Below are 55,060 nucleotides of genomic sequence, written 5' to 3'. Positions count from 1 at the left end.
CGGTCACCACGCCGTCCAGCGCGCCGGCCTCCAGCGCATCGCAGACCGTATCCTGGTCCCAGACCGCGCCGCGCGCCATGTTCACCAGCTTGGCGCCGCGCGGCAGCAGGCCGATGCGGCGGCGGTCGATCAACCCGCGCGTCTCCGGCGTCAGCGGGCAGGCCAGCAGCAGGAATTCGGCGCGCGGCAGCACCGTGTCCAGCGCCGCGGTGGTCACCACCTCGTCGCAATGCGGATGCGGCTGCGCGCTGTTGCGCACGCCGATCACCTTCATGCCGAAGGCCTTCGCATGCTTCGCCGCCGTGCCGCCGATGCTGCCGAGACCCACGATGCAGACGGTGCGGCCAGCGAGCGTCGAGCCGAAGCGCTTGGACCAGCTCTCGGCCCGCTGTTGCGTGCCGAAATAGGGGATGTGGCTGGCCAGCATCAGCAGCGACATCAGCGCGAATTCGCCGGCCTTGGCCGCATGCGCGCCGCGATTGTTCAGCAGCACGATCTCGGGCGGCAGCCAGTCGAAGGGCGAGAGGCCATCGAGGCCGGCGGAGGTGCAGGCGATGACCTTCAGCTTGGGCGCGATTCCCGGCAGGGCGCCGACCGGGAAGCGCGCCTTCACCACGCGGGTCCAGGTCAGCAGGACCTCGGCTTCCGCCATGGCGGCGGCGAAGCCGGCATCGTCATCGGCATAGGAGATGACGGGCTGGCCGATCTCGGGGTGGCGGGCCAGGGCGGCGGCGACCTGGGCGGGCGTGACCGGGAAGAGCGTCTCGCCCGCCGGATTCTGGATGTGCATGCGCATGGGCGGCACCCTCGCAGGCCGCGCCGCCGCGTCAAGCCACCCAGGCGCCGTCGCGCGCCACCAGCCGCCCGGCATGGAAGACGAGGCCGCGCGGCGGGTGCTGGCCGATCGCCTCCGGCACGTTCTCCGCCGGGATGCTGAACAGATTGGCCGGATGGCCCTCCGCGATGCCGTGCTGGGCGATGCCCAGCACCAGGGCGCCCTCGGTGGAGACCATGCCGAAGAGCACCTCCAGCAGCGGATCGGTGCGCAGATCCTCGCGCCAGCCGATCACCGCCGCGCGCTCCAGCATGTCGCCATTGCCATAGGGGCTCCAGGTGTCGCGCACATCGTCATTGCCGCAGAAGACGCGCACACCCTCGCGCTTCAGCAGCATCAGCGGCGGCAGGGTGGCGCCGCCGGCACCGTGGGTGACGAGCGAGACGCCCGCCTCCGCCATCAGCGCCGCCGCCGCCTTCTGTTTCGATTCGCCGATGCCGCCGAGGCAGAAGCCGTGGCTGATGGTGACATGGCCCTGCATCGCCGCGGCCTTGGTGCGGGCGCAGATCTCCTGCAGGCTGTAGAGGCCGAGCTCGCCGGGTTCGTGCAGATGGATGTCGATGCCGACCCCCCGCCGCGCCGCGATGGAGAAGAGTCCGTCGAGCTGGCCGGAGGGGTTGCGATCCACCTCGCAGGGATCGATGCCGCCGAGCAGATCCGCGCCGTCCTTCAGCGCCGCCTCCAGCAGGTCCAGCATCGGCGCGCCGCCCTGGCGCATGACGCCCGCCTGCGGGAAGGCCACCACCTGCACCGTCACCGCATGGGCATGCGCCGCCTTCGCCTCCAGCACGCCCTGCAGCGCGGTCAGGCCGAAATCCGGCGTGATATCGGCATGGGTGCGGATATGCGCGGTGCCATGGGCGACACAGCGGCGGATCAGCGCGCCGGCGCGCTCCGCCGTGGGCAGGGGCAGGCTGGGCAGCAGGCGCTGGTCCGTGTCGATGCGGCTCTGCCGGAAGGGCTCCGCCGCATGCGGCTGCCAGGGCAGGCCGAACAGGGTCTTGTCCAGGTGCATATGGCCATCGACCAGGCCGGGCAGCAGCAGGGCGCCCCCGAGGTCCAGCACCTCCGCCGCCGGCGGGTCGGGCGCCTCCGGCGGCAGGATCGCTTCGATGCGGCCGCCGGCAATGGCGAGGCGCCTCGTGCTGCCATCGGCCAGGCGGCAGTTCGTCAGCAGAAGGTCGGTCATGGCGCGGCTTCCTGTCGGTCGAAGGGCCATGAAAGACGCCATGGCGGGATGGGGGAAGGCCTGGCTCAGCCCTCCGCCGGGCCGGGCCACAGCAGGACCAGCAGCAGCGCCGCGCCGGCCAGCCACAGCGCGATGATGAATGCCGCCGCCACCCGGCTGACCGGCCGCGCCACCTGGCGCTCCGCCTGCGCCCGGAACGCCGCCATCAGCGCCGGCGGCACCAGCCGCACCGCCAGCAGGATGCCGAGCGGCAGCAGGATCGCCTCATCCAGCAGGCCGAGCACGGGGATGAAGTCCGGGATCAGGTCGATGGGCGACAGCGCATAGGCGGCGATGGCGGCGCAGAGCAGCTTGGCCAGGACCGGCACGCGCGGATCGCGGGCGGCGATCCACAGCGCGACGACATCCCGCCGGATGGCCTTCGCCCAGGATTTGAGGCGCTGCAGCAGGGCGGGCCTCCGCTGGAGGAATCGGGGTGCCCGGAATCGAACCGAGGACCTCCTGTACCCAAAACAGGCGCGCTACCAGGCTGCGCCACACCCCGTCCGGCGGATACCTACGGGCCGGGGCGATCCAGGGCAAGGGTTACGGGTGGTGTCAGGGCGCGGTGCCGAAGATGCGGTGCAGCACGCGGTCGCCGACGCGGATGTCCAGCTTCTCCGTGATTCCCGCCTGCAGCTCCAGCGTCGCCCGCACCGGGCCGCGGCTGTCCACCGGGGTCAGGCTATAGGGCACGGTGCGTTCGGCGATGCGGTGGACGCGGCCATCGGCGGCGATGAAGACCATGTCGAGCGGCGCGATGGTATTGCGCATCCACATGCTGCTCTCGCGCGGCTGGCCCCAGTCGAAGAGCATGCCCTCATCGGCGCCGACACTCGGGCGGAACATCAGGCCGATCATCTGATGGTCGGGGCTGACGGCCATTTCCACCTGGAAGGTGTGGCGGGTTCCGTTGCGGGTGACGATCACCAGCGGCTCCGTCGGCAGCTTCGGCTGCGGGCGGTCCACGCCGGGCTGGGCCAGCGCCGGGGTGACGGCCGAAAGGCCAAGGGCGGCGAGCAGGGGGCGGCGTGTGATCATGCGGGCAGCTTAGCAGGCTCCGGCAGGCCTTCCAGAGTGCGGGCCGCCAGCGCCCGGATTTCCGGCCGCACCGGGCCGGGCCGCGGCGCATCGGCGATCGAGGTGAACCAGGACTCGGGCGGGTTGCGGCCGGCGGCGCGAGTCCAGGCCAGGCCGCGCAGCACCGCCTCCGCCCCGGCTGGGATGCGGGGCGGGATCGGCAGGCAGTTCAGCGTCGCCCAGACGCCCGCCCAGCAGCGCGCGACCGACCAGGGGTTGTAGCCGCCGCCCCCCAGCACGATCAGCCGCGGCGCCAGGCCCATCAGCGCGGCCACCACGGCGCGATGCGCGGCGTTCGACAGCGCCAGGCGAGACAGCGGATCCTCCGCGATCGCATCCGCGCCGCATTGCAGCATGACCGCCTGCGGCCGCCGCTGGCGCAGGATGGGCAGGACGGCGTGGCGGAGCAGAAAATCCATCTCGCTGTCGTTGAAGCCTTCCGGCACCGGCAGGTTGCGGGCATGGCCCCCTGCCCGGTTCTCCACGGGCCCGCTATTCGGCCAGCGCCCATCCTCATGCACCGAGACGGTGAAGACCCGCGGATCATCCGCGAAGGCCGCCTCCACCCCGTCTCCGTGATGCGCGTCGATATCCAGGTACAGGATATTGTCCAGGCCCAGGTCGAGCCAGGTCATCAGGCCCAGCACCGCATCGTTCAGGTAGCAGAAGCCGCTGGCGCGGTCCGGCTGGCCGTGATGGGTGCCGCCGCCCGGCACATGCACAACACCACCTTCCGCCGTCAGCGTTGCGGCCAGCATCACCCCGCCGGCGCCGGTGGCCGGGCGGGAGAAGACCTCGCGGTAGACCGGATTGCCATCTGCGCCGATGCGGTGGCGGTCGCGATGCGCCGGGTCCACGGCCTGCGTCGCCTCCGCCTGCATCAGCGCGGCGATGTAGTCCGGCGTATGGAAGCGGGTAAGCTGGTCGGGCGTCGCGCGCGGGCTGTCCAGATATTGCCCCGGCGCCACCCAGCCCATGGCCTGGACCAGGTCCAGCATGGTGGAGACGCGGGGAATGGCCAGCGGATGTTTCGGGCCGTAGGTGGAGCCGCGATAGATTTCGGAGCCGATGAGGAGGGGGCGCATGCCCCGCCAAGATGGCGTGGCGACGCCTACCCGGCCAGATGCTCGACCAGGATGGAGGTGCCGAGCGCGATCAGCGCAAGACCCGCCAGCGCCTCCGCCCCCCGTCCGAAGCGGCTGCCGAGCAGCCGCCCGGCCATCATCCCGCCGGTGGCCATGACGAAGGTGGCCAGGCCGATGGCCGGCGCCACCACCCAGATATCCACCTCCAGCACCGCGAGCGAAACGCCGACGGCCATGGCATCGATGCTGGTGCCGAGCGCCACCGCCACCAGCATCCAGGCGGAGCGCGCGGGCGGCGGCGCATCCGGCGCGCGGCGCAGCGCGGCGTAGAGGCAGTGCAGCCCGACCAGGCCGAGCAGGGTGAAGGCCACCCAGTGGTCCACCGCGGCGATCTGCCCGGCCGCCAGGATGCCGGCGCACCAGCCCAGCACCGGGGTTGCCGTCTCCACCGCGCCGAAGACCGCCCCCGCCTTCAAGGCATCGCCCATCCGCACGCGCGGCACCGCGGCGCCGCGGCTGAGCGCGGCGGCGAAGGCATCCACGGACATGCCGAGGGCGAGAACGGTGATGGCGACGGGTGACATGGCAAGGGTCCGGCTGCGTCGCGCCGCCTTTAGGCCCGCAGCCGTTGTCAGTCAAATTTATCATTTAAAAACAGATACTTGTAGTCAGCACCCAAAGATGTTCCGCAGGCTACACAAGCGGGAGGGGGAAACGACTCGCGGCCGGCGCACGCCCTTGCCAGCCGGGCCGGCGCACCGCATACAGGGCGCGTCATCGGGGGGAGCCCATAGGGGGCTGAGAGGCGGGGCAGTCCCCGCGACCCCACGAACCTGATCCGGGTCATGCCGGCGAAGGGAACGGTGTCGTGCTCGGCCTTGATTCACCCGGATTCCGCATTGCCCTGCCGCATGGCCTCTCCCTGGGGGGGCAGCCGGTGCTGGGCGCGCTCGACCTGGCGGTGCCGGGCGGGCGGACCACCGCGCTGCTCGGGCCTTCGGGGTCCGGCAAATCGACGCTGCTGCGGCTGGTGGCGGGGCTGCTGCCGGTGCCGGAGGGTGGCCTGGTGCAGGCGGAGGACCAGGCGCCGCTGGCCGGCCGGGTCGCCTATATGGCGCAGCAGGACCTGCTGGCGCCCTGGCGCGACGTGCTCGGCAATGTCACCCTCGGTGCCCATCTGCGCGGGCAGGCGCCAGACCAGGCGCGGGCAAGGGCCATGCTGGCCGAGGTTGGCCTGGCCCCTGCCGATGCGGTCAAGCGCCCGGCGCAGCTTTCGGGCGGCATGCGCCAGCGCGTGGCCCTGGCCCGCACGCTGATGGAAGACCGGCCCCTGGTGCTGATGGATGAGCCCTTCAGCGCCGTGGATGCGCCGACGCGCCACCGCATGCAGTCGCTCTCCGCCCGCCTGCTCGCCGGCCGCACCGTGCTGCTGGTGACGCATGACCCGCTGGAGGCGCTGCGCCTCGCCGACCGCATCTTTGTCCTCTCGGGCAGCCCGGCGGTGCCGGTGGCGGTGGAGGTGCCGGAAGGCGCGCCCCCTCGCCCGGCCGGCGATCCCGCGCTGCTCGCGGCCCAGGCCGCGCTGCTCGAACGCCTGGCGGAGGCGGTGGCATGATCCGCGGAGTCCTGGCCGCCCTCGGCCTGGTGCTGCTCTGGCAGGGTTTCGTCTGGCTGACCGAGGTGCCGCCCTTCCTGCTGCCGGCGCCGAGCCGCGTGGCCTTCGCCCTGGCCGATCGCTGGGAGAGCATTCTCGACCATGCGCTGATCACCGCCTCCGAGATCCTGCTCGGCCTGGCGCTGGGCGCGCTGCTCGGCATCGGCACGGCGCTGGTGCTTGTGGCCTGGCGGGAGGGGCGGCGCTGGCTGCTGCCGCTGCTGCTGATCAGCCAGGCCATCCCGGTCTTCGCCATCGCGCCGCTGCTGACGCTCTGGCTCGGCTTCGGCATCGCCAGCAAGGTGGCGATGGCGACCCTCATCATCTTCTTCCCCGTCGCCACCGCCTTCTATGACGGGCTGCGGCGGACGGAGCCCGGCCTGCTCGACCTCGCCGCCACCATGGGCGCCGGGCGTCTGGCCACGCTGTGGCGGGTGCGGGTGCCGGCGGCGCTGCCGTCGCTGGCCTCGGGCCTGCGCGTCGCGGCCGCGGTCGCGCCGATCGGGGCCGTGGTCGGCGAATGGGTCGGGGCCTCGGCCGGCCTCGGCTACCTCATGCTGCATGCCAATGGGCGCAGCCAGACGGATGTGATGTTCGCGGCGCTGCTGGTGCTGATGCTGATGGCGCTGGCCCTGTGGTTCGCCACGGACTGGCTGCTGCGCCGCGCCATTCCCTGGCAGCCGGATTCCCTTCTCACCGAAAAGGTCACGACATGAAGCGGCTTGTTCTCGCACTCGCTCTGCTGCTGGCGCCGCTATTGGCACCCCGGGCCGCCCTGGCGCAGCCGGCGCCCGCGCAGCTGACCGTGCTGCTCGACTGGTTCATCAATCCGGACCATGCGCCCATCATCCTCGCCCAGGAACGCGGCGATTTCGCCCGCGCGGGCCTCGATGTGCGGATCGTCGCCCCGGCCGACCCGAACGACCCGCCGCGGCTGATCGGCGCGCGGCGCGGCGATATCGGCGTCTACTACCAGAAGAACCTGCACCTTGCGGTGGACCAGGGCCTGCCCCTGATGCGCATCGGCACGCTGGTGGCGACGCCGCTCTCCACCCTGACCGTGCTGCGGGACGGGCCGGTGCGCAGCCTCGCGGATCTGCGCGGCAAGCGCGTCGGCTATTCCGTCGCGGGCTTCGAGGAGGTGACGATGGGCGCGATGCTGGAGACGGTGGGCCTGCGGCTTTCCGACATCCGGCTGGTGAACGTGAATTTCGGCCTGTCCTCCGCCCTGATGTCGGGCCAGGTGGATGCCATCCTCGGCGGCTTCCGCAATTTCGAGCTGCATCAGCTCGACCTGGAGAACCGCCCCGGCCGCGCCTTCTTCCCCGAGCAATACGGCATGCCGGCCTATGACGAGCTGATCTACATCACCCATCGCGACCGCGCCCAGGACCCGCTGCTGCGCCGCTTCATCGATGCGACGGAAGCCGCGACCCACTTCCTGGTGAACAACCCGGAGGAATCCTGGCGCCTGTTCATCGCCGGCCCGCGCCGCGAATTGGACAATGAGCTGAACCGCCGCGCCTTCGCCAGCACGTCGAACCGCTTCTCGCTGAGCCCCGGCGCGCTGGACCGCAACCGCTATGAGCGCTTTGCGCGCTTCCTGGTGGAGCGCCGGATGATCCGCAGCGTGCCGCCGATCGAGAGCTATGCGGTGGAGCTGCCGCCCGCTACGCAGGGGCGATGAGCCCCGAACCGCGCTTCCTGGTCGATGCCGATGCCTGCCCCGTCCGCGACGAGGTTCTGCGGGTCGCGGGCCGGCTCGGCTTCGAGACCATCTTCATCTCCAATGGCTCCCGCCCGATCCGGCCGCCGGGCGGGCGCACGCGGATCGTCATCGTCACCGATGGCGCGGACAAGGCGGATGACTGGATCGCCGAAGCCGCGACGCCCACCGATATCTGCCTGACCGCGGATATCCCGCTGGCCGCCCGCTGCCTGGCCAAGGGCGCCTTTGCGCTGAACTTCAAGGGCCATCCCTGGACCGAGAACAATATCGGCAGTGCGCTGGCCGGCCGCGCCATGTCGCAGCACCTGCGCGAATTGGGCATGGGCGGCGGCCCACCGCCGATGGCGGGCGCCGACAAGTCGCGCTTCCTGAACGCGCTGGATGCCATGGCGCAGGCGGCAATAAGGCGCGCGAAAGGCTGAGCCCGGCGGCTTGATTCGAGGTCGCGAAGGGTGCGGAATGTTTGGTATCCAAGAAGGACACCAACCATGCCTCGCCTTTCCCGTCGCAGCCTCGGCGGCCTGGCTGCCGCCGCGCTTCTGCCCGGCGCCGCCCATGCCCAGGCCGCCTGGCCCAGCCGCCCCCTGCGCTGGATCGTGCCCTATGCGCCCGGCGGCGGCTCCGATTTCCTGGCGCGCACGCTGGCGGCCGCCATTTCGGGCCCGCTCGGCCAGCCCGTGCAGGTGGACAACCGGCCCGGCGGCGCCACCATCCCGGCCAGCGAGGCCGCGGCGCGCGCGGCGCCCGATGGCTATACGCTGCTCTCGGCCGACCTCACCGCGCTGGTCATCACGCCCGCCATGTCGGCGCGCCTGCCCTACCACCCGATCCGCGACTTCAAGCCGGTGGCCCCCATCGCGCGCTTTCCCTTCGTGCTGGTGGTGCATCCGGACGTGCCGGTGCGCACGGGGCCGGAGCTGGTGGCCTATGCGCGGGCCAATCCGGGCCGGCTGAACTTCGGCTCGCCCGGCGTCGGCACGCCGACCCACCTGGCGACGGAGCGCTTCGCCCGCACCGCGCAGGTGCAGATCACCCATGTGCCCTATCGCGGCGGCGCGCCGGCGGTGCAGGACATGGTGGCGGGGCAGGTGCAGGCGATGTTCATCGACTATGCTTCCGGCGCGCCCCACATCGCCGCCGGCCGGGTTCGCGCCATCGCCATCCCGGCGCCGCAGCGCCTGACCCTGCTGCCGGAGGTGCCGACGCTGGCGGAGCAGGGCCTTTCGGGCGCCGATATCTATTCCTGGCAGGGCGTCGCCGTGCCTGCCGGCACGCCGGATGCCATCGTGGCGCGGCTGCAGGCGGAGCTGGTGAAGGCGCTGGAGACGGAGGCGGTCGCGGCGCGGCTGCGCTCCATCAGCCTGGAGCCCTATCCCGGCACCGGCGCCGACCTCGCCGCCTTGATCGCCAGCGAGACGGCGATCTGGGCGCCGCTGATCCGGGAGCTGGGGCTCACGCTGGACAGCTGATCGCCCCGCCGGCCCCGCCGCTGCCAACGGAGGGGCCGGGACCAGCCCGGCCGACTTACCGCCGTTAAGCGCCCATTATCGCGCGTATGCGATACTGTACCGGAATGGTTGCGGGATCAGCCTCGATGTCGGCACGCCTCAGCCGCTTCTCCGTTCGTGTCCAGGCTGGCCTGATCGCCGCGCTCGGCGTCCTGGCCATCATCGGCAGCGGCGCCGTGCTGGCCGTCATGAACATGCAGCAGCAGCGCCTGGAACGGGAGCTGTCGGACCTCGGCACGACGCTCCACACCGCCGACAGCCCGGCCTTCGCGCTCGCGACCATGCGCAACCAGGGCAATATCTTCATCGCCGAGCGCAGCCAGGCCGCGCTCGACCAGCGCGCCGCCGCCCTGCAGCGGGCCGATGCGGACTTGGCCGAGCTCCAGCGGACGGCGGCGCGGGCGGAGGTGCAGGCCATCTCGGCGGAGATGGTGGCCTATCAGCGCGGCTTCACCGAGCTGGCGCAGCACCTGCGCCGCATCGGGTTGAACGAGAATGACGGCCTGCAGGGCAGCCTGCGCCGGGCGGTCCGCAGCGCGGAGGCACGCCTGGCGACGCTCGGCCAGCAGGGGCATGACCCGCTGACCGTCTCCCGCCTCGAAACGCTGATGCTGCAGGCGCGCCGGCATGAGAAGGACCTCATGCTGCGCAGCGAAGCCCGCTATGCCGAGAGCCTGGCCGGCACGCTCCGCGCCTTCACGGCGCTGCTGGCGCAGGCCGAGCTGCCGGAGGAGGTCCGGCGCGGCATCCTGGCGGAGATGAACGCCTACCAGGCGGCCTTCGGCAGCTTCGCCGAGGGCTGGCTGGCGCTGCCGGGGGCGGTGAGCGAGCTTCGCGCGGCGGGCATGGCGCTCTCGACCCGCCTGGAGCGGCTGACCAAGGCGCTGAACGACCAGTATGGCCTCCAGCAAGCGGCCATGGCCGCCGCCCGGGACCGTCTGCTGTGGGGCAGCCTCGCCGCCATCGGGCTGGTCGGCATCGCCCTGGCCGCGCTGGGCCTGGCGATCGGGAACGGGCTGGCGCGCCGGATCGTGGCGCTGGCCGGAACCATGCGCACCCTGGCGGCCGGCGACCGGACGGTGGCCGTCGCGGGCCGCGATGCGCGCGACGAGGTCGGCGCCATGGCGCGGGCCGTCGTGGTGCTGCAGGACGGGCTGATCGCGGCGGATCGGCTGGCCGAGGCGAGCCGCGCGGAGGAGGCTGCAAAAGCGCGCCGCGCCGCCCGCATCGAGGCCCTGCTGGGCGAATTCGAGGCAAAGGCCGCGGACAGCGTACGCGTCGTGGCCTCGGCTGCCACGGAACTGGACGCGACCGCCCAGGTGTTGCAGGGCAATGCCGAAGGTGGCTCCGAGCGCGCCGCCTCGCTTGCCGCGGCCGCCGAGCAGGCCAGCGGCAATGTCGGGACCGTCGCCGCCTCCGCCGAGGAAATGTCGGCCTCGATCGCGGAGGTGGCACGCCAGGTCAATGAGAGCGCGCGCGTGGCGCGTCAGGCCGCGGAGACGGCGCAATCCTCGGACGGCGCCGTGACCGCCCTGGCCGAGGCGGCGTCGCGCATCGGCGGCGTGGTGCGGCTGATCGGCGACATCGCGGGCCAGACCAACCTCCTGGCCCTCAACGCCACCATCGAGGCGGCCCGGGCCGGCGAGGCGGGCAAGGGCTTCGCCGTGGTGGCGAGCGAGGTGAAGGTGCTGGCGGGCCAGACGGCCAAGGCCACCGAGGAGATCAGCGCCCAGATTTCCGCCATGCAGGCGGAGACCGGCCGGGCGGTGGAGGCGATCCGCGGCATCGGCCGGACCATCGAGGGCATGGACAACCTGACGCGGCAGGTCGCCGCGGCCGCCGAGGAGCAGGCGGCCGCCGTGCAGGAGATCGGGCGGGCCGTGACGGAAGCCGCCGCCGGAACGCAGGAGGTCAGCCGCCATGCCTCCGGCGTGACCCTGGGCGCGCAGCAGACCGCGCCGCCGCGGTGCAGCTGCGGACGGCCTCGGGCGAGCTGTCCGAGCGCGCCGAGGGGCTGCGGCAGCAGGTGGATATCTTCCTCGCGGGGATCCGCGCCGCCTGAGGCGGTCGGGGCCGCCGGCGACGCGCCTCAGCCGATCCGCCCCGCCGCCCCGGTCGCCACCCATGCGAGTTCGCCGGCACAGAAGGTGGCGATGGGCGCGCGCCGGGCCGGGTCCACCAGCACCAGGTCGCCGCGCAGGCCGGGGGCGATGCGGCCGCGGTCCGTGAGCCCCGCGGCCTCCGCCGGATTGGCCGAGACCAGCGCCCAGGCGGCCCGAAAATCCAGCACGCCGCGGTCGGCCAGGACGAAGGCGGCCTCCAGCATCGCGGGCCAGTAGTAGTCCGAGGCCAGGATGGTCACGAGGCCCTGCTCGGCCATGGGCGCGGCGCTGCCCCAGCCCATATGGCTGCCGCCGCGCACCACATTCGGCGCGCCCATCACCACATGCTCGCCGGCGTCCCGCGCCGCCTTGGCCACGGCCTCGGACATCGGGAATTCGCAGACGCGCGCGCCCAGCGCCCGGAACGCGGCGCGGGCCTCGGGCGTCGCGTCGTCATGGCTCAGCATCGGGATGCCGGCGGCCTGCGCCGCCGCGGACAGCCGGGCCTGGGCGGCGGGCACTTCCGGCCGGCGGGCCATGGCGGCCTCGGCCATTCGAGCAAACTCGGCCACCGGCACGCCGCCGCGCTGGGCATAGGCGGCGGCCTTGGCCGGGTCCGGCAGGCGTTTCGCGATGCCCGGCGTGTGGTCGTTGAAGGCGAGCAGCGCGACGCGGCCGGCCTGCATGTCGCCCAGCAGTTCCTCCACCGCATCGAGGTTGTCGGCCTCGTAGCGGCAATGGATGCGGATATCGCAGCCACCCTGGCCGCGCAGACCCTCCACCGCGGCCAGCGTGGCGCGCCAGGCGGCGATGCCGCGCAGGCCGGGCTCCCAGGAGAGGGTCACGCCCAGGCAGGCGGTGGTGATGCCGGCGGCCAGCAACTGCGCGGCGGAATCGCGCATGCCGAGCCCGTGCGGGAAGCCGATGCCCGGCCGCGGCTGCATCTGCCGCTCATGCGCATCGCCATGGATATCCACCAGCCCGGGCAGCACATGGAGCCCGCCGGCGTCGAAGCGCCGGGCGCCCGGGGCGGAACTGGTCGCAAAAACGCCCTCCGCCATCGCAACGGAGGCCGGGCGCAGCGCGCCCTCCAGCAGCGCGTCGCCGCGCTCGATCAGCCAAATCTGAGAAGCGGGGGCCAAGATCAGGACTCCACGACAAGCTGGGCACGGCCGGCGGCGTAGCGGCCGAATGTGACATCCACCACCTCCCCCGCCGGGTCGGTATTGATCGCCTCCGTCACCAGCACGGGGCGGTTGCGGGATTGTTGCAGCAGCTCTGCCTCCTCCGGCGTCGGCAGGCGGGCGGTGATGCGGGTGACGCGGCGGCGGTAGTCCGGCACGCCGCAGGCCGCCATGGCCGCCGTGATCGAGGGATCGGCGCGCAACAATTCGGGCAGGCGGCCGAAGCGGGCGGCGGGGAAATGGTGCGTGCCGAGCACCAGCGGACGCCCATCGGCGAGCGCCAGCCGCTCCACCAGCACAACCGGGCGGCCGCGGCGGATGCCGAGCAGCTCGGCGAGGCCCGTCTCCGCCGCCACCTCCGCCACCCGCAGGATGCGCCCGCCGGGTTCGCGATTCTGCCGGCGGATGATCTCCGAGAAGCGGGTGCGCGGGCCCAGGCTGTAGTCGACCACATCCTCCGCCACGAAGCTGCCGCGGCCCTGTTCGATGCGGACCAGGCCGCGTCCCTCCAGCTCCTCCATCGCGCGGCGCACGGTGTGGCGGTTGACCTTGTATTCGGCGGCCAGCTCCGCCTCGGTCGGCAGGCGGGCGCCGGGGGCGTGCAGGCCGCTGGCGATGTCCCGTTCCAGCCGCTGGGCGATCTGCCGCCACAGGGCGATGCCCTGGCCGCGGGCGAGCAGGCCGCCGGCGGGCAGGGCATTCGAGGCTTTCGGATCGTCCGTCATGGAAAGTTCAAACCCCTGCCCGCCTTGCTGTGCCAGTTTCGCTTGACGATATCGGGGCGGATGACTAGTTGTCTAGACAAATCGAGCGCCCCATGAACGAGACCCAGCCAGACCCCTCCCCCGATCCTTCCGCACGCCGCCGCTGGATGTCCATCCTGGCGCGCGCCGGCGCCGCCGAGATCGCGGCGCGGCTGGCGCCTCTGCCGGCCCTGCCCGAGCACAGGCGCCTGCGCGGGCCGGAGACCGGGCTGGTGATGGTGCGCGGCCGCGCCGGCGGCGATGGCGCGCCCTTCAACCTGGGCGAGATGACCGTGACGCGCTGCGCCGTGCGCCTGGACGATGGCACGGTGGGGCACGGCTATGTCGCCGGCCGCGATGCCCGCCAGGCGGAGCTGGCCGCGCTGGTCGATGCGCTGATGCAGGATCCTGGGCGAGCGCCCGGATTGGAAGCCGCGGTGATCGCGCCGCTGGAGGCCGCCCAGGCCGAGCGGCGCGCAGCCCAGGCGCGAAAGGCCGCGGCGACCCGCGTGGAGTTCTTCACCATGACCCAGATGCGATGAGCCATACCTCCCCGCGCGCCTCCGGCACCTCCCCGCGCGCCTCCGGCACGACCTACCCCGGCTTCGCCGACCCCGTGCTGGACGCCCAGGCCGCCTTCCGCGCCGTGCTGCAGGCGATGAGTCGCCCCGGCCAGGTGCAGCGCCTGCCGCAGCTTCCCGAATTGCCGCCCGGCCTTTCCCCCGCCGCCGCGGCGGTGCTGCTGACCCTGGTGGATGCCGAGACGCGGCTCTGCCTTGATGCGGGCCCCGAGGCGGAAGCCTGGGTGCGGTTTCACTGCGGTGCGCCGCTGGTCGCCGCTGGCGCGGCGCAGTTCGTTCTGGACGCCGGCGCCGCGCTGCTGGCGCTGGACCCGGGGACGGAGGAGGAGCCCGAGCGGGGCGCCACCCTGATCCTGGACGTGGCTTCGCTGACCGAAGGTCGCGGCTGGCGGCTGACCGGGCCGGGCATCCGCGACGAACACCGGCTGCAGGTCGCGGGCGCGCCAGCCGGCTTCCTGGCCGACTGGGCGGCGAACCGGGCGCGGACGCCCTGCGGCGTGGATGTGATCCTCTGCGCCGGCGATTGCATCGCGGCCCTGCCGCGCAGCGTCGCGATCGAGGAAGGCTGAGCCATGTATGTCGCGACCAAGGGCGGCGAGCGGGCGATCGGCGCGGCCCATGCCTGGCTGGACGAGACCCGCCGCGGCGACCCTTCCCTGCCGGAGGTCACCGCGGACCAGGTGCAGGCGCAGCTGGGCCTCGCCGTGGACCGGGTGATGGCGGAGGGATCCTGCCACGACCGGGGCCTCGCCGCGCTGGCGGTGAAGCAGTCCCGCGGCGATCTCATCGAGGCCGCCTTCCTGCTGCGCGCCTATCGCACCACCCTGCCCCGCTTCGGCGCCAGCGCGCCGCTGGATACCAACACCATGGCCATCCAGCGCCGCATCAGCGCCACCTACAAGGACCTGCCGGGCGGCCAGGTGCTGGGGCCGACCTTCGACTACACCCACCGTCTTCTGGATTTTCGTCTGGCTGCCGCAGGCGACTTGCCGAGCGGGCCGCCCGAGGCAGAGCCGAACAACGAGCCGACGCCGCGGGTCACCGAAATGCTGGCCCGCGAGGGGCTGATGCAGCGCGAGGCGGCTTCCGAAGACGAGCCGGGCGACCTGACGCGCGAACCGCTCTCCTTCCCCGCCGACCGGCCCCTGCGTCTGCAGGCGCTGGCGCGCGGCGACGAGGGGTTTCTTCTGTCCCTCGGCTACTCCACCCAGCGCGGCTATGGCGGCAACCATCCCTTCGTGGGCGAGATCCGCATGGGCGAGGTGGCGGTCGGCTTCACGCCGCCGGAGCTCGGCTTCGAGATCGACCTCGGCAATATCACCGTCACCGAGTGCCAGATGGTGAACCAGTTCAAGGGCAGCCGGACGGAGCCGCCGCAATTCACCCGCGGCTATGGCCTGGTCTTCGGCCATGGCGAGCGCAAGGCGATGTCCATGGCGCTCGTCGACCGGTCGCTGCGCGCGGCGGAACTCGGCGAGGCGGCGGAGGCGCCCGCGCAGCAGCAGGAATTCGTGCTGTCGCATTGCGACAATGTGGAGGCGACCGGCTTCGTCGAGCATCTGAAGCTGCCGCACTATGTCGATTTCCAGTCGGAACTGGAGAATGTCCGGACGATGCGCGCCTCCGTGGAGTCCGCGAAATGAGCGGCTACAACTTCGCCTATCTGGACGAGAGCACGAAGCGGATGATCCGCCGCGCCATCCTGAAGGCCGTCGCCATCCCTGGCCACCAGGTGCCCTTCGGGTCGCGTGAGATGCCGTTGCCCTATGGCTGGGGCACGGGGGGAATCCAGGTGACGGCCGCGGTGCTCGGCCCCGCCGATGTGCTGAAGGTGATCGACCAGGGCAGCGACGACACCACCAATGCGGTGTCCATCCGCGCCTTCTTCCGCCGCACCGCCGGCGTGGCGACGACCGAAAGCACGGAAGCCGCCACCATCATCCAGACCCGCCACCGCATCCCCGAACGCAGGCTGCGCGAGGACCAGATCCTGGTCTACCAGGTGCCGATCCCCGAGCCGCTGGGACGGCTTGAGCCACGCATCGCGGAGACGCGGCGGATGCATGCCATGGCCGATTACGGGCTGATGCATGTGAAGCTCTACGAGGACATCGCCCGCCACGGCCATATCGCCACCAGTTATTCCTATCCGGTGATGGTGAATTCTCGTTACTTGATGTCGCCCTCCCCGATCCCCGCCTTCGACAATCCGAAGATGGACCAGATGCCGGCCTTGCAGCTGTTCGGCGCGGGGCGGGAAAAGCGCATCTACGCCGTGCCGCCCTATACGTCGGTCAAAAGCCTGGACTTCGACGACCACCCCTTCCGGCCGATCCGCGCGCCGCATGCCTGCGAGCTGTGTGGGTCGCGCGACACCTATCTGGATGAGGTGCTGACGGATGACGTGGGCGGGCGGATCTTTGTCTGTTCGGACACGGATTTCTGCAGCGAGCGGCAGGCGGTGAAGGAAGCGGCGGAATGAGCAAGCCCCTCCTCACCGCCCGCGACCTCACCCTCCGCTTCGGCCGCATCGCCGCCCTCGACGGCGTGGACATCGACATCCACCCCGGCGAGGTGGTCGCCATCGTCGGGGAATCCGGCAGCGGCAAGACCACCCTCCTCCGGGTTCTCTCCGGCCTGATGCGCCCCGATGCCGGCGAGGTTTCCTATCTCGGCCAGGACGTGCTCGGCATGACCGAGGCCGCGCGCCGCCGCCTGATGCGCAGCGAATGGGGTTTTGTGCATCAGAACCCACGCGACGGCCTCCGCATGGCGGTCTCGGCCGGCGGCAATATCGGCGAGCGGCTGATGGCCACCGGCGCCCGCCACTACGGCCATATCCGCGACCAGGCTGCCCATTGGCTGACCCGCGTGGAAATCGACCCAGCCCGCATGGATGAGGTCCCGGCAAAATTTTCCGGCGGCATGCAGCAGCGTTTGCAGATCGCCCGCACCCTGGTGACACTGCCAAAACTGGTCTTCATGGACGAGCCGACCGGCGGCCTTGATGTCTCCGTGCAGGCCCGCCTGCTGGACCTGATCCGCGCCCTGGTCGCCGATCTCGGCCTCGCCGTGCTGATCGTCACGCATGATATCGCCGCCGCCCGCCTGCTGGCGCATCGCATGCTGGTGATGCGGCATGGCGTGGTGGTGGAGAGCGGGCTGACGGACCGGGTGCTGGACGACCCGCAGCACCCCTATACGCAACTTTTGGTTTCCTCGGTGCTGGCGGCATGAGCATCTCCCTGGCCACCGAAGGCCTCTCCAAGGTTTTTCGGCTGTTCCTGCAGGGCGATGTCCGCATCCCCGTGCTGGATGGCGTGGATTTCAGCGTGGCGCCGGGCGAATGCGTGGCGCTGACCGGGCCCTCGGGCGCCGGCAAATCCACGCTGATGCGCTGCCTCTACGGCAATTACGGCGCCGGCGCGGGCCGCATCCTGATCCGCCATCGCGGCGCGCTGGTCGACCTCGCGGCCGCCGACCCGCTGCTGGTGCGGGAAATCCGGCGGGAGACGCTGGGCTATGTCTCGCAGTTCCTGCGGGTCATCCCCCGCGTCGGCGCCCGCGATATCGTGGCGGAGCCGCTGCGCGCCCGCGGCGTGCCGGCCGAGGCGGCGCTGGCGCGCGCCACCGAACTCCTCACCCGCCTGAACCTGCCGCCCCGGCTGCACAACCTGCCGCCCTCCACCTTCTCCGGCGGCGAGCAGCAGCGTATCAACCTGGCGCGCGGCTTTGCCGCGGACTACCCCGTGCTGCTGCTCGACGAGCCGACCGCCAGCCTCGACCCGGTGAACCGCCAGGTTGTCGTGGCCCTGATGGCGGAGGCCAAGGCCCGCGGCGCGGCGCTGATCGGGATCTTCCACGACACCGAAATCCGCGAGCAGGTGGCCGATCGCCTGTTCGAAGTTCTGCCAATCCAGGATGCCGCATGACAGCCGAACTGATCCTCACCAATGCCCAGCTCGTCCTTCGGGACCAGGTGGTGTTCGGCACGCTGGTGATCCGCGGCGACCGCATCGCCGAGATCCAGCCCGGCCGCAGCCAGGCCGCCGGCGCCATCGACCTGGATGGGGACCACCTGATCCCCGGCATCGTCGATGTGCATACCGACAATCTGGAACGCCAGGTGCAGCCGCGCGCCACCGCGCGCTGGCCATCACGCTCCGCCATGCTGGCGCATGACAGCCAGACGGCCGCCGCCGGCGTCACCACGGTGCTGGATGCGCTCTGCCTCGGCGACCTCGGCTTCGACGTCGGCCGCACCCAGACTTTTGTCGAGGGCGTGCAGGACCTGGATGCGCTGGCCGGCACGGGCCTGCTGAAATCCGACCATTTCCTGCACCTGCGCTGCGAAATCCCGGCCGCGGATATGCGCGAACTCGTGGAGATGGCGGCCGACCATCCGCTCGTCCGCATGGTCAGCTTCATGGATCACTCGCCGGGGGTCGGGCAGTACCGGGACGTGGAACGCTATCGCCAGATGCGTATCCGCAACGGCAAGACCGCGGCGGAGGTGGACAAGCGCATCACGGAACTGCTGGAACAGCGCGAGCGGCTGCTGGAGCCGAACCGGCGCTGGCTGCTGGACCGCGTCGCCTATCGCAACCTGCCACTCGCCAGCCATGACGATGACAGCCCCGAGGGCATCGCCCGCAACGCCGCCGATGGCATCCGGATCAGCGAATTCCCGGTGACGCTGGAGGCGGCGCAGGCGGCGAAGAAGCTCGGCGTGCAGGTGATCGCCGGCGCGCCCAATATCGTCCGCGGCGGTAGCCATTCGGGCAATGTCGCCGTCTCCGACCTGATGCATGACCAGGCGGTGGATGTGCTGGCCAGCGACTATGTGCCGCCCGCGATGGTCGAGGCCGCCTGGCTGGCCGCCGGCCAGGGGCACACGACGCTGCCGGCGGCGATCGCGATGATCACGGATACCGCCGCGCGGATGGCCGGCTTCACGGATCGTGGGCGGCTGGAGGCCGGGCTGCGCGCCGACCTGGTGCAGATCCGGCCGCATGAGGGGCATGCCGTTGTGCGCAAGGTGTGGCGCGCCGGGGAGCGGATCGCTTGATGCGCGTCGGCATCTATTGGGCGCCGCGGCTGGAGGATCCGCTGCACAAGCTTGGCTCCACCTGGCTCGGCCGGGACACCGAGACCGGCGCCACCATCCCCCAACCCTCCCTGCCCGGCCTCGACATCGCGGAAATCACCAGGGACGCCCGCGGCTACGGCCTGCACGCCACGCTGAAGCCGCCCTTCCGCCTCGCCACCAGCTATGCGGCGTTGCGCGAGGATGCGATGGCGCTGGCCCTGCGCACCCGCCCCTTCGCCCTGCCGCCGCTGCAGCTCGCGGAACATCACGGCTTCCTGGCGCTGCTGGAGACGAAGCGTTCCGACGACCTCCAGGCGCTCTGCGATGCTTGCGTCGCCGGCCTTGACGCGCATCGCGCCCCGCCCACGCCCGAGGAAATCGCCCGCCGCAAACCCGAACGCATGACCGAGGCGCAGCGCACAAACCTGCACCGCTGGGGCTACCACTATGTTTTTTCCGAGTGGTGGTTCCACGTCACGCTCTCGCGCCGGCTGAATGCCGAGGAGATGGCGGTGGTGCGCCCGGCGCTCGCCGCGCATCTCGGCGATGTGCCGGCGCAGCCGCGCCGCGTGACGGAGCTGTGCCTGTTCACCCAGGCGGGGCCGGGTGCGCCCTTCCTGCTGGCCGAGCGTCTGCCGCTGCTCGGCTGAGCGCGGCGAGGACGCGCGCGACGCCCTCCTCCACGCTGCCGTCGTTCAGCACGGTCTCCACCTCCAGCCCCGGCGGCAGCGCCGCCTCCCGCGCCAGGCGGGCGGCGATGTCGGCCTCGGTCTCGCGGCCACGCGCGGCGAGCCGTGCGGCCAGGACCGCGGGCGGGGCGGTGATGTTCAGGATGCGCAGCGGGAAGCGTGAAGCGGCCTCGGCCAGCACGGTGCGCGACAGGTTCGCCACCACCACCCGGCCCTCTGCCAGCCGCGCCTCGATGTCGCGCGGTATGCCGTAGAGCAGGCCATGCGCCGGCCACCACAGCAGGAAGCCGCCCTCCGCCTGCCTCCGGCGGAAATCCGCCTCGCTCAGCGGGTCATGATCCTCCCCGCCCGCTTCGGCCGGGCGGGTGATGCTGCGGCGCGCGAAGACGAAACGGGCATCCCCGGCCAGCCGCGCCCGCGCCGCCGCCATCAGCGTATCCTTGCCCGCCCCGGAGGGCCCCACCACAGGCACCAGCATCGTTCTTGCGCACCGCAATATTGACCGTGACGCTTCTGCCTGCGCCTATCGCCGATCTCAAGAAGCCCTCAAGACGCCAGACGGAATTGCCCCCGAATGTTCACGACGCGCCCCGAGATCGCCGGCACCTTCGGTGTCGTCGCCTCCACCCACTGGATTGCCTCGCAGGTCGGCATGGCGGTGCTGGAGCGGGGCGGCAATGCTTTTGACGCGGCGGTGGCCGCCGGTTTCACCCTTCAGGTGGCGGAGCCGCATCTGAACGGGCCGGGCGGCGACTGCCCGATCATCATCCACGACGCCAAGGCCGGGGCGCAGCGCGTGATCTGCGGCCAGGGCGTGGCGCCGGCGGGGCTGACGGTGGCGCATGTGAAGGGCGAGCTGGGCCTGGACCTGATCCCCGGCACCGGCTTCCTGCCCGCCATGGTGCCCGGTGCCTTCGATGCCTGGGCGCTGATGCTGCGCGACTACGGCACCTGGTCCCTGCGCGACGTGCTGTCCTACGCCATCGGCTATGCCCATCGCTGCATCCACTATGTGCCGCGCGTGGTCGCCACGCTGAACACGGTGAAGCCGCTGTTCGAATCCGAATGGCCGACCTCGGCGGAGATCTGGCTGCGCAACGGCGGCCCGGTGGCCGGCGGCCTCTACGCCAATCCGACGCTGGCAAGGACCTGGGAGCGGGTGCTGCGGGAGGCGGAGGCGGCGGGCCATGACCGCGTGGCGCAGATCGAGGCGGCGCGGAATGCCTGGTATGGCGGCTTCGTCGCCGAGGCGATCGGGGACTTCTTCGCGCGTGACGCGCTGCTCGATGCCTCCGGCCAGCGCCACAAGGGCGTGCTGACGGCCCACGACATGTCCCATTGGCGCGCCAGCACCGAGGCCCCGCTGCGCCGCGACTATCGCGGCCACACCGTGCTGAAATGCGGCGTCTGGAGCCAGGGCCCGGCCATGCTGCAGACCCTCGCGCTGCTCGAGGGTTTCGATATCGGCGCCATGGACCCGCTGGGCGAGCAGTTCGTCCACACCGTCATCGAATGCATGAAGCTGGCCTTCGCCGATCGCGAGGCTTTCTACGGCGACCCCGACTTCGTCGATGTGCCGATCCACCACCTGCTCTCCGACGAATATGCGGCAGAGCGCCGCAAGCTGATCGGCGAGGCGGCGAGCCTGGACCTGCGCCCCGGCACCCTGCCCGGCCTCGCCACCCCCTGGGTGGACCACGACGCCGCCAGCCGGATCGAGATGCTGACCCGCGCTCCCGGCGCCGGCGAGCCCACGGTGGCGCGCCTTGGCGTCTCGGGCGCGGATACCTGCCATGTCGATGTCATCGACAGCCAGGGCAATATGGTCTCGGCCACGCCCTCCGGCGGCTGGTTCCAGTCCTCCCCGGCGGTGCCGGGGCTGGGCTTCTGCCTCGGCACGCGCGGGCAGATGTTCTGGCTGGACGAGTCCCTGCCGAACGGCCTGAAGCCGGGCAAGCGGCCGCGCACCACGCTCTCCCCCGCCATGGTGCTGAAGGACGGCCGCCCCTGGATGAGCTTCGGCACGCCGGGCGGTGAGCAGCAGGACCAGTGGCAGCCCATCATGCTGTCCCGCATGGTGGATCACGGGCTGAACATCCAGCAGGCGATCGACGCGCCCGCCTTCCACACGGAACACTGGCCGAGCAGCTTCTGGCCGCGCGTTGCCCGCCCCGGCAAGGTGGTGCTGGAAGGCCGCTATGCGCCGGAAGTCGCCCGCATGCTGACCGCCCGCGGCCACCAGGTGGATATGGGCGGCGAATGGTCCGAGGGGCGCCTGAGCGCGGCGCGGCAGGAGGAGGATGGCCAGCTTTTCGCCGGCGCCAATCCGCGCGGCATGCAGGGCTACGCCGTCGGGCGATAGGCCGGCCGGCGGGGCTTGCCGGCGGCCCCCATCTTGCATCCAACTGGGCGGTTCATGGCCCTTCTGGAGTCGCATGATGCTTCGCCGCCGTCACCTGCCCACCCTTGCGGCAGGTCTGCTCGCCACGCCCGCACTGGCCCAACCCGCCTGGCCCGCGCGGCCGATCCGCCTTGTGGTCCCCTACCCGCCCGGCGGTGCCAGCGACATCGCCGGGCGCCTGCAGGCGCAGGCCCTTTCCGAGGGGCTGGGCGTGGCCGTGGTGGTGGACAACCGCGCGGGCGCCGGCGGCACCATCGGCACGGCGCATGTCGCCCAATCGGCCCCCGATGGCTATACGGTGATGCTGGCCAGCCCCTCCTCCCACCTCGGCGCGCCGCTGCTGTTCAAGACGCCGGGCTATGAGGGCGTGGACGACTTCACCGCCATCGCCAGCTTCGCCACGGGCACGGCGATGGTCTGCGTCCATCCCGGCCTGCCGGTGCGGAACATCCCGGAGCTGGTGGCCTATGCCAAGGCCAATCCGGGCAAGCTGAACTACGGCTCGGCGGGCGCGGGCGGCGCCAACCACATGCTGGGCGTGCTGTTCATGCAGCGCACCGGCACGGAGCTGACCCATGTGCCCTATCGCGGCGCGGCGCCGGCCCTGGCGGATCTGATCGCCGGCAATATCCAGCTGGTCTTCGACAGTTTTGCCGGCATCATCCCCACGGTCCGCGCCGGCCAGGTGCGGGCGCTCGCGGTCACCAGCCCGACGCGCTGGCCGCTGGCACCGGAATTCCCCACCGTGCAGGAACAGGGCGTGGCGGATTACGACCTGCCGAGCTTCTCCGCGCTGATGGGGCCCCGCGGCATTCCGGAGCCGATCGTGGCGCGCATGAACGCCGCGATCAACGAGGGGCTGAAGAAGCCCGCGATGGTCGAGCGCCTGGCCGCCAATGGCAACGCCCCCTTCCCCGGCACGCCCGCCGAGCTCGGCACCCTGCTGCGGACTCAGCGCGCGCTGTGGCAGGAGCTGGTGCGCTCCACCGGGCTGCAGCCGGAATAGGGCGATAGAAAGGGCCTCTCCCGGCGAGAGGCCCTGCGCAACTGGTGTGGTGACAAGGGCCTGTTGTAGAAACTTGTCCACCACAGCAGGAGCAGGACCATGTCCGCGGAACACCCCGCCCAGCCGCTTGATGATGCCGCGCTCACCCAGGTCGTGGGCGGCATCAGCGTCGTGCCGCAGACCGGGACCTATACCCCGGTGCAGCCGGGGGAGCCGATCTTCGTCGATCCAGGCCAGGGCGATGGCGGCGCGGCTGGCGGCGAGAGCGATGAGCTGATCCAGGTCGATCCCTGACCCTGAGCCGGGCTGGAGGAGATCCAGCCCGGCGGGCCCGCCTCAGGCCTTCTGCGCCTGCGCCCGCAGCTGGGTGATGGTGGCGCGGTTGGTCACCTGCTCCGGGTTCATGCGGATCTCGATGATCGCCGCCTTGCCGCTGGCCTTGGCGCGCTGGAAGGCGGGCACCAGTTCGTCGGTGGCCTCCACAACCTCGCCATGGCCGCCGAAGGCCTCGATGAAGCGGGCGAAATCCGGGTTGGTCAGCTTGGTGCCGGAGACGCGGCCGGGATAGGTGCGCTCCTGGTACATGCGGATGGTGCCGTACATGCCGTTGTTGAAGACCAGGATGATGGGCGCGGCGTTGTGGTGGAAGCAGGTCGCCATCTCCTGCCCCGTCATCAGCGCGCCGCCATCGCCGACGAAGCAGACCACGGTGCGGTCGGGATGGGTGATGGCCGCGCCGATCGCCGCCGGGATGCCGTAGCCCATGGCGCCGTTCGTCGGGCCCAGGAAATCCTGGCCCTCCCGGACATGCATGAAGCGGTTGGGCCAGGTGGCGAAGTTGCCGGCATCCGAGGTGTAGATGGTATCCGCCGGCAGCACCTTCTCCAGTTCCTGCAGCGCCACCGCCAGGTTCAGCGGGCCCTCATACTCCGGCGCCTTGGCCTGCGCCTCCCGCTGCGCCCGCACCGCCTTGCGCCATTCGCCCCAGCGCGGCTGCGCGATGCGCGGCAGGGCGGCGGCGGCACTCGCGAAAGCGTTGACATCCGCGGTGATGCCCAGCGCCACGCGATGCACCCGGCCGATCTCGGCCTGGTCCTGGTGGACCTGGATGATCGGCTGGCGCCCGGCGAAATCGAACAGGGTGTAGCCCTGGCTGACGGGCTCGCCGAGGCGGGTGCCGAAGGCCAGGATCAGGTCGGCCTCCCGCGCCTTGGCGACCAGCCCGGCATCGGCGCCGACGCCGAGATCGCCCGCATAATGGGCGGAGGTGCCGTCGAACAGGCCCATGCGGCGGAAGGACACGGCCACGGGAATGTCGTTGCCCACCAGGAAGTCGCGGATGGCGGCCTTGCCTTCGGTGGTCCAGCCGCTGCCGCCCAGGATGGCCAGCGGGCGCTCCGCCTTGCCCAGCATCTCCATCATCCGGTCCAGTGCCGCCGGCGCCGGATGGGCCGGCATGACCGCGCCCGGCCCGATATCCGGCACGCTGGCCAGGTGCTTCTGCATTTCCTCCGACAGCGCCACCACCACCGGGCCCGGCCGCCCGCTGGTCGCGACGTCGAAGGCATGGGCGATCAGCTCGGGAATTCGGGAAACCTCGTCGATCTGCGTCACCCACTTGGCGATGGGGCCGAAGAAGCGGCGGTAGTCCACCTCCTGGAAGGTTTCCCGGTCGGTCTCGTTCATGGGGATCTGGCCGACCAGCAGGACCAGCGGGGTGCTGTCCTGGAAGGCGACATGCACGCCGATGGCGGCGTGGCAGGCACCCGGGCCGCGGGTCACCACGGCCACGCCCGCCTTGCCGGTCAACTTGCCATGGGCCTCGGCCATATGGACTGCGCCGGCCTCGAAGCGGCAGGTCACCAGCTCGATGCGGTTGCGCTGGTTGTAGAGGCCATCCAGCAGGTCGAGGTAGCTTTCGCCCGGCACGGCGAAGACATGCGTCGCACCATTGGCGACCAGCGCATCGGCGAGAAGCTGGCCGCCGGTGCGGGGTTCGATGCCGTTGGAACTTTGGACTGCCGCATGCGCCACGCCGGACTCTCCCGAAGATGTATTCGGGAGGATTTAGCGCGGCGCGCCGCCCGCGCCTACCTCACTCAGCCGGCGCGGGGTGGTGCACCGGCTGCTGCCGCTCCAGCTCCGACAGCTTCTGGGCGATGGCGCCGATCGGCTTGGTGAAGGGCGCCAGCAGCAGGTACAGCGCCGGCACGGCATAGAGCGTCAGGATGGTGGAGAAGGTGACGCCGCCGACGATCACCACGCCCAGCGCCTCCCGGCTCTCCGCCCCCGCCCCCGTCGCCATGGCCAGCGGCAGGGCGCCGAAGGCGGTCGCGATGGAGGTCATCAGGATCGGCCGCAGCCGGGCGACCGAGGCCTCCATCACCGCGTCATGCACCGAGAGGCCCCGGTCGCGCAGCTGGTTGGCGAATTCCACCACCAGGATGCCGTTCTTCGCCATCAGCCCGATCAGCAGCACCAGGCCGATCTGGCTGAAGATGTTCAGCGTCAGGCCGGTGACATGCAGCGCCAGCAGCCCGCCGGTGACGGCGAGCGGCGTCGACATCAGGATGATGAAGGGGTGGATGAAGCTCTCGAACTGCGCCGCCAGCACCAGGAAGACCACCAGCAGCGCGAGGGCGAAGGTGATGTAGAGCGCGCCGGAGCTTTCCTTGAACTCCAGGCTCTGGCCGCGATAGCTGATGCGCGCTTCCGGCGGCAGCACGTCCCGCGCCACGCCCTCCATGAAGGCCAGCGCCTCCCCCAGCGTATAGCCGGGGGCGAGCGAGGCGCTGATGGTGATGGCGCGCACCCGGTCCTCGCGCGACAGGCTCTGCGGCCGGGCGCGCTCGGTCAGCGTCACCACATTGGACAGCGGCACCAGCCCGCCCTGGGTGGAGCCGGAGCCCGCGATCAGGCCGAGCTGCCCGCCATTGCTGGTCCGGACGAAGATGTTCTGCAGGTCATAGGGGCTGGCGCGGTCTTCCTCCCGCGCCTGCAGCAGGATCTTGTATTCCTGCCCGGCCTCGACATAGGTGCCGACCTCGCGCGAGCCCAGCATGGTCTCGATGGTGCGGCCGATGGACTGGATGGAGACGCCGAGCTCCGCGGCCTTGCGGCGGTCGATCTCGACGCGGATCTCGGGCTTGGTCTCGCGGAAATTGCTGTCGAGGTTCAGCAGGCGCGGATTCTGCCGGGCGCGTTCCAGGAAGGCATCGCGCCACTGCACCAGCACGTTGTAGTCCGGCCCGCCGATGACGAATTGCACCGGCGGCTGGAAGCCGCGCTGGCCGAGCGAGGGCGGGTTCAGCGCGAAGGCGCGCACGCCGGGAATGCCGAGCAGTCCCGGCATCATCTCCGCCGCGATCACCTGCTGCTTGCGGTCGCGCTGGTCCCAGGGGGCCAGGCGCATGAAGATATTCGCCTGGTTCGCCTGGGCCGGGCGCTGGAAGCCGCCGACGGTGGCAAAGAGCGAGGCGATCTCGCCCCTCTCCACGAAGGGCCGCAGCACCCGCTCCACCCGCTCCACATGCTCGTTGGTATAGGTGAAGGAGGCGCCCTCCGGCCCCGTGGTCGGGATGATGATGACGCCGCGATCCTCGGTCGGCGCGAATTCCTTGGGCAGGACGACGAAGAGCAGCGCGGCGAGCGCGGTCAGCGCCGCGACCGCGCCCATGGTCAGCACGGGCGCGGCCAGCGCCCGGCGCAGCGTGGTGCGCAGCACCCAGTTCATGCCGAGGAAGAAGGGCTCGGTCCAGCGCACCAGCCAGCTTTCGCCCTCATGCGCCTTGAGCAGCTTCGAGCACATCATCGGCGTCAGCGTCAGCGCGATGAGGCCGGAGAAGAGCACGGAGGCCGCCAGCGCGAAGCCGAATTCGGTGAAGAGCCGCCCGGTATTGCCGCCCATGAAGGACAGCGGCACGAAGACCGCGATCAGGACCAGCGTGGTGGCGATGACGGCGAAGGCGATCTCCCGCGCGCCGCGGATGGAGGCGAGCAGCGGCGCCTCCCCCTCCTCGATCCGCCGGTGGATATTCTCCAGCACCACGATGGCGTCATCCACGACGAGGCCGATGGCCAGCACCAGCCCCAGCAGCGTCAGCACGTTCAGCGAGAAGCCGAGGGCCGCCAGCGCGATGAAGGAGGCGATGATGGAGACCGGGATCGCGACGGCCGGGATGATGGTGGCGCGCCAGGAGCGCAGGAAGAAGAAGATCACGACGACCACGAGGATCAGCGCGATCATCAGCGCATGCTCCACCTCGTAGATCGACTGCGCGATGAAGGTGCTCTCGTCGTAACCGATCACCACCTCGACGCCATCGGGGATGCTGCTGCGGATGCGCTCCACCTCCGCCTTCACGCCATCCGCGACGGAGAGCGTATTGGCGGTGGACTGCCGCAGGATGCCGAGGCCGATGCCGAACTTGCCATTGATGCGATAGCCGCCGCGGGTATCCTCCGGCGCCACCTCCACCTGCGCCACGTCGCCCAGCAGCACCTGGCCGCCGCCGGTGCGGGCCAGCACCACCTGGCGGAACTGCGCCGGGTCGCTGATGCGGGTATCGGTGCGCACCGTCAGCTCGCGCGCATTGCCCTCGATCCGGCCGCCCGGCAGCTCGATATTCTCGCGGCGGATCGCATCCTCCACGTCCTGCACGGTCAGGCCGCGCGCGGCCAGCGCCTGGCGGTCCAGCCAGATGCGCATCGACGGCTTGCGCTCGCCCAGCACCAGCACCTGCGCCACGCCCTCGACGATCGCCAGCTGGTCGGCGAAGCGGCGGCGGGCGATCTCGGTCAGCTCCATGCCCGAGAGCTGGTCGGAGGTCAGCGCCACCCAGAGGATGGGCCGCGCATCACCATCCACCTTCTGCACCACGGGCGTATCCGCCGCATCCGGCAGGCGGGCGAGCGCGCGCGCCACGCGGTCGCGCACGTCATTCGCCGCGGCATCGACGTTGCGGGAGAGCTGGAACTCCATGGTGACCTGGCTGCGCTCGTCGCGGGAGAGCGAGGTCATCACCTTGATGCCCTCGATCCCCGCCACCGCGGCCTCGATGATCTCGGTAATCTGGGTATCGATCACGCCGGCGGAGGCGCCGAGATAGGTGGTGGTGATGGAGACCACGGGCGGGTCGATGGCCGGATATTCGCGCACCGGCAGCTTCATCAGGGAGGCGAGGCCCAGCACGATGAGCATCAGGCTGATCACGGTCGCGAAGACCGGTCGCTTGATCGAGACGTCCGAGAGCACCATCGAGCGGCTTCCCTGGGGCTAGGTCTTCGGGGCGGGCCTGGGGCAGCCGGCCCTCAGGAGGTCGGGCGGGCCATGGTCTCGGTCACGCGCACCGGGGCGTCGTTGCGCAGGCGCTGGATGCCGCGCACCACCACCACGTCGCCGGGCTCGACGCCCGACAGCACCTCGACCTCCCCGCGCAGGCGCTGGCCCAGGCGGACCTCCAGGCGCTTGGCGCGGTTGTCGCGGATGGCATAGACGAAGCTGCGGTCGCCCAGCGGGTCGATCGCCTCTTCCGGGATCAGCAGGGCATTGGCGCGCGTCGCCAGCACCAGCTCCACCGTCATGAACAGGCCGGGCTTCAGCGCCTCATCCGCATTGTCGAATTCGCTGATGACGCGGACGGTGCGGGTATTGGCGTCGATCCGCGTGTCGATCACCGCGACGGTGCCGGTGAAGCGGCGGTCGCCGAAGGCGCTGCTGCGGGCGGTGACCTGGCTGCCGACCTGCACGCGGGCCAGGAAGACCTCCGGCACCGCAAATTCCACGCGGACGCGGGCGATGTCGTCCAGCGTGGTCACCACCGTGCCCGGCTGCACCAGCGCGCCCAGGCTGACCTGGCGCAGGCCGACACGGCCGGCGAAGGGGGCGGCGATGCGCAGCTCCTCCAGCCGCGCAGCGGTGGCGCGGACGCGGCCTTCCGCCTGGCGGCTCAGGGCCTCCAGCGTCTCCAGCCGCTGGGCGGCGATGGACTGCCCGGGCTGCAGCTGCCGGGCCCGCTGCACCTGGCTGCGGGCATCGTCGTATTGGGCGCGGGCCTGGTCCAGCTCGGCGCGCAGCGCGGAGGCCTCCATATCCACCAGCATGTCACCGGCGGCGACCTTCTGGCCTTCCTCGAAGCGGATATTGGTGATGATGCCGGTGACCTTGGCGGTGACGGCCACCGCATTGCGCGCCCGCACCGTGCCGACGGATTCCGTTCGGTCCACCACCGCGCCGGTCCGCACCGGGGCCACCGCGACGCCGATCGGCCCGCTCGGAACGCCGCGCTGCTGCGCTGTCGGTGCCGCCGCCTCCAGCCCCACCAGGGCCAAAGGACGCGGCAGGCCGAACTGCTCGCCATAGATGTGCCAGGCCGCGCCAACCCCGACGATGAGGGCCATGACGGCAAGCTGGGAAGATGTGCGCATGCGACCCCAGTTCAGACAGCGTTGGCCCGGCAGAAGTCCCGGCCGGGAGGACAGCCTTCACCCCTTTGGCACCCCTTCGGCGCCCGCTGCAAGATCGTTATGGATGGGCCACGACGGACTGCTCCGCGCAAATGACCCACGATCCGGGATTTTGCAAGACAGGCTTGAAGAGTGTCGCGCAAATTCCATGCAAGTGCCATGCCTCCCCGCGCCCCTTCCCGCCGCGCGCCCGGCGGGCCAATCTGCCGGCCCTTGAAGCCAGGAGAGCAGCCGATGCGAGCCATCTTCGTCATGGTGAAATGCGAGATGGGCCAAGCCTACCGCGTGGCGCGGGAAATGGCGGATGGCATCCCCGAGCTGTCGGAAATGCACTCCACCAGCGGCCAATATGACCTGCTGGGCAAGTTCTACCTGGAGCCGGACCAGGATATCGGCCTTTTCGTGGTGGAGCGGGTGCAGACGGTGGCCGGGGTGAAGGACACCTATACCCTGCAGACCTTCAACGCCTTCTCCGGCGGGAAGGGTTGAGCCAAGCTCAACCCATCCGCTGGATGCGCCCGTGCCGCAGCGCCTCTGCCCAGGCTGCATCGTCGTTGACGAGGAATTGGGCAAAGGCGGCGGGGGGCCGCAGATCGGCCTCCAGCCCCAGGGTCTGGAAGCGCTGCACCAGGCCGGGGTCGCGATAGGCGGTGGCGACCGCCGCCTGGATGCCCTCGGCCACCGCGGCCGGCATGGATTTCGGGCCGAACATGCCGACCCAGCTGGAAATGTCGTAGCCCGCCACCCCGCCTTCCTGCGCCGTCGGCACCTCCGGCAGCAGCGGCGTGCGTTGGGCCGTCGAGACACACAGCACCCGCACCCGGCCGGTGCCCAGATGCGGCATGGCGCTCGCCGTGCTGGTCCAGCCGCAGGGCAGGTGGCCGGCGACGATATCGTTCATCATCAGCCCGCCGCCGCGATAGGGCACATCCTCCATCTGCACGCCGGCCAAGCGCGCGAATTCCGTGCCGGCGAAGCGGGTCACCGCCTCCGTCTGGCCGAAGCCGATGGCATTGGGCCGGGCGCGCGCCGCGGCCAGCAGGCCTGCGAGATCCGAGAAGGGCTGCGCGGTGCCGGAGACCATGACCAGGGTCTGGATGGTCATCTTCGCGATCGGCTGGAAATCGGCCAGCGGGTCATAGGCGAGATTGCCCATGACATACTTGTTCAGCGTATGGGTCGAGGTGACCATGCCGATGGTGGTGCCGTCGCCCTCCGCCTTGGACAGCGCCTCGCTGCCGATGGCGCCATTGGCGCCCGGCCGATTCTCCACCACCACCGGCTGGCCGATGATCGGCCGCAGCGTCTCCGCCACCGCGCGGGCCAGGATGTCCGTGCCGCCGCCGGGCGGATAGGGCAGGATGATGCGGACGGGGCGGCCGGGATTCCAGGGCGCCTGGGCGCGGGCCGCGGGGGCCAAGGCGAGCAAAGCGGGGGCCGCCAGCAGGAAGCGGCGCGTGGTCTTCGTCATCGGGCGTCTCCGGTTGGGCGCACCATGTCCGGATGGCCGGGCGCCCTTGGCCGCCACATTAACCCGCCCTGGCGTCACGCCAAGGCTGGGCGGCCCACCATCGCATGAAACGCCCGCCATGCGGCCGCCATCTTCCGCACGCCATCGCCTTGGCCGCGCCCTGCCCCCGCCGCAGCGACCGCCGATAAGGGGTGCCGTGGAGGATCAGATCATGCGCGTGCTTCCCGGCCTCGCCCTCGCTGCCAGCCTTCTGCTCGGTGCCTGCCAGAATCCGGATGGCACGCTGAACGTGCCGGCTTCGCTGGCGCTGGGCGCCGGCGCGGCGCTCGGCGTGGCGGCGCTGGCCTCGGCCAATGACAACAGCCATCGCCACCGCGGCTATGACCGCCGCTCCTACGGCTATTCCCGGCCCTATTACGGCCGGGACTATGGCTATAACCGGGGCTATCGCCGCTGGTAAGCGGTCCCTAGCCCCAGGTGCGGAACTGGGGCATGCCGGAGATCGGCGGCGCCGCCTTCAGCGCGGCGATATCCGGCACCGGGCGCATCAGCCCGGCATCGCCGGCCACCGCCGCCTCGATCGCGGCCGCCACCGCCATGACCTTCGCATCGCCGCCGCGCGGCCCCACGATCTGCAGGCCGAAGGGCATGCCGGCCTCGTCCACGCCGAGCGGCAGGCTGATGGCGGGGTGGCCCACCAGGGTCACCGCATAGGCCAGGGCCAGCCAGTGGAAATAGGTCCGGGTCGGCTGGCCGTCGATCTCGGCCGGGTAGAGTTCCGTCCAGGGGCGCGGGCTGATGGTGATGGCCGGGCTGATGATCACGTCGTGGTTCTGGAAGAACTGCTGCCAGACGCGATAGATGCGGGTCTGCTCGCTGGCGGCGCGGGCATAGTCCGCGAGCGTATAGCGCAGCCCCTCCTCGACATTGGCGATGACATTGGGGCCGACATCCTGCGGCCGGGTGCGCACCTTCTCCGCATGGCTGGCGATGAAGCCGGCGGCGCGCAGCACCTCGAAGGCCTCGTCGGTGCCACGGCAATCGGGGGTCGCTTCCTCCACCCGGCCGAAGAGCGGGCTCAGCGCGGCGACGCGGCTGGCGAAGACGCGGCGGATATGCTGCTCGGTCGGCGCGAAGCCGAAATCGGGCGTCGCGGCGACGCGCAGGCTGCCGAGGTCGATGCCCATGGGCGGGAAAAGGTCGCGGTCGCCGCCGCGCACCCGGCGGCCTTGCAGGGTATAGGCCAGCGGGTCCACCGCGCTGTCATCCGCCATGGCGGAGAGCAGCAGCGCCGCATCGGTCGCGGTGCGCGCCATCGGGCCCAGCACCGGCAGCGCCGACCAGCCATGGCCGCGCCGTTCCGCCGGCACCAGGCCGGGCGAGGGGCGGTAGCCGACGATGCCGTTGAAGGCCGCCGGGTTGCGGAGCGAGCCGCCCGTGTCGCTGCCCGAGCAGATCGGGAACATGCCGCAGGCGAGCGCGACGGCGGAGCCGCCGGAGGAGCCGGCGGCGGAGCGCGTCGGGTCGAAGGCATTGCCCGTCGCGCCATAGACGATGTTGCGCGTATTGGCGCCGGCGCCGAATTCCGGGGTGTTGGTCTTGGCCGTGACGATGGCGCCCGCGGCGCGGATATTCGTCACCATCGCCTCATCCCGGGTCGGGATGTGGTCGGCAAAGATCGGGCTGCCCCAGGTGGTGCGCAGGCCCTGGGTCTCCTCCAGGTCCTTGATGCCGATCGGCAGGCCATGCAGCGGGCCGAGCTTCTGGCCCGACATGACGGCGGCTTCGGCATCCTTGGCGGCGGCCCGGGCGCGGTCCTCATCCAGCGCGACCACCGCATTTACCGCATGGTTCACCGCGGCGATGCGGCCCAGGCAGCTCTCCAGCAGCTCCACCGGTGAGAGCTTTTTCGCTCCGATCAGACGGCGGGCCTCGACGGCGGTGAAGTCGCAGGGTTCGGTCATGCGGGTAAGGGTCCTTTTCCTGGGGGCGCGCGGTTCGGCTCAGTAGCCCATCGCGCAGCCATCCTTGCGCGGGTCGGAGCCGCCGACCAGGCAGCCGCGGGCGCGATCGATCAGGATGGCCTGGCCGCCGCCATGCGGCTTGTCGATCAGCGCCACCTCGTGGCCCAGCCGGTTCAGCCGGTCGATCACGCTGGCCGGGATGCCGCGCTCCACCTGCACCTTGCCCTGGTAGGGGAAGAGGCGCGGCGCATCGAGGCTTTCCTGCACGTCCAGGCCGTATTCGAAGTGGTTGGCGAGGAACATGGACTGGCCCATGGGCTGGTAGTGCCCGCCCATCACGCCATAGGGCATGATCGCCTCGCCGTTCTTCATCACCATGCCGGGGATGATGGTGTGCATCGGGCGCTTGTTCGGCGCGATGCAGTTCGGGTGGCCTTCCTGCAGCCGGAAGCCGAAGCCGCGGTTCTGCAGCATGACGCCGGCCTTCTCGGCGAAGATGCCGGAGCCGAATCCCTCGAAGAGCGAATTGATGAAGGAGCAGGCATTGCCGTCCTTGTCGACGACCGAGAGGTAGACCGTGTCCTTGTGCTTCTGCCAGTCGGCATGGCCGGCCTCGGGCATCTCGGCCATCGCCTTCTCGTCGCGGATCAGCTTGGCCAGGTCGGTAATGTAGTTTTCGGACAGCAGGCGCTGCAGCGGCACCTCGACCTGGGACGGGTCAGCCAGGAAGGCGTCGCGGTCGCGATAGGCGAGGCGCGCGGCCTCGATATGGCGGTGGAAGCGTTCGGCGCTGAGCGGGCCCTGCTCTGCCGTGCCGAGCTTCTCGATCATGCCGAGGATCATCAGCACCAGCAGGCCGGACCCGTTCGGCGGGCACTGGAAGACCTCCATGCCGCGCCAGGCCCGGCTGATCGGGTCGACGAATTCGGCAACCGTCGCGCCGCGGGCGAAGTCTTCCTCGGTATGGGTGCCGCCGGCGGCGCGCAGCGTCGCGACCATGTCGGCGGCGATGGCGCCCTCATAGAAGGCGCGCGCGCCGTGCTTGCCGATGGCGCGCATGGTGGCGCCGAGCGCCGGGTTCACGAACTTGTCGCCCAGCGCATAGGCGGCGCCGTCCTTCAGGAAGTGCTTCGCCGCGCCCGGGTGCTTGGCCAGCTTGGCCGCGGAGGAGTCCCAGTCCGAGGCGACGCGGCCGGAGATGAAGAAACCTTCCTCGGCGTAGCGGATGGCCGGGGCCAGGATCTCCTCCAGGCTCTTGCGGCCATGTGCCTTGTTCAGCGTCACCCAGGCCGAGATGGCGCCGGGGACCGTCACCGAATGGGCGGAGGTCGGCACCATGGCCGTCAGCCCCGCCGCGCGCAGCGCCTCCGGCGTCGCGCCCATCGGCGCGCGGCCCGAGCCGTTGAGCGCGATGACCTTGCCGGTCCCGGCCGGGGCATACAGACAAAAGCAGTCGCCGCCGATGCCGGTCGATTGCGGCTCCACCACGCCCAGCACGGCGCAGGCGGCGATCGCCGCATCCAGCGCATTGCCGCCGGCGCGCAGGATATCCAGCGCGGCGAGGGTCGCCTGCGGCATGGAGGTCGCGGCCATGCCATTGGCGGCATAGACGGCGCTGCGGCCGGGGGCGTGGAAGTCGCGCTTCATGCTGGGGGCACCTTGCAAATTGTTGACAGTGTTTTGGCGCCGGAGCGGCCTTCCGGCAAGACGGGGGCCTGGGCGGCTAGTGCGTCAGCGCGCCGCCATCCACCACCAGGCTGGTGCCGGTCACCATGGCGCTGGCGGGGCTCGCCAGGAAGACGATGGCGCCCATGAGATCCTCCACCGTCATGATGCGGCCGAGCGGCATGCGGCGGATCTGGCTGGTGCGGATCTTCTCATCCGCCAGGAAGGCCTGGGTCAGCGGGGTCTCCACGAAGCCCGGCGCCACGGCATTCACCCGGATTCCCTTGGGGCCGAGCTCATAGGCCATGGCCTTGGTCAGGCCCTCGATCGCGTGCTTGGTCGCCGTATAGACGGTGCGATTGGCGCCCGCGACGTGCCCATTGACCGAGGAGAGGTTGATGATGGCCCCGCCCCTGCCCTGCCCGACCATCCCCTGTGCCACCGCCTGCGCCACGGTGAACATGGCGCGAATGTTGAGGTCCAGCAGACGGTCAACGGAGGCATCCGGCACCTCGAGAAACGGCTCGCGGATATTGGTGCCGGCATTGTTCAGCAGGATGTCGAAAGGCTTCTGGGCCGCCACCAGGGCGCGCACGGCGGCGCGGTCCGTCACGTCCAACGGCAGCGCCTGGGCGGCATGGCCGGCGGCGCGCAGTGCCGTGGCGGTCTCCTCCATCTCCTCCAGGCTGCGGGCGGCCAGCACCACCTCCGCCCCCGCCGCGGCCAGCGCCACGGCCCCGGCGCGGCCGATGCCCTTGCTGGCGCCGGTCACCAGGGCACGCAGCCCGTCCAGGCGGAAGGTGGGTGTCACAGGCAGCATGGCGGGCGCTCCTCGGCCGGAATCTCCCGAAGCCCATGCGCCGGGCGCCGGCATCCTGCAACCCCGCGCCTTCCCCCGCGGCCCGGCACAGGCTAGGGAGAGGCATGGAACCCATCTCCTTCGACGATTTCGAGAAGGTTGATATCCGCGTCGGGACCATCATCGACGCGCAACCCTTCCCCGAGGCCCGCAAGCCGGCCATCCAGCTCTGGGTGGATTTCGGCGGCGATCTGGGGGTGAAGAAATCCTCCGCCCAGCTCACGGTGCACTATACGCCGGACCGGCTGATCGGCCGCCAGGTGATGGCGGTGGTGAACTTCCCGCCCCGCCGCATCGCAGGTTTCGCGAGCGAGATCCTGGTGCTCGGCGTGCCGGACGATAATGGGGCGGTGGTGCTGCTGAAGCCGGACCTGAAGGTCCCGGACGGCGGCAAGCTGTTTTGACGCCGGACCTCTTGGCAATATGCGGCGGCAAGCTGTTTTGACGCCGGACCTCTTGGCAATACGCGGCGGCAAGATGTTCTGACGCCGGATTTCCGACCAACCTCTGCCTGCAGGATACGAGACAATGGCGCCGCGCTACTACACGGTGACCTGGGACCAGCTGCATCGGGACGCCAAGGCGCTGGCCTGGCGCCTGGTGGAACGCGGCCCCTGGAAGGGGATGGTCGCCATCACCCGCGGCGGGCTGATCCCGGCCGCGATCATCGCCCGGGAGCTGGACTGCCGGCTGATCGAGACCGTCTCCGTGGTGACCTATGACGAGGAACACCGCGGCGAGCCGCAGGTGGTGAAGCCCCCCGCCGCGGCGCTGGAGAGCCTGGGCGAGGGCTGGCTGCTGATCGACGACCTGGTCGATACGGGCACCACCGCCCGCCTGGTGCGGTCCATGCTGCCCAAGGCGCATTTCGCCACCGTCTATGCGAAGCCCGCCGGCAAGCCGACGGTGGATACCTTCATCACCGAGGTGAGCCAGGATACCTGGATCCTGTTTCCCTGGGACACGGAGCCGCAGTTCATCGCGCCCATCGCCAAGGCGCATGCGGGGAAGTAGGTCCAGAAGCCCTCTCCCCCCGACAGGGGGAGAGGTCTTTCGCGCTTAAAACGAAGGAATCTCCTCCTTCGCGGCCAGCACCTTGTCCACCCGCCTTCCATCCATGTCGATGATCTCGAAGCGCCAGCCGGCCCAGGAAATCCGGTCGCCCTCCTTCGGGATGCGCTGCAGCAGCGCCAGCATCAGCCCGGCCACCGTGTGATAGGTGCCCTCCTGCGGCAGGTCCGGCAGGTCGAGGCGCGCCTTCAGCTCGTCGGAGGGCATCATCCCCTCCAGCAGCAGGCTGCCATCATGGCGCACCACGGCGGGATGGTTCGTGTCGTCCTGCGGCGCGCCCAGCTCGCCGACGATCGCTTCCAGCAGGTCCGAGGCGGTGACCACCCCCTCGAAGCTGCCGTATTCGTCCATCACCAGCGCCATGCCGATCGGGTCGCCGCGCAGCCGTTCCAGCGCATCCAGCGCGGAGAGCGTATCGGGCAGTACGCGCGCCTGGCGCAGGGCGCGGGCCACCGACATGGGGGCACCCTCCAGCAGCTGGTCCAGCAGGTCCTTCGCCGCCACCACGCCCACCACATTGTCCACCCGCCCGTCGGAGACGATGAAGCGGGTGACGGAGGAGGCGCGCAGCCGCGCCGCCACGTCCTCGGGCGGCGCGGTGCGGTCGAGCCATTCCAGCTCCGTCCGCGGCGTCATCAGCGCGCGCACGGGCTTGTCCGCCAGGCGCAGCACGCGCTCGATCATCTGCCGCTCCTCGCGCTCGATGGCGCCGGAGGTGGCGCCCTCGGCCACCACGGCCTTCACCTCCTCCTCCGTCACCTGGTTGGCGGAGACATCGTGCTTGCCGAACAGCCGCAGCACGAGGGCGGAGGAGGTCGAGAGCACCCAGATGATGGGCGAGGTGACGCGGGCCAGCGCCGCCAGGGGGCGGGAGACGAGGACGGCAACGCGCTCCGGATTGCGCAGCGCCAGCTGCTTCGGCACCAGCTCGCCCAGGATCAGGCTGAGATAGGTGATCAGCATGACCACCAGGGCGAAGGCGATCTCCTCCGCCATGCTGCCGATCAGCGGGATCTCGGCCAGCCAGACGCCCAGGATCTGCGACAGCCGCGCGCCGCCGAAGGCGCCGGCCAGCACGCCCACCATGGTGATGCCGACCTGCACCGTGGGCAGGAAGCGCTGCGGATCATCCGCCAGGGCCTGGGCCGCGGCCGCCCCGGGATGGCCGCGGCGCAGCAGCGCGGTGAGCCGGGTGCGGCGGGAGGAGACGATGGCCAGCTCGCTCATCGCGAAGACGCCGTTCAGCAGGACCAGCAGCAGGATCAGCAGAATTTCGAGGCCGATGGCCATGTCGCGCGTCTCCTTGGGGTCAGGGGCGGATGTAGCGCCGGTGGCGTCCCGATGAAACCGGCCGCGACCGGCCGGCGGGGTCTTCCCTTGCGCGGCGGCGGGCCGAGATGCAGAGGATGACCGCCTCCCTCCCTCCCCTCGCCCGCTGGCTTGGTGCCGCCGGGCTGCTCCCCTTCCTGGGCCTGGCCGGCGGCGTGCTGGCGGGCCAGGCCTGGGCGCCGGCGCTGGCCGCCTATGGCGCCACCATCCTGGCCTTTCTCGGCGCCGTGCATTGGGGCCTGGCGCTCGCCACGCCGGAAGGCGCCGGGTCCCGCGCCACGGCCCTGCGCCTCATCCTGGGCGTGCTGCCGGCGCTGGTCGGCTGGGTGGCGCTGCTGCTGCCCTTGCGGCCTGGGCTCGGGCTGCTCGCCCTGGCCATCCTGGCAACGGCAGGCATCGAGTCCCTGGCGGCGCGGGCCGGGCTGGTGCCGCGCGCCTATCTGCGGTTGCGCTGGGCGCTGTCCCTGGGGGCGGCGGGCTGCCTGGGGCTGGCGGCGGTCGCGCTGCGGTGAACGCGTTAACAAATTATTTAGCTTGTCTCAGGAATTGGATTTGTTAAGGTCCCGGCAACCACTACCCCTGCCGGAGGCATTCGATGCGCGAAGATGAACAGCTGCTCTCCAGCGGGGATCCCGTGATCGACGCGGATATCCTTCCCTTCCCCAATACCGGCGAGCGCCGCCTGCGCGTCGCCCTGCGGAACCTGGACGCCGCCCTGGCCGAGCAGCGCCAGGCCATCGCCGCCTTCCGCGCCGAGCTCGCCGCCCTGAACAGCGCCGTCGCCGATCTCGGCCAGAGCACCCAGCTGCTGCAGGACCGTCTGCACGACGCCGCCGAGGACACCGCCCTGGCGCGCGAGGCCGCGCTGCGCCTGCAGGCCACGGCGGAGGCCATGGAACAGGTGAGCTGAGCCGCTTGCCGCCCCGCACCGCCCGGCGGTAGTCAGGCCGGGAGGGGCTGGGGGGCCAGGGATGCGCGACAGGATCACCCAGCTGCTGGACCGGCTGAGCCCGGCCGAGCGCAAGGTGGCCGAATGGGTCCTGGCCGAGCCGGCCGCCGCCATGGCGGGCACGCTGGCCGGCCTGGCGCGCGGGGCCGGCGTCTCGGAGCCCACCGTCATCCGCTTCTGCCGCTCTATCGGCCTCGAAGGCTTTGCGGAACTGCGGCTGGCCCTCGCACGGGCCGAGGGTGGCGCGGGCCCCCTGCCCCGCCGCATCGGCCCGGACACACCTGTGGCGGAAGCCGCCCTGGCTGCCTGCGACAGCGCCCTGGCCACGCTGCACAGGCTGCGCCGAGGGCTGGATCCGGCGGCGATCGAGCGCGCCGCCCTGGCGCTGCTGCGCGCCGCGCGCGTCGAGCTCTGGGGCTTCGGCGCCTCCGCCACCGCGGCGGAGGACCTGGCCCAGAAACTGTTCCCGCTCTGCCGCAGCGTGGTGGCGCGGCGCGACCCGCATCTCCAGGCCATGGCCGCCGCGACCCTGGACGGGGAGGCGGTGGCGCTCTGCCTCTCCCGCACCGGCCGGACGCGGGAGGTGGTGGAGGTCGCGCGCCTGGCCGCCGCATCGGGCGCCACCGTGCTGGCCCTCACCCGCCCCGGCACCCCGCTGGCCGACGCCGCCACCCTGCTCATCCCCTGCGAGGTGACGGAGGAGGCCGGGCTGCAGTCGGCCATGGCGGCGCGCCTGGCGCAGCTGGTGCTGGGCGATGCGCTGGCCCTCGCCGTCGCCCTGCTGGCGCCGCCGGCGGCGGCGGAGCGGCTGGCACGCATGCAGACGGCGCTGGAGGCGCGGCGGCTGCCGGGGTGACGCGCGCCGGCGCCAGCCATGCTATGGCGGGCGGCAGATCAACGACCCCCGGCCCAAGCCGGCCGGGGCGATGGGAGAGACATCCATGGGCCATCCCCTGACCCATCCCCTGACCCATCCCCTTCTGGCGGGCCTGCGCGCGGCGCGCGTCATTCCCGTGGTGCGGACGACGGATGCCCGGCTGGCGGCGCTGGCCGTGGAATGGCTGCGCGGCGCCGGCCTGACCATCTTCGAGATCACCCTGACCGTGCCCGATGCGCCCGGGCTGATCCGCGCCCTGGCCGCCGATCCGGCGCTCACCATCGGCGCCGGCACCGTGCCGGACCGCGAAGCGGCCGAGGCCTGCCTGGCCGCCGGCGCGCGATTCCTGGTCTCGCCCTGGGTCGATCCGGCGGTGGCCGAGGCGGCGCGTGCGGCCGGCGCCGCCGCCATGCTCGGCGCCATGACTCCGACCGAGGTGCGCGCGGCGCTGGCCGCCGGCGCCGATGTGGTGAAGCTCTTCCCGGCGAGTTCCGCCGGCGGCCCGGCCCATGTGAAGGCGCTGCGCGCGGTCTTCCCGCAGGTGGCCTTCTGCCCGACCGGCGGCGTGGATGCGCGCAATGCGCCGGATTATCTCGCGGCCGGCGCCGCCTTCGTCGGCATCGGCGGCAAGCTGGTGGACGAGGCGGCGCTGGCTCGCGGCGACCGCGCGGCGATCGAGGCTGCGGCGCGCGACGTGCTGGGCCTGGCGCAGGCCTGACAGATCATGTGAGACGACCGGACAGCGGAACCGCGCCAGGAAAGACGCCCATGCCCGACATCCTCTGCCTCGGCGAGCCGATGCTGGAATACAACCAGCAGCCGATCGGCCCCGACGGCCGCAGCCTCTACCTGGAGGGCCATGGCGGCGATACCTCCAACGCCGCCATCGCGGCGGCACGCAGCGGCGCCGATGCCGGCATCATCGCGCGGATGGGCGATGACCGCCCGGCCCAGAGTTTTTCCGAACTCTGGGCGATGGAGGGGGTGGATACCGCTACGGTGCAGACCGATCCGGAGGCGCCGACCGGCATCTACTTCGTCACCCATGGGCCGCAGGGCCACGACTTCACCTTCTACCGCAAGGGCAGCGCCGCCAGCCGCATGCGGGTGCAGGACGTGCCGGAGGAGGCGATCCGCGGCGCGCGCATCCTGCACCTTTCGGGGATCAGCCTCGGCATTTCGGAGACCGCCTGCGATGCCGGCTTCCATGCCATCCAGCTGGCGCGGAAGGCGGGCGTCACCGTCTCCTTCGACACCAATCTGCGGCTGCGCCTCTGGCCGCTGCGCCGCGCCTCCGCCTGCATCCATACGGCGGTCGGCATGTCCGACCTGGTGTTTCCCTCGCTGGACGATGCGCGGCTGCTGACGGGGTTGAAGGAGCCGGATGCGATCGCCGATTTCTACCTGCGGCTCTGCCCCATGGTGCTGCTGAAGCTTGGGGCGGAGGGGCTGCTGGTGGCGACGCGGGAGGCCCGGGCGCGCATTCCGGGCTTCGCCGTGCAGGCGGTGGATGCGACGGGCGCGGGCGATACGCTGGCCGGCGCCTTCATGGCGCGCGCGGTGGCCGGCGACGATGTCTGGCAGGCGGCGCGCTACGCCAATGCGGCTGCGGCGCTCTCCACCACCGGCTATGGCGCCGTGGCACCGATCCCGACCGCGGCGGAGGTGCATGCCTTCCTGGAGATGCAGCGAAGCTGACGCCGGAGTACCGCGGGGCCGGACAGCGGCTCCTGATTTCGTTGCAACTTCGGTGGTTTTTTCGGCGACGGCAGCGGATTCGCCATTACGGGCGCTGGCCGATTGTATATGCCCTACGGCGAAGGTGCCGGCGGGGGAGTTCGGCGCTGCGTGAACGAGAATTCGGAACGCCCGCGCCATGCCGATTGCCGGATTGCAGCCCAGCGTGACCTTCGGCGAGAACGCGGCCAATGCCGCGCCGCTGCTGCTCGATATCGACGTCGCCCTCACCTTCGCCACCCCGATCGCCAATGGCCGGCTGGTGGTCGGCGGGCTGCTGGCGGGGGATCGGGTGACGATCCTGCCGCAGGAGGAGGGCGGGCGCGGGATCGGCTTCGACGGCACCACCGTGACCTATGACGGCATCGCCATCGGCACGGCCAGCGGCGGCCTCGGCGCGGATCTGGTGGTGCAGTTCAATGCCGATGCCACCTTGGCGATGGTCGATGTGCTGATCGAGCGCCTGGCCTATGCCACGACGAGCGACGCACCTACGACCACGCGCGACCTGACCCTTCGTGTGGTGGATGGCGCCGGGCAGGGCCAGGACGGCATCGGCGCTCTGACGCAGCTGACAGGCAGTGACAATCCCTTCGATGGCATCGATGTGGGCGAATACAGCACGCCCGTGTTCGTCGATCTCGACGGAGACGGCGAGCTGGACCTCGTCTCGTCGGAAGAATACGGTCTGCTCCTGGCGTGGCGCAACATCGGCACCGCCACAGCCCCGCGCTTCGAAGCGCTGACCGGCAGCGACAATCCATTCGAAGCAGTCGGCATCCTACTTCGGGTCGCGCCGGCCTTCGTGGATTTCGACGGCGACCGCGACTTCGATCTTGTCGTGGGCGGTTATGGTTTCGATGGCATAGATATTCTTGCCTGGCGTAACACCGGCACGGCGACGGCACCCAGCTTCACCGCGCTCGAAGGGACTGCCAACCCCTTCAACGCTCCGATAAGTGGTCTGTACCATTCGCCCGCCTTCCTGGATCTGGAGGGCGATGGTGACATGGACCTGGTAGTGGGTTCCTTCAGTGGCCGTTTTTTAGCCTTTCGCAATACAGGCACCGCGACCGAGCCCAGCTATGTCCAGCTCCTCGACGCCGACAATCCCTTCGGCAGCCTCAACAGCGTGAATCTTGCCAGGCCTGCCTTCGTGGACCTCGACGGCGACGGCGACCTCGATCTCCTCGTGGGGCAAGGGACGGGAACCTTCATTGCATGGCGCAATACAGGCAGCACGGCAGCGCCCAGCTTCACCCTGCTGACGGGTGAGGAAGCTCCCTTCGCGGGCATGGATCTGGGTACTCGCACCGCGCCCGCCTTCATGGACCTGGACGCGGATGGCGACCTGGATGTCGTGGTGGGCAATCAGCAGGGCACGCTGCTCGCCTTCCGCAACACGGCGCCGCTGCCGACCATCACCGTCAACGTGACGCGGGAGAATGACGCGCCGACAGGCGGCGTCACGCTCGGCGCGGATGCCGCAGGCCTGCGCGGCGCGACCGAGAGCGTGGATGATCCGGACGGCCTCGGCCGCCTCACGCTGCATTGGCAGGCGCTGCAATCCGGCATCTGGAAGGACATCGCCGGGGCCACGGGCAGCAGCTTCACCCCCGGCCTCGCCCAGTCCGGCCAGCTGCTCTGGGCCGAGGCGCGCTTCACCGATGCCGGCGGCACGCGCGAACGCCTGGGCTCCACCAGCCTCGCGCAGGTCGGCACCGCGGGGGACGACCCGCTCTCCACCAATGCCAGCGGCGTCACCATGCTGTTCGGCCTCGACGGCGACGACACGCTCTCCGGCTCGCTGGGCGAGGCCACGCTGGTCGGTGGCACAGGCAACGATACCTACAGGGTGGACAGTGCCGGCGACGTGGTGATCGAGCTGGCGGATGAGGGCGAGGATCGCGTCCTCGCCTCGCTGGATTGGACGCTGGGCGCGGCCACCGAACACCTGACGCTGACCGGCACCGCCGCGCTGCGCGGCACCGGCAATGGGCTGGACAACCGCATCGCCGGCAATGCCGGCGACAACGCCCTGGATGGCGGCGCGGGCAATGACACGCTCTGGGGTGGCGCCGGCAAGGATGTGCTGACGGGCGGCACGGGCGCCGACCGCTTCGCCTTCACCGCCGCCAGCGACAGCGCGCCGACGCCGGCCGGCCGCGACGTGATCACCGACTGGGGCGTGGGCGATGTCATCGACCTCACCGGTTTCGACGCCGATCTCACCCAGGCCGGCGTGCAGGCCTTCGCCTTCCATGGCGTGACCAGCAGCATGCAGACGGCCCGGGCCGGCGAGCTCTGGGTCTATGTCTTCGGCGGCGAAACCTACCTGATCGGCGGCATCGACGGCGACCGCGCCCGTGACTTCCAGATCGAGATCACCGGCCTGCACAGGCTGAACGCCGAGAGCTTCGCGGGCCTCGGCGCCTTCCTCGCCGATACCGGGCAGGACAACACGCTATGGGGCAGCGAGCGGGCCGACCGGCTTTCGGGCGGCGGCGGCGATGACCTGCTGATCGGCGGCGGTGGCAAGGACGTGCTGACGGGCGGCGAAGGCCGCGACATCTTCGCCTGGCGGCACGAGAGCGAGTGCGGCACCACGACGGGCAGCCGCGACGTGGTGACGGATTTCGCGGCGGGCGACCGCATCGACCTTTCGGCGCTGGATGCCGATGCGACCCAGGACGGGCGGCAGGGCTTCACCTGGCTGGGCCAGCTCACGCCTTCCGCCGGTGCCGTAATGGGCGCGGGGCAGATCGGTTTCCACCACTACAAGGGCAATACCTTCGTTGATATCGGGCTCGACGGAGACGGAATTCGCGACATGACCATCGAGCTTGGTGGGACGAAATCGCTGTCACTGACTGATTTCATCCTGTGAGACGTTTGAGGCATTCCGGGCGTTTGCCGAGGTAAATGTAACCATACTGGAATTTTTCTTGTTACGGTCTGATCGACGCTTGCCACTTTATTAAGAAAGTATATCCGGAACCCGGTTGGGTTCGGAAAGCGGCCCGCGAAGTTTCGACAGAGCAGGGGCGCCCGCGACATGCCGATCTCCGACCTCACCGCCCAGGTGGCGTTCGATGCCGCGGCCGCCGGCGCCGCGCCGCGCCTGCTCGACAGCGACGTGGTCTTCACCCTGCCCGGTACCGGGTCGATGGGCGGCGGGCGCCTGGTGGTCTCCGGCCTGCTGGCGGAGGATCAAATCACCATCCTGTCGCAGGATGCGGGCGGCACCGGCATCACCTTCGACGGCACCACAGTGTCCTATCGCGGCATCGCCATCGGCATCGCCATCGGCACCGCCTCGGGCGGGCTCGGTGCCGACTTCGTGGTCGATTTCGCCACCGGCACCACGGCGGCGGCGGTGGATGCGCTGATCCAGCGCCTCGCCTTCCAGACCCTGGGCGACGCGCCGGCGGCCACGCGCGACCTCATCATCAAGGCGATGGATAACAGAGGCACCAATGGTGCCTACCTGCCGCTGACGGGCAGCGCCAATCCCTTCAACGGGCTCGATGTCGGCAACGAATCCAGCCCGACCTTCCTGGACCTCGACGGCGACGGTGACCTCGATATGGTCAGCGGTTCCCTGCTCAATGGGCTGTTGGCCTACCGCAACACGGGCACGGATGCCGCGCCCAGCTTCTCCGTCTGGGCTGGCGAGGACAATCCGATTCCCGCCTACGGGTCAGCCGCCATCACGAATCCGACCTTCGCCGATCTGGATGGCGACGGCGATCTCGACCTGGTCGTCGGCACGGGGGAGAGCGAATTCAGCACCTGGCGCAACACCGGCACGACCACCACGCCCGTCTTCGTCGAACTGACCGGAGCCGACAATCCGCTCGTCCTCGACCGCGCCGATTTCGCCATGGCCACCTTCGGAGACCTGGATGGCGACGGCGACCTCGATCTCATCGTGACGAACCGGTTCTACGATCGTGCTCCGCAGACATTCCTGAACACCGGGACCGCGACGGCGCCGATCTTCACACGTCTCGAGGGAGACGACGATCCATTCCTCGGCATGTCCGTTGAGCGCGACTTGCCCACGTCGACCATCGTGGACCTCGATGAGGATGGCGACATGGACGTGGTCTTCGGCGTCTCCAATGTGCTGCTGAACGATGGCGGCGACGGCGCGCTGAGCTTCACGCGGCTCGACATGTTCGACAATCCGCTCTCAGGCCTCACCGCCTTCCTCGGTCGCCCGGTGATGGCCTTCCTCGACCTCGATGCCGATGGCGATTCGGATCCGGTCTTCGGTGACGTCTTGGGCCGGTTCGCCACCTACCGGAATGTCGGCCTGCCTGGCATCACCGTGAATGTGACGGCCGACAACAACGCGCCCACGGGCTTCCTGCGGCTCATTGCCGACGAGAACGGGCTTTCGGCGGATACCAGCTATCTCGGCGACGCGGATGGGCTGGGCGCCTTCACGTTGCAATGGCAGGTGCAGCAGGCCGGGGTCTGGACCGATATCGCGGGCGGCGAGGTTGCGACCTTCACCCCCGGCCTCGGCCAGGCCGGCCAGCTGCTGCGGGTCGAGGCGCGCTACACCGATGGTGGCGGGACGGCGGAGGCGGTGGCCTCCACCGACATGGTGCGGGTCGGCACGGCCGGCGCCGATGCCCTGACCATCGGCTTCGAGGTCCCGGTGCTCTTCGGGCTGGAGGGCGCCGACACGCTGGCGGGCGGCAGCGGCAATGCCACGCTGGTCGGCGGCGCGGGCGACGATGTCTATGTGATCGGCACGAGCGGCGGCCGGGTCGTGGAGACGGCCGACGGCGGGGAGGATCATGTCTTCTCCTCCACCACCTATACGCTGGCTTCGGGCGTCGAGCATCTCACCCTGATCGGCTCCGCCGATATCGGGGCAGGCAATGCACTGGCCAACCGCATCGAGGGCAATGCGCGCGACAACTGGCTGCCTGGCTACGGAGGCGACGACACGATTTCAGGCGGCGCCGGCAATGACACCATGTGGGGCCAGGAAGGCCGCGACCTGATGAGCGGCGGCGTCGGCGCCGACCGCTACGTCTACGCCGGCGCCTCGGAAAGCGCCGCGACCCCCGGCGGTCGCGACGTCATCACCGATTGGGGCGTGGGCGATCGGTTCGACCTGAACAGCTTCGACGCGGATGTCAGCCAGTCCGGCTTCCAGTTCTTCAGCTTCGGAGGCCTGACCACCAGCCTGCAGACGGCCCGTGCCGGCGAGCTCTGGTTCTACGTCTACGGCGGCGACACCTACCTGATCGGCGGCGTCGACGGCGACCGCACGCGCGACTTCCAGGTCGAGATCAAGGGCGTGCACAGGCTGACCGCGAACAGCTTCGAAGGCCTCGGCGCCTCCCTCGTGGGCGATGCGGACGATGACCTGCTGACCGGCAATGCGCGCGCCAACCGGCTCTCCGGCGGCGGCGGCAACGACACGCTGATCGGCGGCGGCGGCAAGGACACGCTCTCGGGCGGCGAAGATGCAGACAGCTTCGTGCTGACGGCGGCCCGCGATGCCGGCCCGTCCTATACCGGGCGCGACGTCATCACCGATTTCGAGGCCGGCGACCGCATCGACCTTTCGGCGCTGGGGCAGGACTTCGACTGGCTCGGCCAGGTCGCAACCTTCGAGGGCGCGACGATGGGCGAAGGCGAACTCAGCTACCACCACTACAAGGGCAATACCTTCGTCAATATCGGCCTGGACGGCGACGGGATCCGCGACATGACGCTGGAGCTGACGGGGCTCAAGACGCTGGGCGCCGCGGACTTCATCCTGTGAGGCGCGAGGCCGGCGGCGTTCAACCCGGCGCGAGCATCCGCGCATGGGTCGCCGCCGGCTCTCCCACCGCGCGCAGGAAGCCGCAGCTTTCGTAGAAGGCGAAGGCGGAAGCCGGTGCGCGCACCCGCAGCCGCGGATAGCCGGAACCCGACGCCTCGCCTTCCACCGCCGCGACCAGCGCGCGCCCCACCCCGGCCCGGCGCGCCGCGCGCAGCACATAGAGCCGCCGAACCCGGCCCACGGTTTCGGTCTTCAGATAGGGGTCGCGCGTCAGGCCGCAGAGGCCGACCAGCGCGCTGCCGATCCGGGCCGCGAAAAGCGCCTCTCCCCAACCATCGAAGCGCAGCGCGCCCTGGTGCCAGTCCTCGCGCAGCACCTCCAGCATCCGCTGGCCATCGGCCAGGGCATCGGCGGCAAGTTCGGCGAAACCCTCCGGCAGTTGCACGATCCGTTCGATTTGGATCGGGGCTGGAGACGCAGCGCCTTCGGGACGCAGGGGATGAAGCAAGAGCGTTCCTCGGCGGGTGAGACTGGCCAATTAGGCGCAGGCGCGGCGTGGCGCCAGTGTCGACGCCGTCAGGCGGTGCGGCGGTTGTCGCCCGGGCGCAGCCGCAGGCCCGGACGCAGGCGGGTGAAGGGCAGCGTCGCCGGGTCCGCCACCACCGGGCCGGGCGCGGCGACCACCAGCACCGCCTCCGCCATCGGCTGGAAATCCGCGCGGAAATGCACGCTCGACTTCAGCGCGAGGATGCGTTGCGCCGCGGGCTCGATGCCAACATGGCGGAACAGCGCCTGGTCGTAGGCCTGCATCTTGCGGGAGGTCACGATCACGCGAACGCCCGGCGCGGGGCTGATCAGCGCGGTGGGGCCGAGGTCCGCCGCATTGCCGCCGGCCATGGGCCCGGTGCAGACGAAGCGGCCATCGGTCAGCTTCAGCACCCGCGCGGTGACCGCCAGCGGCGCGCCATCGGACTTGCCGCCGAGGCTGAGCGGGACCTCCGCCCCCTCGCCTGCCGCATGGCAGGCGCGGGCGCTGTCGGCATCGTTGATCAGCGCCAGCACCGCGCCTTCCGCCTTCTGGCGGATCAGTTCCGCCAGCAGGCCGGTGGTATCGCCATGGCCACCGCCGCCGGGATTGTCCTGGGTATCGGCCATCACCACCGGCCGCTCCGCCTTCAACGCGATGCGGATCGCCTCCGCGACACCAGAGGCCGCATCGTGGATATCCGGCGCGAAGGCGGATTCGCGCGCGGCGAGGTCCATGGCCATGGCGGCCGCGGCGGCATCGGCGGCGGCCTGGTCCGTCGCGAAGGCCGCGATGGCCACGCCGCAATCGGGGAAATCGGCATAGGGAAAGCCGAAGCACAGGCCGAGCTCGGCCACGCCCTCCCGCGCCGCGATCTCGGCGCGCGCCTGCATCGCATCCGCCATCGGCGGCACCAGCGTGCATTGGCCGGTGATCGGGATCAGGTAGTCGACCTGCCGGAAGGCCTTCGAGAAGGGCCGGCCGAGGGCGATGCGGTCGAACAGCAGCTGCATCGCGCGCGCGCCCGCCTCCTTCATGTCCACATGCGGATAGGTGCGGAAGGGGGCGAGCGCGTCGGCGTGCTGCACCATGGCGGCCGTCAGGTTGCAATGCGGGTCGAGGCTGGCGGTGATGGGCACGTCCGGGCCGAGGATGGCGCGCGCGCGGCGCAGCAGCTCGCCCTCCGCATCCGGGAAATGCTCCGCCACCATGGCGCCGTGCAGGTCGAGATAGAGGCCATCCAGCGGGCCTTCCTCCAGCGCCGCCTGCAGGTCGTGGAAGATCAGCGCGGCCAGGCGCTCGAAGGCCTCGGCCGTGACCGGGCCGGCGGGGTTCGCAAAACCCCAGGACAGCGGCGCGAGGGTGACGCCCGCTTCCTCCGCCAGGCGGATCGCGCCGGCGGCGGGCACGGCGGAGGGGCGCAGCGTATCCAGCAGCGTCGTGGGGCGCTGCACCGTGGGCCAGCCGCCGGGCGCCAGGAAATCCGCCCAGCGCGTCGGGATCGGGGCGAAGGAATGGCTCTCGTGCAGGAAGCCGCCGATGGCGATGCGCATGTGGCTCAGGGTCTCCGGAGTTCGGCGGCGACGGTGCCAGCCGCGGCGGCGGCTGGGAAGCCGGCCGCTGCTGCGCCAGGATGCGGCCGCGATTCGAAGACGAGGCCCTGATGTCCGACGCCGCCCTGCGCCAGCCCCAGCCCGCCCCCGTGCCGGCCCAGATGCACCAGGTGCCGGTGCCCGGCGGCAGCCTGGCCTGCTGGGACACGGGCGGCGACGGGCCGGCCATTGTGCTGCTGCATCCCGGCACCGGCAGCCACGCCGTCTGGGGCTACCAGCAGCCGGTGCTGGCGGGCGCCGGCTACCGCGTCCTCGCCTATTCGCGGCGCAGCCATATGGGGTCCCCGGCCACCGAGGACCCCGGCTGCGCGGCCGAGGATCTGTTGGCACTGCTCGACCATTTCGGCATCGCGCGGGCGCATCTGCTGGGCTGCGCGGCGGGCGCCATCGTCGCCTGGGATTTCGCCCTGTCCTTCCCCGATCGCGTCGGGCGGATGGTGCTGGCCTGCACGCATATGGGGCTGGAGGATCCGGACTACGCCGCGCTGAGCGCCAGCCTGCGGCCCAAGGGCTTCGCCGAGATGCCGGGGCATTTCCGCGAGGTGGGGCCGAGCTATCGCGCCGCGAATCCGGAGGGCACGGCGGCCTGGCTGGCGCTGGAACACGCGGCGATTCCGGGCAAGCGGCAGGAACAGCGGCGGATGAACCGGCTGGATGTGGCGGCGCTCGGTCGGCTGGCCATGCCGGTGCTGCTGATCGGCGGCGATGCGGATCTCTGGGCGCCACCGCCGGTGTTCCGGATCTTCCACCGGGCGCTGCCGGGGAGCGAGCTGGTGATTCTGGCCGAGTGCGGGCATGCGGCGCAGTGGGAACAGCCGGAGGCTTTCAACAGCGCGGTGATCGCGTTTTTGGGGCGGTAACGCGCTGCCCCCACCCGGCCGCTGCGCGGCCACCCTCCCCCGCTTCGCAGGCGAGGGTCGGGGTGGGGGCCCGGCCCCCTACCCCTTCGCCACCCCCGCCGTCGCCAGAACCGCATCCGCCACCACCAGCAGCCCGGCCTCCGCCCATTCCGGCGTGATGCTCTCCGCCTCGTTGTGGCTGATGCCGCCATGGCAGGGGGTGAAGACCATCACCGTCGGCACGCGCCGCGCGCAGTAGACGGCGTCATGGCCGATGGCGGTCGGCATCTTCTGGTAGGTGATGTTGCGGGCCTGCGCGGAGGCCTCCAGCCGATCCACCAGCGTCTTCGCGAAGGGCGTGGCGGGTGAGATCCAGAAATCCTCCACCGCGACCTGAAGATTGCGGCGCGCGGAAATGGCGGCCGCCTCCCCGCGCAGCGTGGCAGCCAGCGCCGCCAGCTTGTGCTCGTCGTCATGCCGCGTATCCAGGCTGAACCAGACCTGGTCCGGCACCACGTTGCGGCTGTCCGGATGCACCGTCAGCCGGCCCACCGTCGCCCGCGCGCCGGCGGCCAGCGCGGCCTTCTCGATCGCAAGAATCATCTCGGCGGCGCCCATCATGGCGTCGCGCCGCCCGGCCATGACGCTGCCGCCATGCGCATTCTCGCCGGTCACCGTCACCTCGAACCAGTGCTGCGCCAGCGCATGGGTCACGATGCCGATATCGAGGCCAAGCTTTTCGAGTTGCGGACCCTGCTCGATATGCACCTCGAAATAGGCTTCGAGGTTCTGCAGCGCCGCCGGGTCGGCAGTGCCTGCCCAGCCAATGCGGGACAGTTCCGCGCCGAAGACGGCGCCGGTGCTGTCGGTCTTGGCCAGCACCTCGGCTTCCGGGAAGATTCCCATGGCGGCGCCACTGCCCATCATGGGCGGCGAGAAGCGGGCGCCTTCCTCATTGGTCCAGTTGATCAGCATGACCGGCGCCTCGGTCTCGATCCCCGCCTCATCCAGCGCGCGCAGGATTTCGAGGCCGACCAGCACGCCCAGCACGCCGTCGAATTTGCCGCCCGTCGGCTGCGTATCCAGGTGGCTGCCGATGGCGACAGGCTTGCGCGACGCGTCCCGCCCCGGCCGCGTCAGCGCCATATTGCCGAGACGGTCGAGGGTGAGCGTGGCGCCCGCCGCCTCCGCCTGGCGTTGCAGCAGCGCGCGGGCCTCGCCGTCGAGGTCCGTCAGCGTCTGCCGGTTGTTGCCACCCTTGGCCGTCGCGCCAATGCGGGCGAACTCCATCAGGCTGTCCCAGAGGCGGGCGCCGGAGGGTTTGAAATTTCCGGTCATGCGGATTCCACTCCACACCATTCGGCCATGGTGATCGCGATGGTGCGCGTGATGTCGTGCATCGAGTCCATGCCCACGCTTTCGTCGATGCCGTGGATATCCTGCGCATCCGGCCCGAAGCAGGCCACCGGTGTGTCCTGGTACAGCGTGAAGAAGCGCCCGTCCGTGAGCCCCGTCGCCGGATACTTGCGAAGTTCGTGGCCGGTGAGGTCGGCGAAGTTCGTCATGGAGGCCTGCACGATCTCCGACTGCATGTCGAAGATGCAGGGCTCCGCCATGAAGCCCTTGAATTCCAGCTTCACCTTGGCGCCCTTCAAGGCGCCGTCGCCGCGTGCGGCTTCCACAATGCGCTCAATATCCTGGCGCACGCTGGCCGCCGTATTGCCCATCATCACGCCGACCCGCAGGCCGAGCGTGGCGCGCGTGGGCACCGAGGAATTCCACTCGCCGCCCGTGAAGGTGCCGAGGTTGACGTTCACCGGGTGGTTCACGCCGCGAAAGCTGGGATGGATCAGCTCGCCGCGATTCATGTCGCGCTCATAGGCCTCGAAGCGGGTCCAGATGGACATGGCCGCCTCCACCGCATTCACCCCCGCCTGCTTGTCCCGCACATGCGCCGGCCGCCCCGTGACGGTGACCCAGGCCCAGACCACGCCGACCTCCGCGCTGTACATGGCGGGCAGGCCGGGGCCGGGTTCGGGGATGATCACCGCATCGGTCTTCGGCAGCGCCAGCATGCAGGCCAGCGCGCCATTGCCGGTGCATTCCTCCTCGATCACGGACTGCATCTGCACCTCCGCCGCCGGCTGCAGCCCGGCCAGCTTCAGGGCGCGGAAGGCGGTGATGTAGGAGAGGATGCCGGCCTTCATGTCGCCGGCGCCGCGGCCATACATGCGCCCCGCCCGAATCTCCGGCGCATAGGGCGGCGTGGTCCATTCATCCTCGGCGCCTTCCGGCACCACGTCGACATGGCCCTGCAGGGCGAGCGAGCGGCCCCTGGCTTCGCGCGGGCGATGGACGGCCACCACATTGTCCCGCCCCTCATAGCCCATCAGCGGCGGAGAAAATCCCGGATGGCTGGCGAGCGCCGCCGGGTCCGTCGCCACGCGCCGCGGCGCCAGGCCGAGCGATTCATAGACGCGCGCCATCTCGTTCAGCGCCGAGGCCTCGTTGCCCAGGGTGGAGGGGCAGCGCACCAGGCGCATCAGCCCCTGCTCCCCCTCCACGCGCAGCGAATCGCAGGCCTCCAGGATGGCGCGGCGGGCGCCCGGGTCGAGTTTCATAGGGACCTCAAGTGATATCGGGCGGAGTCCAGCCCCTTCCGGGGATGCTGTCCAGCAGCTGCCGCGTATAGGCATGGGCGGGCGCCCCGAAAACCTGCGCCGTCTCCCCCATCTCGACGATCGCGCCGCGCTGCATCACGGCGATGCGGTCGCAGATCTGCGCGGCCACGCGCAGGTCATGCGTGATGAAGAGCATGGTCAGGCCCAGGGTGCGGCGGATCTCGGCCAGCAGCTCCAGCACCTGCGCCTGCACGGAGACATCCAGCGCCGAGACCGGCTCATCCGCGATCAGCAGTTCGGGCTCCATGGCCAAGGCCCGCGCGATGCCGATGCGCTGGCGCTGCCCGCCGCTGAACTCGTGCGGGAAGCGGTCCATGGCGCCGGCATCGAGCTGCACCAGCCGCAGCAGGTCCCGCGCCCGGTCCAGCGCGGCGGCGCGCGGCGTGCCATGGGTGATCGGCCCCTCCGCGATGATCTCCCCCACCTTGCGGCGCGGGTTCAGCGAGGCGAAGGGGTCCTGGAAGACCATCTGGATGCGTTTTCGGAACGGCTTCCAGGCCTCGCGTGACAGGGGGCGCAGGTCGCTGCCGTGGAACAGCATCTCGCCAGCATCGGGCTTCACCAGATTCACGACGCAGCGGGCCAGGGTGGACTTGCCGCTGCCGGATTCGCCGACCAGGCCGAGCGTCTCGCCCTGGCGCAGCACGAAATCCGCGTCATGCACGGCACGCACCTCGACGCGCGGCGCGAACCAGCCGCCGCGACTGTAGGTCTTCGCGATGCCGCGCGATTCCAGCACCGTGGTGCCGCCGATCCCGGGCCGTGCCGCCGGCGTGCCATGCGGCACGGCGGCGATCAGCGCCTGGGTATAGGTGTGCTGCGGGCGGTTCAGGATTTCCGCCGCGGGCCCCTGCTCCACAATGCGGCCCAGCTGCATCACCGCGACGCGGTCGGCGATTTCCGCCACCACGCCGAAATCATGGGTGATGAACATCACCCCCATGCCGCGGCGCGACTGGATCTCGCGGATCAGGCGCAAGATCTGCATCTGCGTCGTCACGTCGAGCGCCGTGGTCGGCTCATCCGCGATCAGCAGCGCCGGCTCCAGCGCCAGGGCCATGGCGATCATCACCCTCTGCCGCTGGCCGCCGGAGAGGCGGAAGGGGTAGGCCCGGGCGAGGGAGGCCGGGTCCGGCAGGTTCACCGCCGCCAGCAGTTCGGGCACGCGGTCCTTGGCGCGGCCCGCCTCGCCGTGGACGGAAAGCGCCTCCGCAATCTGGTCGCCGACACGCATCAAGGGGTTCAGCGCCGTCATCGGCTCCTGGAAGATCATCGCCATGCGGCTTCCGCGCAGCGCGCGCAGCTGTTCCGGCGTCTGCGCCGTCAGCTCCGTCTCGCCGAGCCAGATGCGCCCGGCGCGGCGCGGCAGGCCGGGTGGCAACAGGCCCATCACGGCATTGGCGGTGATGGATTTGCCGGAGCCGGATTCACCGACGATGCAGAGGATCTCCCCGGCATCGACATGCAGCGAAATGTCGTGGACCGCATCCTTGCGATCGCCGCCGGGCGGCAGCGCGACGGTCAGCTTCTCGACCCGCAGCAGGCTCATGCCCTGGCCGCCCCACGCTGGCGCGCCAGGCGCGGGTTCATCGCATCCGACAGCCCCTCCCCCACCAGGTTCAGCGCCAGCACGGTCAGGAAGATGGCGACGCCGGGAAAGACGCTCATCCACCAGGCTAGGCGGATCACGGAACGGCCGGAGCCGATGAGGAAGCCCCAGGTCATCAGGTTGGGATCGCCGAGGCCGAGGAAGGACAGCGCCGATTCCAGCAGGATCGCATTCGCCACCATCAGCGAGGAGAGCACGATGATGGGCGACAGCGCATTGGGCAGGATGTCCTCCAATACGATGGCCAGCCGGGACTTGCCGAGGACCTCCGCCGCCTGCACGAATTCGCGGGAGCGGAGGGAGAGGAATTCGGCGCGCACCACGCGGGCCACCGGCGGCCAGGAGACGACGGCGATGGCGAAGACGACGGAGGAAATGGTGGGCGTGAAGATCGCAACCAGCAGGATCGCCAGCACGAAGCTCGGGATGGTCTGGAAGAATTCGGTGAAGCGCATCACCAGGTCATCCGCGACACCGCCCAGATAGCCCGCCACCGCGCCGAGCGAGACGCCAAGCGCCAGCGCCACCACGGTGGAGACGGCGCCCACCAGCAGCGAGATGCGCGCGCCATGCGCGATGCCCGCCGCCACATCGCGCCCCAGGCTGTCCGAGCCCAGCAGCATGTCCATCTCGCCCGGCGGCATGAAGGGCGCCGCCACCATGTCCCAGGGACTGTCGGGAAAGATCAGCGGCGCGCCCA

At 70.7% G+C, this 55,060-nt stretch carries 51 protein-coding genes, 1 tRNA gene, 1 pseudogene and 1 riboswitch (2 of these 54 running past the window's edge); of the genes and pseudogenes, 29 read left to right on the top strand and 24 right to left on the bottom strand.

What is annotated here, in order from left to right:
- From ACTIF1_RS02840 to ACTIF1_RS02810, 7 genes are all read right to left on the bottom strand, one after another.
- Positions 1-796, bottom strand: partial view of a D-2-hydroxyacid dehydrogenase gene (locus ACTIF1_RS02840; protein WP_439594854.1) — the 5' portion only. It extends 197 nt beyond the left edge of the window; the window shows 796 of its 993 coding nt (coding positions 1-796); its start codon is at positions 794-796; its stop codon lies beyond the left edge, outside the window.
- A 31-nt stretch (positions 797-827) separates the two neighbouring features.
- Positions 828-2,024: an amidohydrolase gene (locus ACTIF1_RS02835; protein WP_439594853.1), complete on the bottom strand. Its 1,197-nt coding sequence runs from the start codon at positions 2,022-2,024 to the stop codon at positions 828-830.
- A 65-nt stretch (positions 2,025-2,089) separates the two neighbouring features.
- Positions 2,090-2,392, bottom strand: coding sequence for a YkvA family protein (locus ACTIF1_RS02830; protein ID WP_439594852.1), 303 nt, complete (start codon positions 2,390-2,392; stop codon positions 2,090-2,092).
- A 102-nt stretch (positions 2,393-2,494) separates the two neighbouring features.
- Positions 2,495-2,568: transfer RNA gene (locus tag ACTIF1_RS02825), tRNA-Pro, on the bottom strand.
- 53 nt (positions 2,569-2,621) lie between these two features.
- Entirely contained in the window at positions 2,622-3,104 is a 483-nt protein-coding gene (locus ACTIF1_RS02820) for a DUF192 domain-containing protein (RefSeq protein WP_439594851.1), read from the bottom strand.
- On the bottom strand, positions 3,101-4,228 hold the full coding sequence (locus tag ACTIF1_RS02815; RefSeq protein ID WP_439594850.1) for an acetoin utilization protein AcuC: 1,128 nt from the start codon (positions 4,226-4,228) through the stop codon (positions 3,101-3,103). Before ACTIF1_RS02815 ends, ACTIF1_RS02820 begins: the two co-directional genes overlap by 4 nt.
- Positions 4,229-4,254: 26 nt before the next feature.
- Positions 4,255-4,812, bottom strand: a complete 558-nt coding sequence (locus ACTIF1_RS02810; RefSeq protein ID WP_439594849.1) for a manganese efflux pump MntP — start codon at positions 4,810-4,812, stop codon at positions 4,255-4,257.
- Between the two features lie 186 nt (positions 4,813-4,998).
- A riboswitch (TPP riboswitch) is annotated at positions 4,999-5,106 on the top strand.
- Here ACTIF1_RS02810 and ACTIF1_RS02805 point away from each other — a divergent pair.
- The 6 genes and pseudogenes from ACTIF1_RS02805 to ACTIF1_RS02780 form a co-directional block, all read left to right on the top strand.
- Positions 5,097-5,843, top strand: coding sequence for an ABC transporter ATP-binding protein (locus ACTIF1_RS02805; protein ID WP_439594848.1), 747 nt, complete (start codon positions 5,097-5,099; stop codon positions 5,841-5,843). It overlaps the preceding riboswitch by 10 nt.
- Positions 5,840-6,598 (top strand): ABC transporter permease, encoded by a 759-nt coding sequence (locus tag ACTIF1_RS02800; protein WP_439594847.1) that lies wholly within the window; start codon positions 5,840-5,842, stop codon positions 6,596-6,598. The genes ACTIF1_RS02805 and ACTIF1_RS02800 overlap by 4 nt, the downstream gene beginning before the upstream one ends.
- Complete coding sequence (locus tag ACTIF1_RS02795) at positions 6,595-7,569, top strand: ABC transporter substrate-binding protein (protein WP_439594846.1); 975 nt, start codon at positions 6,595-6,597, stop codon at positions 7,567-7,569. The genes ACTIF1_RS02800 and ACTIF1_RS02795 overlap by 4 nt, the downstream gene beginning before the upstream one ends.
- Positions 7,566-8,033 carry a YaiI/YqxD family protein gene (locus ACTIF1_RS02790; protein WP_439594845.1) on the top strand — a complete coding sequence of 156 codons (468 nt, stop codon included), beginning with the start codon at positions 7,566-7,568 and terminating at the stop codon, positions 8,031-8,033. The genes ACTIF1_RS02795 and ACTIF1_RS02790 overlap by 4 nt, the downstream gene beginning before the upstream one ends.
- Before the next feature lie 66 nt (positions 8,034-8,099).
- Entirely contained in the window at positions 8,100-9,080 is a 981-nt protein-coding gene (locus ACTIF1_RS02785; RefSeq protein ID WP_439594844.1) for a Bug family tripartite tricarboxylate transporter substrate binding protein, read from the top strand.
- An 86-nt stretch (positions 9,081-9,166) separates the two neighbouring features.
- A pseudogene (locus tag ACTIF1_RS02780) lies at positions 9,167-11,050 on the top strand (methyl-accepting chemotaxis protein); the annotation flags it as partial.
- A 158-nt stretch (positions 11,051-11,208) separates the two neighbouring features.
- On the opposite strand, the gene ACTIF1_RS02775 reads toward ACTIF1_RS02780, so the two are convergent.
- Positions 11,209-12,363 (bottom strand): alpha-D-ribose 1-methylphosphonate 5-triphosphate diphosphatase, encoded by a 1,155-nt coding sequence (locus ACTIF1_RS02775; protein WP_439594843.1) that lies wholly within the window; start codon positions 12,361-12,363, stop codon positions 11,209-11,211.
- A 2-nt stretch (positions 12,364-12,365) separates the two neighbouring features.
- On the bottom strand, positions 12,366-13,130 hold the full coding sequence (gene phnF, locus ACTIF1_RS02770; RefSeq protein ID WP_439594842.1) for a phosphonate metabolism transcriptional regulator PhnF: 765 nt from the start codon (positions 13,128-13,130) through the stop codon (positions 12,366-12,368).
- A gap of 92 nt (positions 13,131-13,222) precedes the next feature.
- Here phnF and phnG point away from each other — a divergent pair, with 92 nt between their 5' ends.
- From phnG to ACTIF1_RS02730, 8 genes are read left to right on the top strand one after another with little or no spacing between them, the layout of a single operon-like run.
- Positions 13,223-13,690 carry a phosphonate C-P lyase system protein PhnG gene (gene phnG, locus ACTIF1_RS02765; RefSeq protein ID WP_439594841.1) on the top strand — a complete coding sequence of 156 codons (468 nt, stop codon included), beginning with the start codon at positions 13,223-13,225 and terminating at the stop codon, positions 13,688-13,690.
- Positions 13,687-14,298 (top strand): phosphonate C-P lyase system protein PhnH, encoded by a 612-nt coding sequence (phnH, locus tag ACTIF1_RS02760; protein WP_439594840.1) that lies wholly within the window; start codon positions 13,687-13,689, stop codon positions 14,296-14,298. Before phnG ends, phnH begins: the two co-directional genes overlap by 4 nt.
- Positions 14,299-14,301: 3 nt before the next feature.
- Positions 14,302-15,372 (top strand): carbon-phosphorus lyase complex subunit PhnI, encoded by a 1,071-nt coding sequence (locus ACTIF1_RS02755; protein ID WP_439594839.1) that lies wholly within the window; start codon positions 14,302-14,304, stop codon positions 15,370-15,372.
- Positions 15,369-16,211 (top strand): alpha-D-ribose 1-methylphosphonate 5-phosphate C-P-lyase PhnJ, encoded by an 843-nt coding sequence (locus ACTIF1_RS02750; protein WP_439594838.1) that lies wholly within the window; start codon positions 15,369-15,371, stop codon positions 16,209-16,211. Before ACTIF1_RS02755 ends, ACTIF1_RS02750 begins: the two co-directional genes overlap by 4 nt.
- Entirely contained in the window at positions 16,208-16,966 is a 759-nt protein-coding gene (gene phnK / locus ACTIF1_RS02745) for a phosphonate C-P lyase system protein PhnK (RefSeq protein ID WP_439594837.1), read from the top strand. The genes ACTIF1_RS02750 and phnK overlap by 4 nt, the downstream gene beginning before the upstream one ends.
- Positions 16,963-17,661 carry a phosphonate C-P lyase system protein PhnL gene (gene phnL / locus ACTIF1_RS02740; protein ID WP_439594836.1) on the top strand — a complete coding sequence of 233 codons (699 nt, stop codon included), beginning with the start codon at positions 16,963-16,965 and terminating at the stop codon, positions 17,659-17,661. The genes phnK and phnL overlap by 4 nt, the downstream gene beginning before the upstream one ends.
- Positions 17,658-18,797 carry an alpha-D-ribose 1-methylphosphonate 5-triphosphate diphosphatase gene (locus ACTIF1_RS02735; protein ID WP_439594835.1) on the top strand — a complete coding sequence of 380 codons (1,140 nt, stop codon included), beginning with the start codon at positions 17,658-17,660 and terminating at the stop codon, positions 18,795-18,797. Before phnL ends, ACTIF1_RS02735 begins: the two co-directional genes overlap by 4 nt.
- The gene (locus tag ACTIF1_RS02730; protein ID WP_439594834.1) at positions 18,797-19,468 is read left to right on the top strand and encodes a DUF1045 domain-containing protein; all 672 of its coding nucleotides are present in this window, start codon (positions 18,797-18,799) and stop codon (positions 19,466-19,468) included. Before ACTIF1_RS02735 ends, ACTIF1_RS02730 begins: the two co-directional genes overlap by 1 nt.
- On the opposite strand, the gene phnN is transcribed toward ACTIF1_RS02730, so the two are convergent.
- The gene (phnN, locus tag ACTIF1_RS02725; protein ID WP_439594833.1) at positions 19,407-19,985 is read right to left on the bottom strand and encodes a phosphonate metabolism protein/1,5-bisphosphokinase (PRPP-forming) PhnN; all 579 of its coding nucleotides are present in this window, start codon (positions 19,983-19,985) and stop codon (positions 19,407-19,409) included. The genes ACTIF1_RS02730 and phnN overlap by 62 nt on opposite strands.
- Positions 19,986-20,081: 96 nt before the next feature.
- Between phnN and ACTIF1_RS02720 the strand changes: the two genes are divergently transcribed.
- From ACTIF1_RS02720 to ACTIF1_RS02710, 3 genes are all read left to right on the top strand, one after another.
- Entirely contained in the window at positions 20,082-21,869 is a 1,788-nt protein-coding gene (locus ACTIF1_RS02720; RefSeq protein WP_439594832.1) for a gamma-glutamyltransferase family protein, read from the top strand.
- Between the two features lie 76 nt (positions 21,870-21,945).
- Positions 21,946-22,914, top strand: a complete 969-nt coding sequence (locus tag ACTIF1_RS02715; RefSeq protein WP_439594831.1) for a Bug family tripartite tricarboxylate transporter substrate binding protein — start codon at positions 21,946-21,948, stop codon at positions 22,912-22,914.
- 99 nt (positions 22,915-23,013) lie between these two features.
- On the top strand, positions 23,014-23,208 hold the full coding sequence (locus ACTIF1_RS02710; RefSeq protein WP_439594830.1) for a hypothetical protein: 195 nt from the start codon (positions 23,014-23,016) through the stop codon (positions 23,206-23,208).
- 42 nt (positions 23,209-23,250) lie between these two features.
- On the opposite strand, the gene ACTIF1_RS02705 is transcribed toward ACTIF1_RS02710, so the two are convergent.
- From ACTIF1_RS02705 to ACTIF1_RS02695, 3 genes are all read right to left on the bottom strand, one after another.
- The gene (locus tag ACTIF1_RS02705; RefSeq protein ID WP_439594829.1) at positions 23,251-24,948 is read right to left on the bottom strand and encodes a thiamine pyrophosphate-dependent enzyme; all 1,698 of its coding nucleotides are present in this window, start codon (positions 24,946-24,948) and stop codon (positions 23,251-23,253) included.
- 61 nt (positions 24,949-25,009) lie between these two features.
- Positions 25,010-28,171 carry an efflux RND transporter permease subunit gene (locus tag ACTIF1_RS02700; protein ID WP_439594828.1) on the bottom strand — a complete coding sequence of 1,054 codons (3,162 nt, stop codon included), beginning with the start codon at positions 28,169-28,171 and terminating at the stop codon, positions 25,010-25,012.
- A gap of 53 nt (positions 28,172-28,224) precedes the next feature.
- Entirely contained in the window at positions 28,225-29,313 is a 1,089-nt protein-coding gene (locus tag ACTIF1_RS02695; RefSeq protein ID WP_439594827.1) for an efflux RND transporter periplasmic adaptor subunit, read from the bottom strand.
- 300 nt (positions 29,314-29,613) lie between these two features.
- Here ACTIF1_RS02695 and ACTIF1_RS02690 point away from each other — a divergent pair, with 300 nt between their 5' ends.
- On the top strand, positions 29,614-29,868 hold the full coding sequence (locus tag ACTIF1_RS02690; RefSeq protein ID WP_439594826.1) for an Lrp/AsnC ligand binding domain-containing protein: 255 nt from the start codon (positions 29,614-29,616) through the stop codon (positions 29,866-29,868).
- A gap of 7 nt (positions 29,869-29,875) precedes the next feature.
- Here ACTIF1_RS02690 and ACTIF1_RS02685 read toward each other — a convergent pair whose 3' ends face one another.
- Positions 29,876-30,850, bottom strand: coding sequence for a Bug family tripartite tricarboxylate transporter substrate binding protein (locus ACTIF1_RS02685; protein WP_439594825.1), 975 nt, complete (start codon positions 30,848-30,850; stop codon positions 29,876-29,878).
- 211 nt (positions 30,851-31,061) lie between these two features.
- Here ACTIF1_RS02685 and ACTIF1_RS02680 point away from each other — a divergent pair, with 211 nt between their 5' ends.
- Complete coding sequence (locus ACTIF1_RS02680; protein WP_439594824.1) at positions 31,062-31,310, top strand: hypothetical protein; 249 nt, start codon at positions 31,062-31,064, stop codon at positions 31,308-31,310.
- Between the two features lie 7 nt (positions 31,311-31,317).
- On the opposite strand, the gene ACTIF1_RS02675 is transcribed toward ACTIF1_RS02680, so the two are convergent.
- The 3 genes from ACTIF1_RS02675 to ACTIF1_RS02665 form a co-directional block, all read right to left on the bottom strand.
- On the bottom strand, positions 31,318-32,814 hold the full coding sequence (locus tag ACTIF1_RS02675) for an amidase (RefSeq protein WP_439594823.1): 1,497 nt from the start codon (positions 32,812-32,814) through the stop codon (positions 31,318-31,320).
- Positions 32,815-32,853: 39 nt separating this feature from the next.
- Positions 32,854-34,461 carry a gamma-glutamyltransferase gene (ggt, locus tag ACTIF1_RS02670; RefSeq protein ID WP_439594822.1) on the bottom strand — a complete coding sequence of 536 codons (1,608 nt, stop codon included), beginning with the start codon at positions 34,459-34,461 and terminating at the stop codon, positions 32,854-32,856.
- 76 nt (positions 34,462-34,537) lie between these two features.
- Complete coding sequence (locus ACTIF1_RS02665; protein ID WP_439594821.1) at positions 34,538-35,299, bottom strand: SDR family NAD(P)-dependent oxidoreductase; 762 nt, start codon at positions 35,297-35,299, stop codon at positions 34,538-34,540.
- A gap of 104 nt (positions 35,300-35,403) precedes the next feature.
- On the opposite strand from ACTIF1_RS02665, the gene ACTIF1_RS02660 reads away from it, so the two are divergent.
- Entirely contained in the window at positions 35,404-35,742 is a 339-nt protein-coding gene (locus ACTIF1_RS02660; RefSeq protein ID WP_439594820.1) for a tRNA-binding protein, read from the top strand.
- A gap of 124 nt (positions 35,743-35,866) precedes the next feature.
- On the top strand, positions 35,867-36,352 hold the full coding sequence (gpt, locus tag ACTIF1_RS02655) for a xanthine phosphoribosyltransferase (protein WP_439594819.1): 486 nt from the start codon (positions 35,867-35,869) through the stop codon (positions 36,350-36,352).
- Between the two features lie 45 nt (positions 36,353-36,397).
- Here the strand turns inward: gpt and ACTIF1_RS02650 are convergent, their stop codons facing one another.
- Positions 36,398-37,699: a hemolysin family protein gene (locus ACTIF1_RS02650; RefSeq protein WP_439594818.1), complete on the bottom strand. Its 1,302-nt coding sequence runs from the start codon at positions 37,697-37,699 to the stop codon at positions 36,398-36,400.
- A 116-nt stretch (positions 37,700-37,815) separates the two neighbouring features.
- Between ACTIF1_RS02650 and ACTIF1_RS02645 the strand changes: the two genes are divergently transcribed.
- The 7 genes from ACTIF1_RS02645 to ACTIF1_RS02615 all read left to right on the top strand — a co-directional run bounded on the left by ACTIF1_RS02645 (position 37,816) and on the right by ACTIF1_RS02615 (position 47,092).
- Positions 37,816-38,250, top strand: a complete 435-nt coding sequence (locus tag ACTIF1_RS02645; RefSeq protein ID WP_439594817.1) for a DUF3429 domain-containing protein — start codon at positions 37,816-37,818, stop codon at positions 38,248-38,250.
- Between the two features lie 83 nt (positions 38,251-38,333).
- Complete coding sequence (locus ACTIF1_RS02640) at positions 38,334-38,648, top strand: hypothetical protein (protein WP_439594816.1); 315 nt, start codon at positions 38,334-38,336, stop codon at positions 38,646-38,648.
- 61 nt (positions 38,649-38,709) lie between these two features.
- The gene (locus ACTIF1_RS02635; protein ID WP_439594815.1) at positions 38,710-39,543 is read left to right on the top strand and encodes a MurR/RpiR family transcriptional regulator; all 834 of its coding nucleotides are present in this window, start codon (positions 38,710-38,712) and stop codon (positions 39,541-39,543) included.
- 85 nt (positions 39,544-39,628) lie between these two features.
- On the top strand, positions 39,629-40,282 hold the full coding sequence (locus ACTIF1_RS02630; protein WP_439594814.1) for a bifunctional 4-hydroxy-2-oxoglutarate aldolase/2-dehydro-3-deoxy-phosphogluconate aldolase: 654 nt from the start codon (positions 39,629-39,631) through the stop codon (positions 40,280-40,282).
- Between the two features lie 50 nt (positions 40,283-40,332).
- On the top strand, positions 40,333-41,262 hold the full coding sequence (locus ACTIF1_RS02625; protein WP_439594813.1) for a sugar kinase: 930 nt from the start codon (positions 40,333-40,335) through the stop codon (positions 41,260-41,262).
- 178 nt (positions 41,263-41,440) lie between these two features.
- Positions 41,441-44,188 (top strand): FG-GAP-like repeat-containing protein, encoded by a 2,748-nt coding sequence (locus tag ACTIF1_RS02620; protein WP_439594812.1) that lies wholly within the window; start codon positions 41,441-41,443, stop codon positions 44,186-44,188.
- Between the two features lie 168 nt (positions 44,189-44,356).
- Positions 44,357-47,092, top strand: coding sequence for a calcium-binding protein (locus ACTIF1_RS02615; protein ID WP_439594811.1), 2,736 nt, complete (start codon positions 44,357-44,359; stop codon positions 47,090-47,092).
- Positions 47,093-47,111: 19 nt separating this feature from the next.
- Here ACTIF1_RS02615 and ACTIF1_RS02610 read toward each other — a convergent pair whose 3' ends face one another.
- Positions 47,112-47,537 carry a GNAT family N-acetyltransferase gene (locus ACTIF1_RS02610; protein ID WP_439594810.1) on the bottom strand — a complete coding sequence of 142 codons (426 nt, stop codon included), beginning with the start codon at positions 47,535-47,537 and terminating at the stop codon, positions 47,112-47,114.
- A 131-nt stretch (positions 47,538-47,668) separates the two neighbouring features.
- On the bottom strand, positions 47,669-49,171 hold the full coding sequence (locus ACTIF1_RS02605) for a M81 family metallopeptidase (RefSeq protein WP_439594809.1): 1,503 nt from the start codon (positions 49,169-49,171) through the stop codon (positions 47,669-47,671).
- Positions 49,172-49,281: 110 nt separating this feature from the next.
- On the opposite strand from ACTIF1_RS02605, the gene ACTIF1_RS02600 reads away from it, so the two are divergent.
- The gene (locus tag ACTIF1_RS02600; protein ID WP_439594808.1) at positions 49,282-50,091 is read left to right on the top strand and encodes an alpha/beta fold hydrolase; all 810 of its coding nucleotides are present in this window, start codon (positions 49,282-49,284) and stop codon (positions 50,089-50,091) included.
- A 78-nt stretch (positions 50,092-50,169) separates the two neighbouring features.
- Here the strand turns inward: ACTIF1_RS02600 and ACTIF1_RS02595 are convergent, their stop codons facing one another.
- The 4 genes in view from ACTIF1_RS02595 to ACTIF1_RS02580 are tightly spaced (at most 7 nt apart) and all read right to left on the bottom strand, a layout consistent with a single transcriptional unit that may run on beyond the window.
- Complete coding sequence (locus ACTIF1_RS02595) at positions 50,170-51,408, bottom strand: M20 family metallo-hydrolase (protein ID WP_439594807.1); 1,239 nt, start codon at positions 51,406-51,408, stop codon at positions 50,170-50,172.
- The gene (locus ACTIF1_RS02590) at positions 51,405-52,691 is read right to left on the bottom strand and encodes an ArgE/DapE family deacylase (protein ID WP_439594806.1); all 1,287 of its coding nucleotides are present in this window, start codon (positions 52,689-52,691) and stop codon (positions 51,405-51,407) included. Before ACTIF1_RS02590 ends, ACTIF1_RS02595 begins: the two co-directional genes overlap by 4 nt.
- A gap of 7 nt (positions 52,692-52,698) precedes the next feature.
- Positions 52,699-54,300 carry an ABC transporter ATP-binding protein gene (locus ACTIF1_RS02585; protein WP_439594805.1) on the bottom strand — a complete coding sequence of 534 codons (1,602 nt, stop codon included), beginning with the start codon at positions 54,298-54,300 and terminating at the stop codon, positions 52,699-52,701.
- On the bottom strand, positions 54,297-55,060 hold the 3' portion of the coding sequence (locus ACTIF1_RS02580; RefSeq protein WP_439594804.1) for an ABC transporter permease. It continues 85 nt past the right edge of the window; the window shows 764 of its 849 coding nt (coding positions 86-849); its start codon lies off the right edge, out of view; the stop codon is at positions 54,297-54,299. The genes ACTIF1_RS02585 and ACTIF1_RS02580 overlap by 4 nt, the downstream gene beginning before the upstream one ends.

Origin of the sequence: Falsiroseomonas sp. (assembly GCF_051860665.1) — a bacterium.
In the GTDB taxonomy this organism is placed as follows: domain Bacteria; phylum Pseudomonadota; class Alphaproteobacteria; order Acetobacterales; family Acetobacteraceae; genus Falsiroseomonas.
The sequence above is the reverse complement of the archived record's forward strand: the minus strand, read 5'-3'. Positions and strand labels throughout refer to the sequence as shown.

Excerpts from the sequence above, each read along its gene's own strand:
- phnK (WP_439594837.1), top strand. The coding sequence starts at position 16,208 with ATGAGCAAGCCCCTCCTCACCGCCCGCGACCTCACCCTCCGCTTCGGC.
- ACTIF1_RS02750 (WP_439594838.1), top strand. The coding sequence starts at position 15,369 with ATGAGCGGCTACAACTTCGCCTATCTGGACGAGAGCACGAAGCGGATG.
- ACTIF1_RS02755 (WP_439594839.1), top strand. The coding sequence starts at position 14,302 with ATGTATGTCGCGACCAAGGGCGGCGAGCGGGCGATCGGCGCGGCCCAT.
- ACTIF1_RS02730 (WP_439594834.1), top strand. The coding sequence starts at position 18,797 with ATGCGCGTCGGCATCTATTGGGCGCCGCGGCTGGAGGATCCGCTGCAC.
- ACTIF1_RS02620 (WP_439594812.1), top strand. The coding sequence starts at position 41,441 with ATGCCGATTGCCGGATTGCAGCCCAGCGTGACCTTCGGCGAGAACGCG.
- ACTIF1_RS02640 (WP_439594816.1), top strand. The coding sequence starts at position 38,334 with ATGCGCGAAGATGAACAGCTGCTCTCCAGCGGGGATCCCGTGATCGAC.
- ACTIF1_RS02665 (WP_439594821.1), bottom strand. The coding sequence starts at position 35,299 with ATGCTGCCTGTGACACCCACCTTCCGCCTGGACGGGCTGCGTGCCCTG.
- ACTIF1_RS02650 (WP_439594818.1), bottom strand. The coding sequence starts at position 37,699 with ATGGCCATCGGCCTCGAAATTCTGCTGATCCTGCTGCTGGTCCTGCTG.
- ACTIF1_RS02810 (WP_439594849.1), bottom strand. The coding sequence starts at position 4,812 with ATGTCACCCGTCGCCATCACCGTTCTCGCCCTCGGCATGTCCGTGGAT.
- ACTIF1_RS02685 (WP_439594825.1), bottom strand. The coding sequence starts at position 30,850 with ATGACGAAGACCACGCGCCGCTTCCTGCTGGCGGCCCCCGCTTTGCTC.
- ACTIF1_RS02820 (WP_439594851.1), bottom strand. The coding sequence starts at position 3,104 with ATGATCACACGCCGCCCCCTGCTCGCCGCCCTTGGCCTTTCGGCCGTC.
- ACTIF1_RS02700 (WP_439594828.1), bottom strand. The coding sequence starts at position 28,171 with ATGGTGCTCTCGGACGTCTCGATCAAGCGACCGGTCTTCGCGACCGTG.
- ACTIF1_RS02800 (WP_439594847.1), top strand. The coding sequence starts at position 5,840 with ATGATCCGCGGAGTCCTGGCCGCCCTCGGCCTGGTGCTGCTCTGGCAG.
- ACTIF1_RS02595 (WP_439594807.1), bottom strand. The coding sequence starts at position 51,408 with ATGACCGGAAATTTCAAACCCTCCGGCGCCCGCCTCTGGGACAGCCTG.
- phnN (WP_439594833.1), bottom strand. The coding sequence starts at position 19,985 with ATGCTGGTGCCTGTGGTGGGGCCCTCCGGGGCGGGCAAGGATACGCTG.
- ACTIF1_RS02735 (WP_439594835.1), top strand. The coding sequence starts at position 17,658 with ATGACAGCCGAACTGATCCTCACCAATGCCCAGCTCGTCCTTCGGGAC.
- ACTIF1_RS02790 (WP_439594845.1), top strand. The coding sequence starts at position 7,566 with ATGAGCCCCGAACCGCGCTTCCTGGTCGATGCCGATGCCTGCCCCGTC.
- ggt (WP_439594822.1), bottom strand. The coding sequence starts at position 34,461 with ATGAAGCGCGACTTCCACGCCCCCGGCCGCAGCGCCGTCTATGCCGCC.
- ACTIF1_RS02710 (WP_439594830.1), top strand. The coding sequence starts at position 23,014 with ATGTCCGCGGAACACCCCGCCCAGCCGCTTGATGATGCCGCGCTCACC.
- ACTIF1_RS02785 (WP_439594844.1), top strand. The coding sequence starts at position 8,100 with ATGCCTCGCCTTTCCCGTCGCAGCCTCGGCGGCCTGGCTGCCGCCGCG.
- ACTIF1_RS02615 (WP_439594811.1), top strand. The coding sequence starts at position 44,357 with ATGCCGATCTCCGACCTCACCGCCCAGGTGGCGTTCGATGCCGCGGCC.
- ACTIF1_RS02585 (WP_439594805.1), bottom strand. The coding sequence starts at position 54,300 with ATGAGCCTGCTGCGGGTCGAGAAGCTGACCGTCGCGCTGCCGCCCGGC.
- ACTIF1_RS02645 (WP_439594817.1), top strand. The coding sequence starts at position 37,816 with ATGACCGCCTCCCTCCCTCCCCTCGCCCGCTGGCTTGGTGCCGCCGGG.
- ACTIF1_RS02635 (WP_439594815.1), top strand. The coding sequence starts at position 38,710 with ATGCGCGACAGGATCACCCAGCTGCTGGACCGGCTGAGCCCGGCCGAG.
- ACTIF1_RS02835 (WP_439594853.1), bottom strand. The coding sequence starts at position 2,024 with ATGACCGACCTTCTGCTGACGAACTGCCGCCTGGCCGATGGCAGCACG.
- phnG (WP_439594841.1), top strand. The coding sequence starts at position 13,223 with ATGAACGAGACCCAGCCAGACCCCTCCCCCGATCCTTCCGCACGCCGC.
- ACTIF1_RS02625 (WP_439594813.1), top strand. The coding sequence starts at position 40,333 with ATGCCCGACATCCTCTGCCTCGGCGAGCCGATGCTGGAATACAACCAG.
- ACTIF1_RS02630 (WP_439594814.1), top strand. The coding sequence starts at position 39,629 with ATGGGCCATCCCCTGACCCATCCCCTGACCCATCCCCTTCTGGCGGGC.
- ACTIF1_RS02690 (WP_439594826.1), top strand. The coding sequence starts at position 29,614 with ATGCGAGCCATCTTCGTCATGGTGAAATGCGAGATGGGCCAAGCCTAC.
- ACTIF1_RS02600 (WP_439594808.1), top strand. The coding sequence starts at position 49,282 with ATGTCCGACGCCGCCCTGCGCCAGCCCCAGCCCGCCCCCGTGCCGGCC.
- ACTIF1_RS02680 (WP_439594824.1), top strand. The coding sequence starts at position 31,062 with ATGCGCGTGCTTCCCGGCCTCGCCCTCGCTGCCAGCCTTCTGCTCGGT.
- ACTIF1_RS02590 (WP_439594806.1), bottom strand. The coding sequence starts at position 52,691 with ATGAAACTCGACCCGGGCGCCCGCCGCGCCATCCTGGAGGCCTGCGAT.
- ACTIF1_RS02605 (WP_439594809.1), bottom strand. The coding sequence starts at position 49,171 with ATGCGCATCGCCATCGGCGGCTTCCTGCACGAGAGCCATTCCTTCGCC.
- ACTIF1_RS02695 (WP_439594827.1), bottom strand. The coding sequence starts at position 29,313 with ATGGCCCTCATCGTCGGGGTTGGCGCGGCCTGGCACATCTATGGCGAG.
- phnF (WP_439594842.1), bottom strand. The coding sequence starts at position 13,130 with ATGACGGACGATCCGAAAGCCTCGAATGCCCTGCCCGCCGGCGGCCTG.
- ACTIF1_RS02675 (WP_439594823.1), bottom strand. The coding sequence starts at position 32,814 with ATGACCGAACCCTGCGACTTCACCGCCGTCGAGGCCCGCCGTCTGATC.
- ACTIF1_RS02660 (WP_439594820.1), top strand. The coding sequence starts at position 35,404 with ATGGAACCCATCTCCTTCGACGATTTCGAGAAGGTTGATATCCGCGTC.
- phnL (WP_439594836.1), top strand. The coding sequence starts at position 16,963 with ATGAGCATCTCCCTGGCCACCGAAGGCCTCTCCAAGGTTTTTCGGCTG.
- gpt (WP_439594819.1), top strand. The coding sequence starts at position 35,867 with ATGGCGCCGCGCTACTACACGGTGACCTGGGACCAGCTGCATCGGGAC.
- ACTIF1_RS02715 (WP_439594831.1), top strand. The coding sequence starts at position 21,946 with ATGCTTCGCCGCCGTCACCTGCCCACCCTTGCGGCAGGTCTGCTCGCC.
- ACTIF1_RS02720 (WP_439594832.1), top strand. The coding sequence starts at position 20,082 with ATGTTCACGACGCGCCCCGAGATCGCCGGCACCTTCGGTGTCGTCGCC.
- ACTIF1_RS02795 (WP_439594846.1), top strand. The coding sequence starts at position 6,595 with ATGAAGCGGCTTGTTCTCGCACTCGCTCTGCTGCTGGCGCCGCTATTG.
- ACTIF1_RS02815 (WP_439594850.1), bottom strand. The coding sequence starts at position 4,228 with ATGCGCCCCCTCCTCATCGGCTCCGAAATCTATCGCGGCTCCACCTAC.
- phnH (WP_439594840.1), top strand. The coding sequence starts at position 13,687 with ATGAGCCATACCTCCCCGCGCGCCTCCGGCACCTCCCCGCGCGCCTCC.